At 72.6% G+C, this 56,270-nt stretch carries 54 protein-coding genes and 2 pseudogenes (1 of these 56 only partly in view); 35 read left to right on the top strand and 21 right to left on the bottom strand.

The features are described 5' to 3' along the window. Positions 1-140 precede the first annotated feature (140 nt). The 12 genes from hrcA (at position 141) to ABZ861_RS18735 (ending at position 16,439) form a co-directional block, all read left to right on the top strand. Entirely contained in the window at positions 141-1,157 is a 1,017-nt protein-coding gene (gene hrcA, locus ABZ861_RS18790; protein WP_361631389.1) for a heat-inducible transcriptional repressor HrcA, read from the top strand. After that, positions 1,158-2,294 (top strand): molecular chaperone DnaJ, encoded by a 1,137-nt coding sequence (gene dnaJ / locus ABZ861_RS18785; RefSeq protein ID WP_361631387.1) that lies wholly within the window; start codon positions 1,158-1,160, stop codon positions 2,292-2,294. 130 nt (positions 2,295-2,424) lie between these two features. Next, the gene (locus ABZ861_RS18780; RefSeq protein WP_361631385.1) at positions 2,425-3,513 is read left to right on the top strand and encodes a nitronate monooxygenase; all 1,089 of its coding nucleotides are present in this window, start codon (positions 2,425-2,427) and stop codon (positions 3,511-3,513) included. Further along, positions 3,510-4,250 (top strand): 16S rRNA (uracil(1498)-N(3))-methyltransferase, encoded by a 741-nt coding sequence (locus tag ABZ861_RS18775; protein ID WP_361631383.1) that lies wholly within the window; start codon positions 3,510-3,512, stop codon positions 4,248-4,250. The genes ABZ861_RS18780 and ABZ861_RS18775 overlap by 4 nt, the downstream gene beginning before the upstream one ends. 80 nt (positions 4,251-4,330) lie before the next feature. Next, positions 4,331-4,723, top strand: a complete 393-nt coding sequence (locus tag ABZ861_RS18770) for a VOC family protein (RefSeq protein WP_361631381.1) — start codon at positions 4,331-4,333, stop codon at positions 4,721-4,723. A gap of 230 nt (positions 4,724-4,953) precedes the next feature. Continuing rightward, the gene (locus ABZ861_RS18765) at positions 4,954-8,211 is read left to right on the top strand and encodes a S41 family peptidase (RefSeq protein WP_361631379.1); all 3,258 of its coding nucleotides are present in this window, start codon (positions 4,954-4,956) and stop codon (positions 8,209-8,211) included. A 70-nt stretch (positions 8,212-8,281) separates the two neighbouring features. Next, positions 8,282-8,635, top strand: a complete 354-nt coding sequence (locus tag ABZ861_RS18760) for a histidine triad nucleotide-binding protein (RefSeq protein WP_361631377.1) — start codon at positions 8,282-8,284, stop codon at positions 8,633-8,635. A gap of 24 nt (positions 8,636-8,659) precedes the next feature. Then, the gene (locus tag ABZ861_RS18755) at positions 8,660-9,565 is read left to right on the top strand and encodes a ribonuclease Z (protein ID WP_361631375.1); all 906 of its coding nucleotides are present in this window, start codon (positions 8,660-8,662) and stop codon (positions 9,563-9,565) included. A 20-nt stretch (positions 9,566-9,585) separates the two neighbouring features. Continuing rightward, positions 9,586-10,578 carry an adenosine deaminase gene (locus tag ABZ861_RS18750; protein WP_361631374.1) on the top strand — a complete coding sequence of 331 codons (993 nt, stop codon included), beginning with the start codon at positions 9,586-9,588 and terminating at the stop codon, positions 10,576-10,578. 196 nt (positions 10,579-10,774) lie between these two features. Then, positions 10,775-12,097, top strand: coding sequence for a glucarate dehydratase family protein (locus ABZ861_RS18745; protein ID WP_361631372.1), 1,323 nt, complete (start codon positions 10,775-10,777; stop codon positions 12,095-12,097). A 588-nt stretch (positions 12,098-12,685) separates the two neighbouring features. Then, positions 12,686-13,804: a PfkB family carbohydrate kinase gene (locus ABZ861_RS18740; RefSeq protein ID WP_361631499.1), complete on the top strand. Its 1,119-nt coding sequence runs from the start codon at positions 12,686-12,688 to the stop codon at positions 13,802-13,804. Positions 13,805-14,375: 571 nt separating this feature from the next. Beyond that, positions 14,376-16,439, top strand: a complete 2,064-nt coding sequence (locus tag ABZ861_RS18735; RefSeq protein WP_361631497.1) for a glycoside hydrolase family 31 protein — start codon at positions 14,376-14,378, stop codon at positions 16,437-16,439. A 445-nt stretch (positions 16,440-16,884) separates the two neighbouring features. Here ABZ861_RS18735 and era read toward each other — a convergent pair whose 3' ends face one another. Then, positions 16,885-17,838 (bottom strand): GTPase Era, encoded by a 954-nt coding sequence (gene era, locus ABZ861_RS18730; protein WP_361631370.1) that lies wholly within the window; start codon positions 17,836-17,838, stop codon positions 16,885-16,887. Between the two features lie 78 nt (positions 17,839-17,916). Here era and ABZ861_RS18725 point away from each other — a divergent pair. Then, positions 17,917-18,189 (top strand): annotated as a pseudogene (locus ABZ861_RS18725) (P-II family nitrogen regulator); the annotation flags it as partial. An 11-nt stretch (positions 18,190-18,200) separates the two neighbouring features. Here ABZ861_RS18725 and ABZ861_RS18720 read toward each other — a convergent pair. Next, positions 18,201-18,563 (bottom strand): cytidine deaminase, encoded by a 363-nt coding sequence (locus ABZ861_RS18720; RefSeq protein WP_361631368.1) that lies wholly within the window; start codon positions 18,561-18,563, stop codon positions 18,201-18,203. 146 nt (positions 18,564-18,709) lie between these two features. On the opposite strand from ABZ861_RS18720, the gene ABZ861_RS18715 reads away from it, so the two are divergent. Beyond that, a complete protein-coding gene (locus tag ABZ861_RS18715; protein WP_361631366.1) occupies positions 18,710-19,759 on the top strand; it encodes an aldo/keto reductase in 1,050 nt (349 codons plus the stop codon). An 84-nt stretch (positions 19,760-19,843) separates the two neighbouring features. Continuing rightward, a complete protein-coding gene (locus ABZ861_RS18710; protein WP_361631364.1) occupies positions 19,844-20,749 on the top strand; it encodes an NADP-dependent oxidoreductase in 906 nt (301 codons plus the stop codon). Positions 20,750-20,821: 72 nt separating this feature from the next. Here the strand turns inward: ABZ861_RS18710 and ABZ861_RS18705 are convergent, their stop codons facing one another. From ABZ861_RS18705 to ABZ861_RS18675, 7 genes are all read right to left on the bottom strand, one after another. Further along, positions 20,822-21,181, bottom strand: coding sequence for an MmcQ/YjbR family DNA-binding protein (locus tag ABZ861_RS18705; RefSeq protein WP_361631362.1), 360 nt, complete (start codon positions 21,179-21,181; stop codon positions 20,822-20,824). After that, positions 21,178-22,605, bottom strand: coding sequence for a hemolysin family protein (locus ABZ861_RS18700; RefSeq protein ID WP_361631360.1), 1,428 nt, complete (start codon positions 22,603-22,605; stop codon positions 21,178-21,180). Before ABZ861_RS18700 ends, ABZ861_RS18705 begins: the two co-directional genes overlap by 4 nt. Positions 22,606-22,621: 16 nt before the next feature. Then, the gene (gene ybeY / locus ABZ861_RS18695; protein WP_361631358.1) at positions 22,622-23,119 is read right to left on the bottom strand and encodes an rRNA maturation RNase YbeY; all 498 of its coding nucleotides are present in this window, start codon (positions 23,117-23,119) and stop codon (positions 22,622-22,624) included. Positions 23,120-23,132: 13 nt separating this feature from the next. Continuing rightward, on the bottom strand, positions 23,133-24,212 hold the full coding sequence (locus tag ABZ861_RS18690; RefSeq protein WP_361631356.1) for a PhoH family protein: 1,080 nt from the start codon (positions 24,210-24,212) through the stop codon (positions 23,133-23,135). 134 nt (positions 24,213-24,346) lie between these two features. Next, complete coding sequence (locus ABZ861_RS18685; protein WP_361631354.1) at positions 24,347-25,756, bottom strand: GH1 family beta-glucosidase; 1,410 nt, start codon at positions 25,754-25,756, stop codon at positions 24,347-24,349. A 290-nt stretch (positions 25,757-26,046) separates the two neighbouring features. Then, on the bottom strand, positions 26,047-26,313 hold the full coding sequence (locus ABZ861_RS18680) for a protealysin inhibitor emfourin (RefSeq protein ID WP_361631352.1): 267 nt from the start codon (positions 26,311-26,313) through the stop codon (positions 26,047-26,049). Positions 26,314-26,352: 39 nt separating this feature from the next. Continuing rightward, entirely contained in the window at positions 26,353-27,420 is a 1,068-nt protein-coding gene (locus tag ABZ861_RS18675) for a M4 family metallopeptidase (protein ID WP_361631350.1), read from the bottom strand. A gap of 403 nt (positions 27,421-27,823) precedes the next feature. Between ABZ861_RS18675 and leuA the strand changes: the two genes are divergently transcribed. Both leuA and ABZ861_RS18665 read left to right on the top strand, forming a co-directional pair. After that, entirely contained in the window at positions 27,824-29,545 is a 1,722-nt protein-coding gene (gene leuA, locus ABZ861_RS18670) for a 2-isopropylmalate synthase (protein WP_361631348.1), read from the top strand. Between the two features lie 196 nt (positions 29,546-29,741). After that, the gene (locus ABZ861_RS18665; RefSeq protein ID WP_361631346.1) at positions 29,742-30,440 is read left to right on the top strand and encodes a TerB family tellurite resistance protein; all 699 of its coding nucleotides are present in this window, start codon (positions 29,742-29,744) and stop codon (positions 30,438-30,440) included. A gap of 70 nt (positions 30,441-30,510) precedes the next feature. On the opposite strand, the gene ABZ861_RS18660 is transcribed toward ABZ861_RS18665, so the two are convergent. Together ABZ861_RS18660 and ABZ861_RS18655 are read right to left on the bottom strand one after the other, a co-directional pair. Beyond that, positions 30,511-31,449 (bottom strand): dihydrodipicolinate synthase family protein, encoded by a 939-nt coding sequence (locus tag ABZ861_RS18660; protein WP_361631495.1) that lies wholly within the window; start codon positions 31,447-31,449, stop codon positions 30,511-30,513. Between the two features lie 174 nt (positions 31,450-31,623). Continuing rightward, a pseudogene (locus ABZ861_RS18655) lies at positions 31,624-31,972 on the bottom strand (helix-turn-helix transcriptional regulator); the annotation flags it as partial. A 140-nt stretch (positions 31,973-32,112) separates the two neighbouring features. Between ABZ861_RS18655 and ABZ861_RS18650 the strand changes: the two are divergent. From ABZ861_RS18650 to ABZ861_RS18640, 3 genes are all read left to right on the top strand, one after another. Next, positions 32,113-32,346 (top strand): hypothetical protein, encoded by a 234-nt coding sequence (locus ABZ861_RS18650; protein ID WP_361631344.1) that lies wholly within the window; start codon positions 32,113-32,115, stop codon positions 32,344-32,346. Further along, a complete protein-coding gene (locus ABZ861_RS18645) occupies positions 32,343-32,567 on the top strand; it encodes a hypothetical protein (RefSeq protein WP_361631507.1) in 225 nt (74 codons plus the stop codon). Before ABZ861_RS18650 ends, ABZ861_RS18645 begins: the two co-directional genes overlap by 4 nt. Before the next feature lie 64 nt (positions 32,568-32,631). Then, complete coding sequence (locus ABZ861_RS18640; RefSeq protein ID WP_361631342.1) at positions 32,632-33,186, top strand: GNAT family N-acetyltransferase; 555 nt, start codon at positions 32,632-32,634, stop codon at positions 33,184-33,186. Here ABZ861_RS18640 and ABZ861_RS18635 read toward each other — a convergent pair. Beyond that, the gene (locus ABZ861_RS18635) at positions 33,162-33,695 is read right to left on the bottom strand and encodes a GNAT family N-acetyltransferase (protein WP_361631340.1); all 534 of its coding nucleotides are present in this window, start codon (positions 33,693-33,695) and stop codon (positions 33,162-33,164) included. The two genes, ABZ861_RS18640 and ABZ861_RS18635, sit on opposite strands and share 25 nt — an antisense overlap. Positions 33,696-33,937: 242 nt before the next feature. Between ABZ861_RS18635 and ABZ861_RS18630 the strand changes: the two genes are divergently transcribed. The 8 genes from ABZ861_RS18630 (at position 33,938) to ABZ861_RS18595 (ending at position 42,296) form a co-directional block, all read left to right on the top strand. After that, positions 33,938-34,708, top strand: a complete 771-nt coding sequence (locus ABZ861_RS18630; protein ID WP_361631338.1) for an SCO2525 family SAM-dependent methyltransferase — start codon at positions 33,938-33,940, stop codon at positions 34,706-34,708. 57 nt (positions 34,709-34,765) lie between these two features. Next, the gene (locus tag ABZ861_RS18625; RefSeq protein WP_361631336.1) at positions 34,766-36,607 is read left to right on the top strand and encodes an SCO2524 family protein; all 1,842 of its coding nucleotides are present in this window, start codon (positions 34,766-34,768) and stop codon (positions 36,605-36,607) included. Between the two features lie 3 nt (positions 36,608-36,610). Further along, positions 36,611-37,528, top strand: coding sequence for an SCO2523 family variant P-loop protein (locus ABZ861_RS18620; protein WP_361631334.1), 918 nt, complete (start codon positions 36,611-36,613; stop codon positions 37,526-37,528). Continuing rightward, positions 37,525-38,508 carry an SCO2522 family protein gene (locus ABZ861_RS18615; RefSeq protein WP_361631332.1) on the top strand — a complete coding sequence of 328 codons (984 nt, stop codon included), beginning with the start codon at positions 37,525-37,527 and terminating at the stop codon, positions 38,506-38,508. Before ABZ861_RS18620 ends, ABZ861_RS18615 begins: the two co-directional genes overlap by 4 nt. A 1-nt stretch (position 38,509) precedes the next feature. Next, the gene (locus ABZ861_RS18610; protein ID WP_361631330.1) at positions 38,510-39,490 is read left to right on the top strand and encodes an SCO2521 family protein; all 981 of its coding nucleotides are present in this window, start codon (positions 38,510-38,512) and stop codon (positions 39,488-39,490) included. Between the two features lie 158 nt (positions 39,491-39,648). After that, entirely contained in the window at positions 39,649-40,605 is a 957-nt protein-coding gene (locus tag ABZ861_RS18605) for a hypothetical protein (RefSeq protein WP_361631328.1), read from the top strand. Positions 40,606-40,627: 22 nt separating this feature from the next. Beyond that, positions 40,628-41,374, top strand: a complete 747-nt coding sequence (gene recO / locus ABZ861_RS18600) for a DNA repair protein RecO (protein WP_361631326.1) — start codon at positions 40,628-40,630, stop codon at positions 41,372-41,374. Between the two features lie 82 nt (positions 41,375-41,456). Further along, entirely contained in the window at positions 41,457-42,296 is an 840-nt protein-coding gene (locus ABZ861_RS18595) for an isoprenyl transferase (RefSeq protein ID WP_361631324.1), read from the top strand. A 188-nt stretch (positions 42,297-42,484) separates the two neighbouring features. Here the strand turns inward: ABZ861_RS18595 and ABZ861_RS18590 are convergent, their stop codons facing one another. From ABZ861_RS18590 to ABZ861_RS18575, 4 genes are all read right to left on the bottom strand, one after another. Continuing rightward, on the bottom strand, positions 42,485-42,901 hold the full coding sequence (locus ABZ861_RS18590) for a transcriptional repressor (protein ID WP_361631322.1): 417 nt from the start codon (positions 42,899-42,901) through the stop codon (positions 42,485-42,487). A 62-nt stretch (positions 42,902-42,963) separates the two neighbouring features. Then, positions 42,964-43,875, bottom strand: coding sequence for a metal ABC transporter permease (locus ABZ861_RS18585; RefSeq protein WP_361631320.1), 912 nt, complete (start codon positions 43,873-43,875; stop codon positions 42,964-42,966). Beyond that, on the bottom strand, positions 43,875-44,648 hold the full coding sequence (locus tag ABZ861_RS18580) for a metal ABC transporter ATP-binding protein (protein WP_361631318.1): 774 nt from the start codon (positions 44,646-44,648) through the stop codon (positions 43,875-43,877). The genes ABZ861_RS18585 and ABZ861_RS18580 overlap by 1 nt, the downstream gene beginning before the upstream one ends. A gap of 20 nt (positions 44,649-44,668) precedes the next feature. Further along, positions 44,669-45,655, bottom strand: coding sequence for a metal ABC transporter substrate-binding protein (locus ABZ861_RS18575; protein ID WP_361631316.1), 987 nt, complete (start codon positions 45,653-45,655; stop codon positions 44,669-44,671). 280 nt (positions 45,656-45,935) lie between these two features. Between ABZ861_RS18575 and ABZ861_RS18570 the strand changes: the two genes are divergently transcribed. The 4 genes from ABZ861_RS18570 to ABZ861_RS18555 all read left to right on the top strand — a co-directional run bounded on the left by ABZ861_RS18570 (position 45,936) and on the right by ABZ861_RS18555 (position 50,175). After that, entirely contained in the window at positions 45,936-47,318 is a 1,383-nt protein-coding gene (locus ABZ861_RS18570) for a glycine--tRNA ligase (RefSeq protein ID WP_361631314.1), read from the top strand. 300 nt (positions 47,319-47,618) lie between these two features. Then, a complete protein-coding gene (locus ABZ861_RS18565) occupies positions 47,619-48,089 on the top strand; it encodes a DUF2690 domain-containing protein (RefSeq protein WP_361631312.1) in 471 nt (156 codons plus the stop codon). Between the two features lie 438 nt (positions 48,090-48,527). Continuing rightward, the gene (locus ABZ861_RS18560; RefSeq protein ID WP_361631310.1) at positions 48,528-49,538 is read left to right on the top strand and encodes an aldo/keto reductase; all 1,011 of its coding nucleotides are present in this window, start codon (positions 48,528-48,530) and stop codon (positions 49,536-49,538) included. A gap of 40 nt (positions 49,539-49,578) precedes the next feature. After that, the gene (locus ABZ861_RS18555) at positions 49,579-50,175 is read left to right on the top strand and encodes a TetR family transcriptional regulator (protein ID WP_361631308.1); all 597 of its coding nucleotides are present in this window, start codon (positions 49,579-49,581) and stop codon (positions 50,173-50,175) included. Positions 50,176-50,317: 142 nt separating this feature from the next. On the opposite strand, the gene ABZ861_RS18550 is transcribed toward ABZ861_RS18555, so the two are convergent. From ABZ861_RS18550 to ABZ861_RS18535, 4 genes are all read right to left on the bottom strand, one after another. Beyond that, positions 50,318-51,493 (bottom strand): methyltransferase domain-containing protein, encoded by a 1,176-nt coding sequence (locus ABZ861_RS18550; protein ID WP_361631306.1) that lies wholly within the window; start codon positions 51,491-51,493, stop codon positions 50,318-50,320. Between the two features lie 6 nt (positions 51,494-51,499). Further along, the gene (locus ABZ861_RS18545) at positions 51,500-51,646 is read right to left on the bottom strand and encodes a hypothetical protein (protein ID WP_361631304.1); all 147 of its coding nucleotides are present in this window, start codon (positions 51,644-51,646) and stop codon (positions 51,500-51,502) included. 262 nt (positions 51,647-51,908) lie between these two features. Beyond that, positions 51,909-52,382: an ATP-binding protein gene (locus ABZ861_RS18540; protein ID WP_361631302.1), complete on the bottom strand. Its 474-nt coding sequence runs from the start codon at positions 52,380-52,382 to the stop codon at positions 51,909-51,911. Then, positions 52,379-52,591 carry a hypothetical protein gene (locus ABZ861_RS18535; RefSeq protein ID WP_361631300.1) on the bottom strand — a complete coding sequence of 71 codons (213 nt, stop codon included), beginning with the start codon at positions 52,589-52,591 and terminating at the stop codon, positions 52,379-52,381. Before ABZ861_RS18535 ends, ABZ861_RS18540 begins: the two co-directional genes overlap by 4 nt. Positions 52,592-52,861: 270 nt before the next feature. Here ABZ861_RS18535 and ABZ861_RS18530 point away from each other — a divergent pair, with 270 nt between their 5' ends. Together ABZ861_RS18530 and ABZ861_RS18525 are read left to right on the top strand one after the other, a co-directional pair. Then, positions 52,862-53,707 (top strand): helix-turn-helix transcriptional regulator, encoded by an 846-nt coding sequence (locus ABZ861_RS18530; RefSeq protein WP_361631298.1) that lies wholly within the window; start codon positions 52,862-52,864, stop codon positions 53,705-53,707. Further along, a complete protein-coding gene (locus ABZ861_RS18525) occupies positions 53,704-53,949 on the top strand; it encodes a DUF397 domain-containing protein (RefSeq protein WP_361631296.1) in 246 nt (81 codons plus the stop codon). Before ABZ861_RS18530 ends, ABZ861_RS18525 begins: the two co-directional genes overlap by 4 nt. 322 nt (positions 53,950-54,271) lie before the next feature. Here ABZ861_RS18525 and ABZ861_RS18520 read toward each other — a convergent pair whose 3' ends face one another. Then, complete coding sequence (locus ABZ861_RS18520; RefSeq protein WP_361631294.1) at positions 54,272-55,717, bottom strand: MFS transporter; 1,446 nt, start codon at positions 55,715-55,717, stop codon at positions 54,272-54,274. Positions 55,718-55,835: 118 nt separating this feature from the next. On the opposite strand from ABZ861_RS18520, the gene dusB reads away from it, so the two are divergent. Beyond that, on the top strand, positions 55,836-56,270 hold the start of the coding sequence (gene dusB, locus ABZ861_RS18515) for a tRNA dihydrouridine synthase DusB (protein WP_361631292.1). Its footprint extends 717 nt past the window's final position; 435 of the gene's 1,152 nt are visible here — the first part of the coding sequence; its start codon is at positions 55,836-55,838; its stop codon lies off the right edge, out of view.

Raw genomic sequence — 56,270 nt, 5'->3', positions numbered from 1 at the left:
TCCCCCGCCCCGGCCTTGCCGCCAGTGCACCCGACGACCGTACACTGGCCGGGGAATGCTGGCACTCGTATGCGCCGAGTGCCAGGCGAGCGCGTCGAGTGCCGGGCGGCGCCGTGGAAAGCGACTGGAGGTGTGCGCGGGTGCTCAGCGAGCGACGGCTTCAGGTGTTGCGCGCCATCGTCCAGGACTACGTGGGGACCGAGGAGCCGGTCGGCTCCAAGGCCCTGACCGAGCGGCACAGCCTCGGCGTCTCCCCGGCCACGGTCCGCAACGACATGGCCGTCCTGGAGGACGAGGGCTACATCGCCCAGCCGCACACCAGCGCCGGCCGCATCCCCACCGACCGGGGCTACCGCCTGTTCGTGGACAAGCTCGCCGGGGTCAAGCCGATGACCGGCCCGGAGCGGCGCGCGATCCAGCACTTCCTGGACGGCGCCGTCGACCTCGACGACGTGGTGGCCCGCACGGTGCGGCTGCTGGCGCAGCTCACCCGGCAGGTCGCCGTGGTGCAGTACCCGTCGCTGACCCGTTCCACGGTGCGGCACGTGGAACTGCTGTCGCTGGCGCCCGCGCGCCTGATGCTCGTGCTGATCACGGACACCGGGCGGGTCGAGCAGCGGATGATCGACTGCACGGTCCCCTTCGGGGAGACCTCGCTCGCCGACCTGCGGGCGCGGCTGAACAGCCGGATCGCCGGCCGCCGTTTCGCGGACGTGCCGCAGTTGGTGGAGGACCTGCCCGACGGCTTCGACCTGGAGGACCGGAGTACGGTCTCCACGGTGCTGTCCACGCTCATGGAGACCCTGGTCGAGGAGAACGAGGAGCGGCTGATGATCGGCGGCACCGCCAATCTCACCCGCTTCGCACATGACTTCCCTCTCACCATCCGGCCGGTGCTGGAGGCGCTGGAGGAGCAGGTCGTGATGCTCAAGCTGCTCGGTGAGGCGCAGGATCCGGGCATGACCGTGCGCATCGGTCACGAGAACGCCTACGAAGGACTCAACTCCACGTCCATCGTGTCGGTGGGCTACGGTTCGGGCGGCGAGGCAGTCGCCAAGCTCGGCGTGGTCGGACCGACCCGCATGGACTACCCGGGAACGATGGGAGCGGTACGCGCAGTGGCACGGTACGTCGGACAGATCCTGGCGGAGTCGTAAGTGGCCACGGACTACTACGCCGTTCTCGGCGTGCGCCGCGACGCGTCGCAGGATGAGATCAAGAAGGCGTTCCGTCGGCTCGCGCGCGAGCTGCACCCGGACGTCAACCCCGATCCGAAGACCCAGGAGCGGTTCAAGGAGATCAACGCCGCCTACGAGGTGCTGTCGGACCCGCAGAAGAAGCAGGTCTACGACCTCGGCGGCGATCCGCTCTCGCAGGCCGGCGGGGGCGGCGCGGGCGGCTTCGGGGCGGGCGGCTTCGGCAACTTCTCCGACATCATGGACGCGTTCTTCGGCACGGCGTCGCAGCGCGGGCCGCGCTCGCGCACCCGCCGGGGCCAGGACGCGATGATCCGGCTGGAGGTGGAGCTGGACGAGGCGGCCTTCGGCACGACCAAGGACATCCAGGTCGACACCGCCGTCGTCTGCAACACCTGCAACGGCGAGGGCGCGGCGCCGGGCACCTCCGCGCAGACCTGCGACATGTGCCGTGGCCGCGGCGAGGTCTCGCAGGTGACCCGGTCCTTCCTGGGCCAGGTCATGACGTCCCGCCCCTGCCCCCAGTGCCAGGGCTTCGGCACGGTCGTGCCGAACCCGTGCCCGGAGTGCGCGGGCGACGGCCGCATCCGCGCCCGCCGCACCCTGACGGTGAAGATCCCGGCCGGTGTGGACAACGGCACGCGGATCCAGCTCGCGGGCGAGGGCGAGGTCGGCCCCGGCGGCGGCCCGGCCGGCGACCTGTACGTCGAGATCCACGAGCTGCCGCACTCGACCTTCCAGCGGCGCGGCGACGACCTGCACTGCACGGTCACCCTCCCGATGACCGCGGCGTCCCTGGGCACCAAGGTGCCGCTGAAGACCCTGGACGGCCTGGAGGACGTCGACATCCGGCCGGGCACCCAGTCCGGCCAGTCGATCCCGCTGCACGCCCGGGGCGTCACGCATCTGCGCGGCGGCGGCCGGGGCGACCTCATCGTGCACGTCGAGGTGCAGACCCCGTCCAAGCTCGACCCCGAGCAGGAGCGCCTGCTGCGCGAGCTGGCCAAGCTGCGCGGCGAGGAGCGCCCCCAGGGCCAGTTCCAGCCGGGGCAGCAGGGCCTGTTCTCCCGGCTGAAGGACGCCTTCAACGGCCGGTGACCGTCCACGGGGCCGCGGCGCACGCGAAAGCGTGCCCGGCGCACGCGCACGCGTGCCCGCCGCGGCCCCCGGCCTGATCGACGGGCTGCCCGGTTTCGGGTCCCTGCCCGGAACATGGCACCATGCGGTCATGTCCTCCGCGCTGACCGATCTCTTCACGCACCCGATCGTGCAGGCCCCCATGGCGGGCGGTCCCGCCGGGCCGCGCCTGGCCGCCGCGGTGTCGGAGGCCGGCGGGCTCGGGTTCCTCGCCGCGGGCTACAAGACCGCGGACGGCATGTACCAGGAGATCAAGCAGGTCCGCGGGCTGACCGGCCGGCCGTTCGGCGTGAACGTCTTCGTGCCGCAGGCCGAGCACGCCGAGTCCGGCGCCGTGGGCCTCTACGCGCAGCAGCTCGCGGGCGAGACCGCCTGGTACGACGCCGAGCTGGGCGACCCGGAGTGCGGCCGGGACGACGGCTACGACGTCAAGCTCGCCGCCCTGCTCGACGACCCGGTGCCGGTCGTCTCCTTCCACTTCGGCGTGCCGGCCCGTGAGGTCGTCGACTCCCTGCACCGCGTCGGGACGCTCGTCGCGGTCACCGCGACCACCGTGGAGGAGGCGCAGGCCGTGCGGGCGGCGGGCGCGGACGCGGTGATCGCGCAGGGCGTGGAGGCCGGCGGCCACCAGGGCACGCACCGCGACATACCGGAGAGCGAAGGCGCGGCCCACGGCGTGCTGTCCCTGGTCGCCCTGGTCCGCGAGGCGGTGACCCTCCCGGTGGTCGCCGCGGGCGGCATCATGCGCGGCGGCCAGATCGCCGCCGTGCTCGCGGCCGGGGCGAGCGCCGCGCAACTGGGCACGGCGTTCCTCGCCGCCGACGAGTCCGGCGCGCACGCCCTGCACAAGCGGGCCCTGACCGACCCCCTCTTCCCGCACACCGAGCTGACCCGCGCCTTCAGCGGGCGGCCCGCCCGCGGCCTGGTCAACCGCTTCCTGCGCGAGCACGGCCCGTACGCGCCCGCCGCCTACCCGGAGGTCCACCGCCTCACGGCGCCGCTGCGCAAGGCCGCCGCCGAGGCGGGCGACCCGCAGGGCATGGCGCTGTGGGCGGGACAGGGCCACCGGATGGCCCGGGAGATGCCCGCCGGACGGCTGGTGGAGGTTCTGGTCACCGAACTGGACGCGGCCCGAGCGGGGTTGGCGGCCCGTCCGGCCGCGGGAGGCGGCCCGCGATGACCAAGCCGGTGTTCGTGGTCGACGAACTGCGCGTCATTGGACCGGAGTTCGTGCTGGAGGGAGCCGAGGGCCGGCACGCGGTCTCGGTGAAGCGGCTGCGCCCCGGCGAGGACGTGATCCTCACCGACGGGCGCGGGCGCTGGACCGAGGGCGTGGTGAAGGCCGCCGAGGGCAAGGACCGCCTGGTCCTCACGGACCTCCAGATCTCGCACGAGGAAGCCCCGGAGGCGCCCCGCATCACCGTCGTCCAGGCGCTCCCCAAGGGCGACCGGGGCGAACTCGCCGTGGAGACGATGACCGAGGTCGGCGTCGACGCGATCGTGCCCTGGTCCGCCGCCCGCTGCATCACGCAGTGGAAGGGCGAGCGCGGGGCGAAGGCGCTCGCCAAGTGGCGGGCGACGGCCCGCGAGGCCGGCAAGCAGTCCCGCCGGGTGCGCTTCCCGGAGGTCGCGGACGCCGCGACGACCCGGCAGGTCGCCGCCCTCCTCGCCCGCGCCGACTTCGCCGCCGTCCTGCACGAGACCGGCTCGTCGCCGCTGGCCTCCGCCGAACTCCCCGCCGAGGGCGAGATCGTGCTCGTCGTCGGCCCCGAAGGCGGCGTCTCTCCCGAGGAGCTGGCCCTGTTCGAGGAGGCGGGCGCACGGGCGTACGTCCTCGGGCGTACGGTGCTGCGTACATCGACCGCGGGGACCGCGGCCGCCGCCCTGCTCCTGGGCCGGACCGGACGGTGGTCCTGACCGGCGCGAGCCGGCCGGAGGCTCGGACCGCGGCGTCACGCGCCCCGGGACACGGGTCCCGGACGACACAGGGGACCACCGTGGAACTCGCCCAAGTCCGACTGCTCGTCGACGACTTCGCCGCCTGCTACCGCTTCTACGCCGACGTGCTCGCCCTCAAGCCGCAGTCGGGCGCGGCGACGGGACCGTACGAGAAGTTCAGTCCCGCCACCGGCTCGGCGGGCGTCGCGTTGCAGGACCGCGCGATGATGGCCGAAGTGCTGGGCGAGCTGGGGGACGCGGCGACCGGCCACCGCTCCCTGGTGGTGCTGCGCGTGGACGACCTGGACGCCTACTGCGCCGAGATAGCCGGCCGCGGCGCCGACCTGCTGCACGGTCCGGCCGCCCTGACGGACCGGATGCGCGTCGCCCATCTCAAGGACCCTGAGGGCAACTTGGTGGAACTCCAGGAGTGGCTGCTGCTGCGCCCCTGAGCGCGCCGCCGGGCGACGGCGTCCCGCCTGGGCCGGGTGCGGGCGGTTTCACGGGGGCGGCTGCGAGCGGCTCCCCGTCGAAGCGCCCGGCGGCCGGGCCGCTCGGACCGGCCCCGCCGACCGGTCCGGGCGCGTAAGGGGCGCGTGAGCGGCGCGTGAAGGGCGCAGGTTGCGCGCCGGGTGAACCGGACCCCTGTCCGCGGGCGCCGCTTGCTGCGTAGGGTGATCACGTGACTCAGCCCGCATCGTCTGTTCCGCCCGCCCCGGCCGCGCCGACGCCGGCGGCGTACCTCCGCTTCCCGCACCTGCACGGCGAGTTCGTCGCCTTCACCGCCGAGGACGACGTGTGGCTCGCGCCGCTGGACGGCGGGCGGGCCTGGCGGGTCAGCGCCGACAACGCGCCGGTGGACCACCCCCGTATCTCGCCCGACGGCGCCAGCGTCGCCTGGACCTCCGCCCGGGACCGCGCCCCCGAGGTGCACGTCGCCCCCGTGGAGGGCGGCCCGGCCACCCGCCTGACCTACTGGGGAAGTCAGCGCACCCAGGTGCGCGGCTGGACGCCGGACGGCCGGGTGCTCGCGCTCAGCACGCAGGGCCAGGCGAGCCTGCGCCGCAGTTGGGCCCACGCCGTCCCGCTGGACGGAGGACCGGCCGAGGTGCTGCCCTACGGCCCGGTCGGCGACGTCGCCCACGGACCGCACACCGTCCTGCTGTCCGCGCCGATGGGCCGTGAGGCGGCCTGGTGGAAGCGGTACCGGGGCGGCACCGCGGGCAAGCTGTGGATCGACCGCGGCGGCGAGGGCGACTTCGCGCGGCTGCACGAGGACCTGGACGGCAACCTGGAGTGCCCGATGTGGGTGGGGGAGCGGGTGGCGTTCCTCTCCGACCACGAGGGCGCCGGCGCGCTGTACTCCTCCCTCGCCGACGGCTCCGACCTGCGCCGGCACACCCCCGTGGACGGCTTCTACGCCCGCCACGCCGCCACCGACGGCGCCCGCGTCGTCTACTCCAGCGCGGGCGGGCTGTGGCTGCTGGACGGCCTCGACGGCGCTGAGCCGCGCCCGCTGGAGATCCGGCTCGGCGGCCCGCGCAAGGGCCTCCAGCCCCAACTGCTCAACGCCGCCCGCTGGTTCGGCGCCGCCGCCCCCGACCACACGGCGCGCGGCAGCGCCGTCGCGGTGCGCGGCGCCGTCCACTGGGTCACCCACCGCTCGGGCCCGGCCCGCGCGCTCGCCGCCGAGCCCGGGGTGCGGGCCCGGCTGCCGCGCGCCTTCCGCGTCGACGGCGAGGAGTGGGCGGTGTGGGTGACCGACGCGGAGGGCGAGGACGCCCTGGAGTTCGCGCCCGCCACCGGAACCGCCCCCGGCGCGACCCCGCGCCGGCTCGCCGCCGGGCGGCTCGGCCGGGTCCTGGAGCTGGCCATGGCCCCCGACGGCAGCCGCGCCGCCGTCGCCGCGCACGACGGGCGGCTGCTGCTCGTCGAACGCGAGACCGGCGAGGTCCGCGAGGTCGACCGCAGCGAGCACGGCGACGTCTGCGACCTCGCCTTCTCGCCCGACTCCGGCTGGCTCGCCTGGTCCCACCCCGGCCCGAGTCCGCTGGCCCAGCTCCGCCTGGCCCGCACCGCCGACCTGTCGGTCACCGAGGCGACCCCGCTGCGCTTCCGCGACCACGCGCCCGCCTTCACCCTCGACGGCAAGCACCTGGCCTTCCTCTCCCACCGCTCCTTCGACCCGGTCTACGACGAGCACGTCTTCGACCTGGCCTTCGTGGAGAGCTCCCGCCCGCACCTGATCACGCTGGCCGCGACCACGCCCTCCCCGTTCGGCCCGCAGCGGCACGGCCGCCCCTTCGAGGCGTCCGACAAGCCCGACAAGTCTGACAAGTCAGAGAATCAGGACGCCTCGGACGGCGAGGGCGTCCCCGCCACCCGGATCGACCTGGACGGCCTCGCCGACCGCATCGTGCCCTTCCCGGTCGAGGCCGCCCGCTACTCGAACCTGCGGGCCGCCCGCGACGGCGTGCTCTGGCTCCGGCACCCGGTGATCGGCGTGCTCGGCGCCGGCCGCGCCACCCCCGACGACCCCGACCCGAAGACCGAGCTGGAACGCTACGACCTGGCCCAGCGGCGGATCGAGCATCTGGCCGCGGACGCCGATCACTTCGAGGTCAGCGGCGACGGCCGCCGGGTGCTGCTGTGGACCGACGGCAGGCTCAAGGTCGTGCCCAGCGACCGGCGCGCCTCGGGCGACGAGGACAGCGACTCCCACCTCACCGTCGACCTCGGCCGGGTGCGGCAGACCGTCGACCCGGCCGCCGAGTGGCGGCAGATGTACGAGGAGACCGGCCGCGTCATGCGGGACAACTTCTGGCGCCCCGACATGGGCGGCGTCGACTGGGACGCCGTGCTCGACCGCTACCGGCCCGTCCTGGACCGCCTGGCCACCCACGACGACCTGGTGGACCTGCTGTGGGAGGTGCACGGCGAACTGGGCACCTCGCACGCCTACGTCACGCCCCACGGGCCCTCCGGCGACGGCGTCCGGCAGGGTCTGCTCGGCGCGGACGTCTCCCGCCACGAGGACGGCAGTTGGCGCATCGACCGGATCCTGCCCTCGGAGACCTCCGACCCGCACGCGCGCAGCCCGCTGGCCGCGCCCGGCGCGGCGGTGCGCGCCGGGGACGCCATCGTCGCCGTCGGCGGCCGGCCGGTCGATCCGGTCACCGGGCCCGGCCCGCTGCTCGTCGGCACGGCGGGCCGCCCGGTCGAGCTGACCGTCTCCCCGTCCGGCGGCGGCGACTGCCGGCACGCGGTGGTGGTGCCGCTCGCCGACGAGGAGCCGCTGCGCTACCACGCGTGGGTGGCCGACCGCCGCGCCTACGTGCACGAGAAGTCCGGCGGCCGGCTCGGCTACCTGCACGTGCCGGACATGCAGGCGCCCGGCTGGGCGCAGATCCACCGCGACCTGCGCGTGGAGGTGGCCCGCGAGGGCCTGGTCGTCGACGTGCGGGAGAACCGCGGCGGGCACACCTCGCAGCTCGTCGTGGAGAAGCTGGCCCGGCGGATCGTCGGCTGGGACCTGCCGCGCGGGATGCGGCCGGAGAGCTACCCGCGCGACGCGCCGCGCGGCCCCGTCGTCGCCGTGGCCAATGAGTTCTCCGGCTCCGACGGCGACATCGTCAACGCGGCGATCAAGGCGCTGGGCATCGGACCGGTGGTCGGCGTCAGGACCTGGGGCGGCGTGGTCGGCGTCGACAGCCGCTACCGCCTGGTCGACGGCACGCTGATCACCCAGCCGAAGTACGCCTTCTGGCTGGAGGGCTACGGCTGGGGGGTGGAGAACCACGGCGTGGACCCGGACGTCGAGGTCGTCCAGCGCCCCCAGGACCACGCGGCGGGCCGCGACGTCCAGTTGGACGAGGCGGTCCGGATCGCGCTGGAGGCCCTGGAGCACACCCCGGCGAAGATCCCGCCGTCCCTGCCCTGAACCGTCCGGCCGTGCGCGGCGCCGCTCGGTAGCATGCACCCGTACCCGATCGACTCCCGAGGAGCGCCGCATGGCAGGGGAACCCCAGGACGACTGCCTGTTCTGCAAGATCGTCGCAGGCCAGGTCCCGGCGACGATCGTCCGGGAGACGGAGACGACCGTCGCCTTCCGCGACATCAACCCCCAGGCGCCCACCCACGTCCTGGTCATCCCCAAGGCCCACTACCGGGACGCCGCAGCCCTCGCCGACGGCGCCCCGGAGCTGGCCGCCGACGTGCTGCGCGAGACCCGGGCCGTCGCCGAGGAGGAGAAGCTGGAGAGCTACCGCACGGTGTTCAACAGCGGCGCCGGCGCCGGACAGACCGTGTGGCACGCGCACGCCCACCTCCTGGGCGGCCGCGGCCTCCAGTGGCCCCCCGGCTAGACCGCGCGGAAAGCCCGAACTCCCGTGTCCGCCCGTGAACTCGTCGTCCTCGGCACCGCCAGCCAGGTCCCGACCCGGCACCGCAACCACAACGGCTACCTGCTGCGCTGGGACGGCGAGGGCATCCTGTTCGACCCCGGCGAGGGCACCCAGCGGCAGATGCTGCGCGCCGGGGTCGCGGCGCACGACCTGAACCGGATCTGCGTCACCCACTTCCACGGCGACCACAGCCTGGGCCTGGCCGGGGTGATCCAGCGCGTCAACCTCGACCGGGTGCCGCACCCGGTCACCGCGCACTACCCGCGCTCGGGCCAGCGGTTCTTCGACCGGCTGCGGTACGCCACCGCCTACCGCGAGACGGTCGCCCTCGCCGAGGCCCCCGTCGACGCCGACGGCGTCCTCGTCGCCGCCGGGGCGTACACCCTGGAGGCCCGCCGCCTGTCCCACCCGGTCGAGTCCTTCGGCTACCGGCTGGTCGAGCCGGACGGGCGCCGCATGCTGCCCGACCGGCTCGCCGCGCACGGCATCCAGGGCCCCGACGTGGGCCGCCTCCAGCGGGACGGCTCGCTGCGCGGGGTGCCGCTGGACGCGGTGAGCGAGGTCCGGCGCGGACAGCGGTTCGCGTTCGTCATGGACACCCGGCTGTGCGAGGGCGTGCACGCGCTCGCCGAGGGCTGCGACCTGCTCGTCATCGAGTCGACCTTCCTCGACGAGGACGAGCGCCTGGCCGTCGAGCACGGTCACCTGACGGCTGGTCAGGCCGCCCGCGCCGCCCGGGACGCGGGCGTGCGGCATCTCGTCCTCACCCACTTCAGCCAGCGCTACACCGACCCCGAGGAGTTCGAGCGCCAGGCGCGGGCGGCCGGGTACGAGGGCGAGCTGACGGTGGCCCGCGACCTGCTCCGAGTGCCGCTGCCGAAACGGCGCTGACCAGGCCGTACGATGCTCTGATGCCCCTCCCCAAAGCCGAACTGCACCTGCACGTCGAAGGCACCCTGGAGCCCGAGCTGGCCTTCGAGCTGGCCGCGCGCAACGGTGTGAGACTGCCCTACGCCGACACCGAGGCGCTGCGCGAGGCGTACCGGTTCGAGGACCTCCAGTCCTTCCTGAACCTGTACTACGAGCTGATGGCCGTCCTGCGCACCGAGCGGGACTTCGCGGACCTGGCCGACGCCTATCTGGCGCGGGCCGCGGCGCAGGGCGTACGGCACGCGGAGATCTTCTTCGACCCGCAGGCGCACCTCGCCCGCGGCGTCTCCCTGGACACGGTGGTCGAGGGGCTGTGGCGGGCGCTGAGCGCCGGCGAGGAGAAGCACGGCGTCTCCACCCAGCTCATCCTGTGCTTCCTGCGGGACGAGTCCGCCGAGTCGGCGCTGCGCACGCTGGAGGCCGCCCGGCCCTACCTGGACCGGATCGCCGGGATCGGCCTGGACTCGGCCGAGGTCGGGCACCCGCCGGCGAAGTTCCGCGAGGTCTACGAGGCCGCCGCCGCCCTCGGCCTGCGCCGCGTGGCGCACGCGGGGGAGGAGGGCCCGCCGGAGTACATCGCCGAGGCGCTGGACGTGCTCGGCGTCGAGCGCGTCGACCACGGCCTGCGCTGCATGGAGGACCCGGCCCTGGTCGAGCGCCTGGTGCGCGAGCGCGTCCCGCTGACCCTGTGCCCGCTGTCCAACGTCCGGCTGCGCACCGTCGACACCCTCGCCGACCACCCGCTGCCCGCCATGCTGGACGCCGGCCTGCTGTGCACGGTCAACTCCGACGACCCGGCCTACTTCGGCGGCTACGCCGGGGACAACTTCGACGCCGTCCGCGAAGCGCTCGGCCTGAGCGAGGACCGGCTGCGCGAGCTGGCCCGCAACTCCTTCCTCGCCTCCTTCCTGGAGCACGACGAGGAGCGGCGGCGGCGGTATCTGGCGGAGGTGGAGGCGTACCGGTTCCCGTAGGGGGGGCGGGGTCGCCTCGGGGCGGTTGACGCCGCGGAATCGCCCCGGGGCGCCGTTGACGGTCCTCGTTCGCCTACCTAATCTCCGTCTGTATACGTGGACGCCGTGGGCTCTCTGGGCTCTCTGGGCTCAATGGGCTCTGGGGGGGGGCGCCGTCCGCGTGGTTCGACGTCTACCGGGGGAGATGATCGGTTCCGTGACCCGCGACCTCGCCGTCACCGGGGTGCGGCTGACGCCGGTCCTGGTGGCCGACCCGCCGCTGCTGAACACCCAGGGCCTGCACCAGCCGTACACCCCCCGTCTGATCGTCGAGGTGGAGACCGCGGGCGGGGCGACCGGCGTCGGGGAGACGTACGGGGACACGCGGTACCTGGAGCTGGCGCGTCCGATGGCCGACGAGCTGATCGGACGTCAGGTCAGCGACGTGAACGCGCTGCACGCGCTCGACGTCGCCGTGGACGCCTCCCGGGTCGACGGCGCCGTGGGCGGCGGCGGCCTGCGCGGGGCGCAGACCGCCGACAAGCTGCGCCTGTCGGTCGTCTCCGCCTTCGAGGTCGCCTGCCTGGACGCCCTCGGCAAGGCGCTCGGCCTGCCCGTGCACGCCCTGCTCGGCGGCAAGGTGCGCGACGCGGTCGAGTACAGCGGCTACCTGTTCTACAAGCGGGCCCGCCACCCCGACGGCGTGCCCGCCGAGCCGGAGCGCTGGGGCGCCGCCCTGGACCCGGCCGGCGTGGTGGCCCAGGCGAAGGCGTTCCAGGAGCGGTACGGCTTCACCTCCTTCAAGCTCAAGGGCGGGGTGTTCCCGCCGGACGAGGAGATCGCCGCCGTCCGCGCGCTGGCCGAGGCGTTCCCCGGCTGCCCGCTGCGCCTGGACCCCAACGGCGCCTGGTCGGTGGAGACCGCGGTGCGCGTAGCGGAGGAGCTGGGGGACGTCCTGGAGTATCTGGAGGACCCCGCGCTCGGCACGCCCGCGATGGCCGAGGTGGCGGCCCGGCTGAAGGGCGCGGCGGGCGGCGATGGGCGGCGGAACGCACTGCCGCTGGCCACCAACATGTGCGTGACCTCCTTCGCGGAGATCGAGGAGGCGTTCACCCGGGGCGCGGTGCAGGTGGTGCTCGCCGACCACCACTACTGGGGCGGCCTGCGCAGCACCCAGCACCTCGCGGCCCTGTGCGCCGCCTTCGGCGTCGGCGTGTCCATGCACTCCAACACCCATCTGGGCGTCAGCCTGGCCGCGATGACCCACGTGGCGGCCACCGTGCCGAACCTGCGGCACGCCTGCGACACCCACTACCCCTGGCAGGCGGAGGACGTCCTCACCGAGCGCCTGGCCTTCGACGGCGGCCGGATCGCCGTCTCCGACGCCCCCGGCCTCGGCGTCGCCCTCGACCGCGCCGAACTGGCCCGCCTGCACCGGCGGTGGGCCGAGGACGACGGCGCCTTCCGCGACCGCGACGACGCGGCGGCGATGCGGGTCGCCGCCCCCGGATGGACCGCGCCCGCTGTGCCCCGCTGGTAGGGCCGCCGCCCCGTCCCGCCGCCCGTCACCGGCCGCTCCCGGCCGCGGCGGCCGACGTGCGCCCGGCGCTCTGGGGCACACTGGCCTGATCCGCACCACGTCAGGGAGCACGCCGTGACCGCGTCCCACCCGCCCGCCGGAGAGGGCCAGGAACCCCCGGAGCCCCGGGACTCCCCGGGAGCCGGGGACTGCCCGCAGGCCCAGGACCGCCCGGACGACCGCGAGCGCCCGAAGGATCAGGGGTTCCCGGACGGCTGGGAGCGGCTGGGGGACCGGGAGTGTCCGGAGGGCCGACTGCGGCCGGAGGATCAGGGGCGCGCGGGCGACCGCGAGCGCCCGGAGGACCAGAGGTTCCCGGACGGCCGGGAGCGGCTGGGGGACCGGGAGTGCCCGGAGGATCAGGGGTCCTCGGACGGCCGGGAGTGGCTAGGCGACCGGAAGTGTCCGGAGGGCCGACTGCGTCCGGAGGTTCAGGGGCGCGCGGGCGACCGCGAGCGCCCCGACGACAGCGAGCCTCCGGAGGATCAGGGGCGCCCGGACGACCGCGAGCCCCCGGAGGACCAGGGGCCCCCGGACGGCCGGGAGTACATCGTCGGAGCGCCGCACGCGCTCCTCGGGCCCCGGGTGGACCCGTTGGCCGGACTGCGCACCGCGGCCGACCCGCCCTGCGACGTCTACCTCACCGGCACCGTCTTCCTCGACATCGTCTTCACCGGGCTGGAGTGCGCCCCGCGGCGCGGCACCGAGTCCTGGGCGCGCGGGATGGGGTCGAGTCCGGGAGGCGTCGCCAACATGGCGACGGCGCTGGCCCGTCTGGGCCTGCGCACCTCCCTCGCGGCGGCCTTCGGCGACGACCACTACGGCGAGTACTGCTGGGACGCGCTGGAGCAGGGCGAGGGCATCGACCTCTCCCCGTCCCGCACCGCTCCCGGCTGGCACTCGCCGGTCACCGTCTCCATGGCCTACGAGGGCGAGCGCACCATGGTCTCGCACGGCCACGAGCCGCCCCCCGACGCCGAGTTCGCCGAGGAGGCCGCCGTGTGCCCGCCGCCCGCGCGTGCCGCCGTCGCCTCCCTGACCCCCGGCAGACGCGCCCCCTGGATCGCCGCCGCCGCCCGCCGGGGCACGCGTGTCTTCGGGGACGTCGGCTGGGACGACACCGGCGCCTGGGACCTGGCCGGCCTCGCCGACCTGGAGCACTGCGAGGCGTTCCTGCCGAACGCCGAGGAGGCCATGCGCTACACGGGCGCCGACTGTCCCCGCGGCGCCGCGCACGCGCTCACCGAGTTCGTCCCGGTCGCGGTGGTCACCCTCGGCGCGGAGGGCGCCTACGCCGTCGACCGGCGCACCGGGGAGACCGCCGAGGTCCCGGCCATCGAGGTCGAGGCGCTGGACCCGACGGGCGCGGGCGACGTGTTCGTGGCCGGGTTCGTCACCGGCACGCTGGCCGGCTGGCCGCTGGCCGACCGGCTCGCCTTCGCCGGACTCACCGCCGCGCTGTCGGTCCAGGAGTTCGGCGGCTCGCTGTCGGCCCCCGACTGGTCCGAGATCGCCGCCTGGTGGCGGCGGGTGCAGTCGGTGGAGGGCCAGGACCCGGCCGCCCTGCGGCGGTACGCCTTCCTGGACCGCCTGGCGCCGGAGGCGGGCGTGGAACCGTGGCCGCGGCGCCGGGCCGTGCCGACCATCGGCTTCGGCCGCTGGGCCTGACAGGCTCCGACCGCGAGGCCGCTGGTGCGGCGGGTCGCGGGAGGCGCAGGGGGGCGCGTGCGCTGGGAGGGACGGGTGCGCTAAGAAGGGCTCGTGCGCCCAGAGGGACCGGTACGGTACGCCGGGCCCAGAGGTACCCACGCGCTCGAAGTGGCCCGTGCGCTCAGCAGTACCCACGCGCTCAGAGCGGCCCGTGCGCCGTGAGGGACCGATACGCCACGCCCCGAGGAACCCACGCGCCACGGAAGGCCGCGTGCGCCGCGCGAGCCGCGTACACCGCGAGGGACTCATGCGCCTCGGCAGCCGCGTACACCGCGAGGGACTCATGCGCCTCAGATGCCTCGGGTGCCTCGAAAGCATCACCGGCGCCACCACGCCAGACGGACAAGTGACATTTACTGCTCGTTCACTGCCGAAATCGAGCAGTATCGCGCACGCAGCCAGTACGCTCGCTGGTGCACGGGCTACCGCACCCCCTGACCCATGACCGCCTCCTGACTCCCTCCGTCGAAGGACATGTGTCGTGCGCAGACCATCCCGCAGCCCCGGAGCGCTCCTCGCCCTTCTCGCCATGGCCGCCGGCCTGCCCCTCGCCGCGACCGCGTCCCAGCAGGCGCGGGCCGCGACGCCGGCGGCGCCGACACAGCAGGCGGCACGGCCGGCGCCCCGGCTCGCCGCGTCCGCAGACCACCTCACCCTGACCGTCCCGCCGACCTCCGGCGCCCCCGGCTACGCGCTGCGGGTGACGAGAAGTCAACTGTCGTTCACCACCAGCAGCTCGGGCGCCACCGTGCTGGCCACCGCGACCGGCGGCGACGGCGCGCTGCGCTTCCGCGCAGGCGGCGCGTGGCGCCACGCCACCCGCGTGACCCGCTGGTCCTGGCAGCACGGCACGCTCGCCCTGACCGCCGACACCACCGTCCCCGGCGTCACCGTAGAGGCCCGCGTCACGCCCGCCGCGGACCGCTACCGGCTGGACTGGCAGGTCGACGGCGCCTCCCCCGAACAACTCGGCCTCGCCTACGACCTGAAGTCGGCCGGGCACTGGTACGGCCACGGCGAGACGCAGACCCCGCACGGCGGCCCCGCCACCGACCAGCCGTGGCCGCTGGACAGCGGCGAGGTGGTCCACCCGGGCTTCGGACCCGCCTCCTACTACATGGTGGACCCCTTCTGGTTCACCTCGCGCGGCGCCGGACTGCGGGTGGACACCGGCCACGTCATGAACGTGGCGATCAACCAGGGCGAGGACGGCCTCGGCCGCTTCGACGTCGCGTCGGCGGACCCCTACCGGTCGACGGTCTTCGTGGAGCGGACGCCGCTCGACGTGTACCGCGACTACGTCGGCGTCGTGGGCAAGCCCGCGAAGAGCGACGCCTCCTACCGCCAGTACGCCGAGCCGGTGTGGAACTCCTGGGCGCAGTTCTACACCAAGGTCGACCAGGCCAAACTCCTCGACTACGCCCAGGACCTGCACGACCACGGCATCACCGGGCACGCGCTCCAGCTCGACGACAAGTGGGAGTCCGACTACGGGAACATGACCTTCGACGCGAAGGCGTACCCCGACCCCGCCGCCATGTCCCGGAAGATCCACGGCCTGGGCTTCGACTTCGGCCTGTGGGTCACCCTGTGGATCAACCTCGACTCCGACCAGTACCAGTACGCCGCCGACCACGGCTACCTCCTCAAGGACGCCGCCGACCCGGCCAAGCCCTGCACGGTCACCTGGTGGAACGGCAAGGCGGGCATCGTCGACCTGGGCAACCCGCAGGCCGAGTCCTGGTATGCGGGCCGCCTGAAGTCCCTGATGGGCGCCTACGGCGTCGACGGCCTCAAGTTCGACACCCGCTTCTTCGACGAGCGGTGCGCCCCGCACCCGGGCTACCAGCCCGCCGACTACCAGCGTCTGGGCGCGGAACTGGCCGACGGCTACGACCTCCAGGGCGTCGGCATCCGGGTCCACTGGGACACCGCCGCGCACCGGGCCGGGTTCGTCACCCGCCAGGTGGACAAGGGCACCGGCTGGGACTCGCTGCGCGCCTCCGTCACGCAGAACCTCGCCATCTCCACGATCGGCTACCCCTTCGTCGCCACCGACATGATCGGCGGCTCCAGCGCCAAGCCCTCGCCCACCAAGGAGGTCCTGGTCCGCTGGGCCCAGTCCGCGGCGCTGATGCCGCTGATGTACGCGTCCACCTCGCCGGTGGACACCGTCGACCCGACCACCGGCAAGAAGGTGGTCTACGACCGGGAGACGACCGCCCTCTACCGCGAGGCCGTTGCCCGCCACCGCCGCCTGGCCCCTTACATCTGGGACCAGGTCCGGCACACGCTGAAGACCGGCGACCCGATCATGCGCCCGCTGTTCTTCGACTACCCCCACGACCAGGCGGCCTACACGGTCGCCGACGAGTGGATGCTGGGCCCGGCCGTCCTGGCAGCCCCCCAACTCACCGACGCCCCCACCCGCAGCATCCACCTCCCCCCGGGCGCCTGGTACGACGTGGCCCACGCCCGCATCCTCCGCGGCGCCCAGACCCTCAAGTCCTACGCCACCCCCCTGGGCGCCACGCCCGCCTTCATCAACCTCAAGGCGAAGGGGGCGTCGAAGGCTTTGCGCGCCCTACGCTGACCGTCCCCCGGCCCAGGCGCCTGGGCACAGGCCCCCGGGCGCCATCCCGGGCGCTCGGGGGCGTCCCGCCGGGATGCAGTACCAGCTCGGAAACGGTCCCGCCGGGGGTGCAGGGGGCGGAGCCCCCGCCGGGGCGGGGGGCGGAGCCCCGCCGGGGGTGAGGGGCGAAGCCGGGGGTGAGGGGCGGAGCCCCACCGGGGTCCGGGGCGGAGCCCCGCGGCGGGACGTTCTCACTCACCGAGTCGGGCGGGCGGGTGGGCGAAGGGGCAGGGGCGAAGCCCCTGCCGGGGTCCGGGGCGGAGCCCCGCGGCGGGGACGTTCTCACTCACCGAGGCGGGTGGGCGGGTGGGCAAAGAGGCAGGGGGCGCAGCCCCCGCCGGGGCCCGGGGCGGAGCCCCGGAGAGGAGGGACTTCCACTCACCGAGCCGCGGGGAGTGCCACCCCGTCAGAAACCGAGACGCCGCAACTGCTTGGGATCCCGCTGCCAGTCCTTGGCGACCTTCACGTGCAGGTCGAGAAAGACCGGCGTCCCCAACAACGCCTCGATCTGCTTGCGCGACTTGATGCCGACGTCCTTCAGCCGCTTGCCCTTGGGCCCGATGACGATCCCCTTCTGGCTCGGCCGCTCGATGTACAGGTTCGCGTGGATGTCCAGCAACGGCTTGTCCGCCGGACGGTCCTCACGCGGCAGCATCTCCTCCACGACCACCGCGATGGAGTGCGGCAACTCGTCCCGCACCCCCTCCAGCGCCGCCTCCCGGATCAGCTCCGCCACCATCACCTGCTCGGGCTCGTCCGTCAGGTCGCCCTCGGGATAGAGGGCGGGCCCCTCCGGCAGCAGCGGGATCAGCAGATCGGCGAGCAGATCCACCTGCTTGCCCGACGCCGCCGACACCGGCACGATCTCCGCCCAGGAGATCCCCAGCTCCTGACCGAGCTGGTCGATCGCGATGAGCTGCTCCGCCAGCGCCTTGGGGTCGACCAGGTCCGTCTTGGTGACGATCGCGACCTTCGGCGTCCTCTTGATCGCGGCCAGTTCCTTGGCGATGAAGCGGTCGCCGGGACCGATCTTCTCGTCGGCCGGCAGGCAGAAGCCGATCACGTCGACCTCGGCCCAGGTCGTGCGCACGACGTCGTTCAGCCGCTCGCCCAGCAGCGTGCGCGGCTTGTGCAGCCCGGGGGTGTCCACCAGGATGAGCTGGGCGTCCGGCCGGTGCACGATGCCCCGCACGGTGTGCCGCGTGGTCTGCGGACGGTTGGAGGTGATCGCCACCTTCTGCCCGACCAGAGCGTTCGTGAGGGTGGACTTGCCCGCGTTGGGGCGGCCCACGAAGCAGGCGAAGCCGGACCGGTGGACTGCCTCGGCGGGCTGCTCGGATGACTGGGTGCGAACGCTCATGGCGTTCATTGTCCCTGATCCAAGACCCCCCGCCGCACAGCCCACCGCCCCCGCCCCCCAACGCACGCCCTACAAGGCGCCGAAAGCCCCGCTCCCAGACGAAACGAGGCCAGCGGCTACGGCCGTCAGCGCGGTCACACGGAGGTCTACCGCGGCGCGGAGTACCGGGTCGACCTGGTGCCCGAGGTCCGCATCGACGTGGTCGTGGAGGACGCCCACGCCGAGGCGGTCACCGACGCGGTGGTGCGGGCCGCGCACACCGGGAAGACCGGCGACGGCAAGGTGCGGTCCGTGCCGGTGGAAACGGTCGTCCGCGTCCGCACCGGCGAACGCGGCCCAGACGCCCGGTAAGGCATCGACCGCTACTCCGCCGGTCCCGCCTCCACCGTCAGCCGGACCGTGCCGTCCGGGCCGGCCAGCAGCACCGGGGTGCCCGCGCCGCCCAGGTCGCCCACCGCGGCGCGGTCCTCCGGCGGGACGCCCTCCGCCTCGCTGACCACCGCCGCCGCCTCCAGTGACGTGGCGCCGGAGGCCACCGCCATGGCCACCGCCGTCTGGAGGGCGCTCAGCTTCAGCGACGCCAGGTGCACCGATCCGGCGGCGTAGGTGCGGCCCGTCTCGTCGCGCACGGCCGCGCCCTCCGGCACGCCGTTGCGGGCCCGCACCGAACGGGCCAGGGTGACGATCTTGCGGTCCTCGGGGTCGAGCCCGTTGCTGTCGCTCATGATCCGAGCATACGGAGCCGCCGGGCGCCCGCCTCGTCGCGTCCGCGACCACGGCTGCTTTTTGACTTCAAGTCAGCTTCAACTCGTATGCTCCGCCGAACAGACGATCGGCACAGACAATCGACGCCACACCACAGGAGTCCACTTTGCGTTACCGCACGCTCGGCAGGACCGGCATCGAGGTCAGCGTCCACTGCCTCGGCACGATGATGTTCGGCGCCCTCGGCAATCCCGATCACGACGACAGCTCCCGGATCATCCACGCCGCCCTCGACGCCGGCGTCAACTTCATCGACACCGCCGACATGTACTCCGCGGGCGAGAGCGAGGAGATCGTCGGCAAGGCGCTCCAAGGCCGCCGCGACGACGTGGTGCTCGCCACGAAGGTGCACTTCCAGATGGGCGAGGGCCGCAACCGCAGCGGCAACTCCCGCCGCTGGATCGTCAAAGAGGTCGAGGACAGCCTGCGCCGGTTGCAGACCGACTGGATCGACCTCTACCAGATCCACCGCCCCGACGAGAACACCGACATCGAGGAGACCCTCTCGGCGCTGAGCGACCTGGTCCACCAGGGCAAGATTCGCGCCTTCGGCTGCTCCGCCTTCCCCGCCGAGGACCTGGTCGAAGCCCACCACGTCGCCGAACACCGCGGCCTGCTGCGCTTCCGTACCGAGCAGCCGCCGTACTCGCTCCTGGCCCGCGGGATCGAACGCTCCCTGCTGCCGGTCTGCGAGCGCTACGGGATGGGCGTGCTGACCTGGAGCCCCCTGGCCGCCGGGTTCCTGTCCGGTAAGTACCGCAAGGCGCAGAGCGTCGACATGAACGACGGCCGCGCCGCCCTGCAACCGTTCCGCTTCGACCCCGCACTGCCGGAGAACGCCGCCAAGTACGAGGCCGTGGAGCAGCTCGTCGAGCTAGCCTCCGACCTCGGCTGCACCCTGCCGGAACTGGCCGTCGCCTTCGCCGCGGCTCACCCCGCCGTCACCTCGGTGATCATCGGCCCGCGCACTCAGGCACAGCTCGAAGGACTGCTGAAGGGCGCGCAGCTCACCCTCGACGACGCCGCGCTGGACCGCGTCGACGAGATCGTGCCGCCGAGTACGGACCTCTACCGCGCGGACGCCGCCTGGACCCCGCCGTCGCTCGCCGATCCGGCACGGCGCCGCCGCCCGCTCGCGGAACGATCAGCGAGCTGAGTTCTCATAGAGGCAAGAGAGGCCCCCGCCGGAACTCGCGGCGACGACCTCCATTACTGGTCACTGGCGAGATCGGAGCCAACCATGAGAGCAGTCCGCTTCAGCCGGTTCGGCGGTCCAGAGGTCCTGGAGATCGTGGATCTGCCTGACCCGCACCCCGGCCCCGGCCAGATCCGCGTCGCCGTACGCGCCGCCGGGGTCAACGCCGGCGACTGGAAGAGACGACAGGGACTGCTGGACCCCGACCTCCCTCAGACCCTGGGCTACGAAGCAGCCGGCATCGTCGACGAACTGGGCGAAGGAGTCACTGACGTCGAGACGGGCGACCGCGTCTTCGGCTTCTGCGGCGCAGGCGCGGCGCAGGCGCAACTGGCGATCCTGGACCACTACGCGCCTCTGCCGCGCTCGCTGAACTTTGCCGAGGCCGCCACGCTGCCGGCCGCGATCGAGACGTCTGCCCGCGCCCTGGACCAGCTCGGCGTCCGCGAAGGCATGACCGTGCTGATCAACGGCGCCTCCGGCACCGTCGGCAGCGCCGCCGTCCAGCTCGCCGCCGTCCGCGGGGCCCGCGTGATCGGGACGGCGAGCCCGGCCCACCACGAGCGCCTCCGCTCCATGAAGGCCGAACCGGTCGCCTACGGCGAGGGCATGGCCGACCGGGTGCGCGCCCTGGCGCCCGCAGGCGTCGACAAGGCGCTCGACGTCGCCGGCAACGGCATCCTGCCCGAACTCATCGGCCTCGCGGGCGGCGACGCCGGCGACGTCGTCACCCTCGCCGACTTCTCCGGCGCGCAGGAGCACGATGTCCGCTTCAGCCGCGGTGACACCGGGCGGGCTCTGTACATCCTGGACGAGATCGGCCCCCTGATCGACGCCGGACAGTACACACTGCCCACCGTGCGGACCTTCCCCCTGGCCGAGGTCGCGACCGCACACCGCACCGGCGAACAGGGCCGCCTGCACAGCAAGCTCGTCCTCCTGAACGACTGAACCGGCGACGTCGCCAGTGCAGCGCGCGCGGTGCCCTTCGGGCCGCGCGTCCCGCGCGTCCGCCGCGTCCGCTCAGGGGCGGTCGAGGCGGAGCCGGTCGGCTCGCGGCAGACCGGCCACCACCAGGTCGTAGGAATCCTCCGCCAGCTCCCTGACCAGCCGGTCCGGGAGCTGGCCGTCGATCGTGACCGTGTTCCAGTGCCGCTTGTTCATGTGCCAGCCCGGGACGATCAGGCCGGGATGCCGCTCGCGCAGCCGGACGGCGTCCTCCGGGTCGCACTTGAGGTTCACGGTCAGGGGCCGCTCGCCCAGCGCGGACAGGGCGAACATCTTGCCCAGCACCTTGAAGACGGAGGTCTCCGGGTTGAACGGGAAGTCCTCCACGGCCGCGTTGAACGACAGGCACAGGGCGCGCAGCTCCTGCGGGGTCACTCGACCTCCCCGCCCTGCTCGGCCTTCTCCCGCTTGTCGGCTTTCTCCCGCTTGTCGACCTTCTCGGGCTTCTCGGGCTTCTCGGCCATCTCGGTCCGCTCGCCCCGGTCGGGCTTCTCGCCGCTCTGCTCGTCGTCCCCGGGCGGATCGGCCGCGGACACGGGCTCCACCAGCACCGTCACGATCTTGTTCCGGCGGCCCGCCGCCGCCTCCGCCGTCAGCCGCAGCTCCCGGCCGTCCGGCAGCTCGACCACCGAGGACGCCCCCGCGATGGGCACCCGGCCCAGCGCCTTGGCGAGCAGCCCGCCGACCGTCTCCACGTCCTCGTCGTCGTACTCCTCCAGGCCGTACAGCTCGCCCAGATCGGTGATGTCCAGCCGGGCGGTGACCCGGTGGCGGCCCTCGCCCAAGTCCTCCACCGGCGGCAGCTCCCGGTCGTACTCGTCGGTGATCTCGCCGACGATCTCCTCCAGGATGTCCTCGATGGTGACGATGCCGGCCGTGCCGCCGTACTCGTCGATGACGACGGCGACATGGTTGCGCTCCTTCTGCATCTCGCGCAGCAGGTCGCCCGCGTTCTTGGTGTCCGGCACGAACACCGCCGGGCGCATCGCCGTGGACACCAGGTCGCCCTCGGCCTCCCGGCTGACGAGCGTGCGCCGGGCCAGATCCTTCAGGTACACGATGCCGACGACGTCGTCCTCGCTCTCGCCCATGACCGGGACGCGCGAGAACCCGGAGCGCAGCGCCAGCGTGAGGGCCTGCCGGATCGTCTTGTACCGCTCGATGGCCACCAGATCGGTGCGCGGCACCATGACCTCGCGGACCAGGGTGTCGCCCAGCTCGAAGACGGAGTGCACCATACGGCGCTCCTCGTCCTCGATCAGCGACTCCTGCTCCGCCAGGTCGACCAGCGCGCGCAGCTCCGCCTCGGAGGCGAACGGCCCCCGGCGGAAGCCCTTGCCGGGGGTGAGCGCGTTGCCGATGAGGATCAGCAGGGGTGGGATCGGCCCCATGACCCGGGCCAGCGGCACCAGCACATACGCCGCCGCGGTCGCGGTGTTCAGCGGGTGCTGGCGGCCGATGGTGCGCGGCGAGACGCCGACGGCCACGTACGACACCAGCACCATGACGGCGATGGCGACGACCAGGGCCTCGGCCGTGCTGGAGAACGCCTCCAGGCAGGCGTAGGTCACCAGGGCGGCCGCCGCCATCTCGCACGCCACGCGCACCAGCAGCGCCACGTTGAGGTAGCGGGTCGGGTCGGCGGCGACCTTGGCCAGCTTGGCGCCGCCCCGGCGGCCGGACTTCACGGCCTCCTCGGCCCGGAAGCCGGAGACGCGGGCGAGGCCCGCCTCCGCGCAGGCGGCGAGCCAGGCGACGACGACCAGCGCGACCGCACCGATCACGATCTGCGGACTCATTCCAGGACCGGCCCGTCTACGAGACGGTCGGCGCCGGGGAGGGCCCGGTCAGCCCGCGCTCGGCCCGCCAGCCGTCCACGATGGCGGCCTGGAGCCCGAACATCTCGGCCTTCTCGTCCGGCTCCTCGTGGTCGTATCCCAGCAGGTGCAGCACGCCGTGCACGGTCAGGAGCTGAAGCTCCTCGTCCATGGAGTGCTGCGTGGCGGCCTCGGCGCCCTGCCGGGCGGCGACCTCCGGGCACAGCACGACGTCGCCGAGCAGGCCCTGCGGGGGCTCCTCCTCGTCCTTGCCCGGCGGACGCAGCTCGTCCATCGGGAAGGACATGACGTCCGTGGGCCCCGGCAGGTCCATCCACTGCACGTGGAGCTGCTCCATGGCGTCGGCGTCCACGACGATCACCGACAGCTCGGAGAGCGGGTGGATGCGCATCCGCGCGAGCGCGAAGCGGGCGATGTCGAGGATCGCCTGCTCGTCGACCTCGGTTCCGGACTCGTTGTTGACGTCGATCGACATGGTCGTGCTGGCTCTACTTCCCCTTGTGCCCTTGCCCGGACCGGCCGTGACCGCCTGCCCTGGGCGCGCCGCCGTCGGCGCCGTGCGTGCTGTCGTACTTCTCGTACGCGTCGACGATACGGCCCACCAGCTTGTGCCGGACGACGTCCTGCGACGACAGCCGGGAGAAGTGGACGTCCTCGACCCCCTCCAGGATCTCCTGCACCTGCCGCAGCCCGCTCTTCGTGCCGTTCGGAAGGTCCACCTGGGTCACGTCGCCGGTGATGACGATCTTCGAGTCGAAGCCCAGCCGGGTGAGGAACATCTTCATCTGCTCCGGACTGGTGTTCTGCGCCTCGTCCAGGATGATGAACGCGTCGTTGAGCGTCCGGCCCCGCATGTACGCCAGCGGCGCGACCTCTATCGTGCCCGCGGCCATCAGGCGGGGGATGGAGTCCGGGTCGATCATGTCGTGCAGCGCGTCGTACAGCGGGCGCAGGTAGGGGTCGATCTTCTCGTACAGCGTGCCCGGCAGGAAGCCGAGGCGCTCGCCGGCCTCGACCGCCGGGCGGGTCAGGATGATCCGGTTGACCTGCTTGGACTGGAGGGCCTGCACCGCCTTGGCCATGGCCAGGTAGGTCTTGCCGGTGCCGGCGGGGCCGATGCCGAAGACGACCGTGTGCCGGTCGATCGCGTCGACGTACCGCTTCTGGTTGAGCGTCTTGGGGCGGATGGTGCGGCCGCGGGAGGACAGGATGTTCTGCGTCAGGACCTCGGCCGGGGTCTCCTGGCCGTCGCCCTTCCCGTCCTCGCTCGCCTTGAGCATCGCGATCGAGCGTTCCACTGCGTCCTCCGTCATCGGCTGCCCGGTGCGGAGCACCAGCATCATCTCGTCGAACACGCGCTGGACGAGGGCGACCTCCGCCGGGTCGCCGACCGCGCTGATCTCGTTGCCCCGGACGTGGATGTCGGCCCCCGGGAAGGCCTTCTCGATCACGCGCAGGAGGGAGTCGCCGGAACCCAGCAAGGTCACCATGGGGTGCTGGGCGGGGACGGTGATCTGTGCTCTGGCCTGCCCCTGCGCGGGGGTGTGGGCTGCGGGTGTCTGAGTCATGGGCCGGCGCTGAAGGCCTGCGGTTCCTCCTCGTCACGGCCGCGTAGCTGAGGGCGGCCTCGCGCTTCCAAGCGTACGACGGGCCAGTGACAACGCCGTAGGATTTTTCGTCCGGACGGGGGACGGCCGGACGGTCACCGGGCGGGTCCGCCGCCGTGCCGGGCAGGCCGGGCAGGCCGGGGAGGCTGGGGAGGCCCGGTGGGGCGGCCCTGGTCCCGCAGCAGGTCCCGGTACCAGGCGTACGACGCCTTCGGCACGCGCTCCAGGGTCTCGAAGTCGACGTGCACCAGGCCGAAGCACCGGGCGTAGCCCTCCGCCCACTCGAAGTTGTCCAGCAGCGACCAGACGAAATAGCCGCGCACGTCCGCGCCCGCCTCCAGCGCCCGGTGCAGGGCGCGGACGTGGGAGTCCAGGTAGGCGATCCGCTCCTGGTCGTCCAGGCCCTCGTAGGCGCAGCCGTTCTCGGTGACCAGGACGGGCGGCAGCCGGTCGCCGTACCGCTCGCGCAGGCCGGTCAGCAGCTCGGTCAGCCCCTCGGGCGCCACGGGCCAGCCGGAGTCGGTGACCGGGCGGCCCTCGATCGGCAGCACCGAGAACGGCAGCTCCGCGGGGAGCGGGACGCCCCCGAACTCGGTCCCGGCGCCCTGCGGGGCGCCCACCCGGGCCGGGGCGTAGTAGTTGATCCCGTACCAGTCCAGCGGCTCGGCGATCACCTCCAGGTCCGCCGCCACGTCCCCGGGCGTGCCGGGCATGGCCTCGGCGATGCCGTCCGGGTAGCGGCCGAGCAGCAGCGGGTCGGCGAAGAGCCGGTTGAGCAGCAGGTCGTAGAGGTCCGCCGCCTCGGTGTCGGCCGGGTCCGGCGAGGCCGGCCAGGCGGGGGAGTGGGAGTTGGCGATGCCGACGCCGTCCGCCCCGGCGGCGCGCAGCGCCCGGACCGCCAGGCCGTGGGCGAGCAGTTGGGTGTGGGCGACCGGGAGCGCGTCGAAGAGGAGGCGCCGGCCGGGTGCGTGCACGCCGAGCGCGTGGCCGAGCAGGGTGTGCTCGGCGGGCTCGTTGAGCGTGGTCCACTGCCGCACCCGGTCGCCGAGCCGGGCGGCGACCAGCGCGGCGTACTCCGCGAACCGCTGCGCCGTGTCCCGCTGCCGCCAGTCGAGCCGGGCCGGGAGGTCCCAGTGGAAGAGGGTGGGCAGCGGGCGCACCCCGGCCGCGCACAGCTCGTCGACCAGCCGGTCGTAGAAGTCCAGGCCGCCGGGCGAGCACACCCGGGGCCAGGAGACGGAGAAGCGGTACGCGCCGGCGCCGAGGTCCGCGAGCAGGGCCACGTCCTCGCGGTAGCGGTGCAGGTGGTCGCAGGCGACCGCCGCCGTGGAGCCGTCCTTGATCCGGCCCGGCTCGGCCGCGAAGACGTCCCACACGGACGGCTCGCGCGCGTCGGCCGCCCCCTCGATCTGGTGCGCCGAGGTGGACACGCCCCACAGGAAGCCGTCCGGGAACCGGGGGATCGCCGGCCGCGCTCCGCCCCGGCCGCCCGCGTCAGTCACCATGCGCGGATCCTCCGCACCGGGGGCGGGGAAGTCAACGCCCTTGCGTCAACGGTGAGTTCGCACCCCGCGCACTTCGGTCACGACGTGGAGGTCACGGCGCGGACGTAACAGCGCGGGCGTAACGGCCCGCACGGCCGGGGCACGGGCCGCACGTCACGGGCACAGAACGGTCGGCATGAGAGCGCCCGCCGCCCGCACGCCACGGTGCGCACGCCGACCCCCGCACGTCACGCCCAGGGCGCCGACCCCCGCACGTCACAGCCGAGGCACCGCCCCCCCCCCCCCGCCCGTCACGCGCCCTCGCCCAGCACCTTGGCGATCAGTCGGCGCTGTTCCTCGGTTAGGCGGGGGTCGGCCGCGTACACGGTCCGCCCGTCCACGGTGATCTCGTAGCGGAAGCCGTCCGGGACGCCGTCCGGCGGCGTGTCCTGCGCGGCGGCCACCGCCTTGTCGGCCAGGGCCCGCCACTCGGGGGCGTCGGGCAGGGCGGAGACGTCCACCTCGGCCTGCCGCTCGATGCCCGCGAATCCACCGGTACGCCGCACTCGAATACGCATGGGTCCTGTCTAGTACGTCCGCGCCCCGGTCGGCAGCCCCTACGGCGTCCGGATGCCGACCTCCGCCCACGCCTTCTGCACGCCCTGGAGTTCGCCGCCCGCCCCGTAGCGCGCGCGGGCGGCCGCCGCGGTGAGGGCGGCGAAGTCCGCGAAGTCCGCGTCCGGCTTGAGCTTGCCGCCGGTGAGCACGTCGTACCAGATCTGCCCGGCCTTCTCCCAGGCGTGGCCGCCGAGCGCGACGGCGGTCAGGTAGAAGGCGTGGTTGGGGATGCCGGAGTTGATGTGCACGCCGCCGTTGTCGCTGCCGGTGTGGACGTAGTGCTCCATGGAGGCGGGCTGCGGGTCCCTGCCGAGCGCGTCGTCGTCGTACGCCGTGCCCGGCGCCTTCATGGAGCGCAGCGCCGTGCCGGTGACCGAGGGGGCGAGCAGGCCCGCGCCGATCAGCCAGTCCGCCTCGGCGGCGGTCTGGCCGAGGGCGTACTGCTTGACCAGCGAGCCGAAGACGTCGGAGACCGACTCGTTCAGCGCGCCGGACTGGCCGAAGTAGGCGAGGTTGGCGCTGTGCTGGGTGACGCCGTGGGTCAGCTCGTGGCCGATGACGTCGACCGGGATGGTGAAGTCCAGGAAGACCTCGCCGTCCCCGTCGCCGAACACCATCTGCTCGCCGTTCCAGAACGCGTTGTTGTACTTCTGGTCGTAGTGCACGGTGGCGTTCAGCGGCAGGCCGCGGCCGTCGACGGAGTCGCGTGCGTACGCCCGCAGGTACAGCTCGAAGGTGGCGCCCAGGCCGGAGAAGGCGCGGTTGACCGTGGCGTCGGCGCCGGGCCGGCCGTCCTCGGCGCGCACCTCGCCGCCGGGCAGATCCGTGCCGTGACCGGCGTCGTAGATCGTGCGGTGCGCGTTCCCCGTCTCCTGGCCCGCGGGCGCGGCGGCGGTCGCTCCGGCGACGGTGGTCAGCCGGCGGCGGGTGCGCTCCAGGGCGTCGCGCTCCAGGCTGCGGCGGGCCGGGCCGGAGAGCGCGGGGTCCTCGTTGCGCGCGAGGCGGTCGAGGATGTGCGGCGGCACGATGGTGCAGAAGACGGGCCCAAGGCCCCCATGGCGGGTCATACCTCGCACCTTCGCACTGTGTCACTCCGCTGTCACTACCCGCAACTATGATTGGTGAAATATCGGGGCAAGGGGGCCGCGAGCCGGTCACACGGTGGTAGGGCGCTCGATGGCGCGTCACCGAGGGTGCGCGACCCGGGGGAGCGGAGGTGAGGTCACGCACACTTCGTACCTTTTTCCCTTTTTCTCCCCTTCGGTTTCGCATACTGGAACAAGCCCGCGCGCCCGGCCCGGCTCGGCTAGGCTGCCCCGCATCATGCGTTTCGGGCTGCTTCTCCTTAGCTGCCGCGGCGAGGGCCTGTAGTCGAGGTCGACCCCCTCCCCGCGGAGTCTGGCGTTGCGCCGTCGGCCGTCATTTCCGGCACCCGCGCCACCCGCGGACACCCCGAGGAGCCCACGCGACATGGTCAATCGTCAGCAGCCCAGCGCCCTGCCGATCCACAAGTACGGCCGGTACGAGCAGGTGGACATCCCCGACCGCACCTGGCCCGACCAGCGGATCACCGTCGCCCCGCGCTGGCTGTCCACCGATCTGCGCGACGGCAACCAGTCCCTGATCGACCCGATGTCCCCCGCCCGCAAGCGCGCGATGTTCGACCTGCTGGTCAAGCTGGGCTACAAGGAGATCGAGGTCGGCTTCCCCGCCTCCGGCCAGACCGACTTCGACTTCGTGCGCTCCATCGTCGAGGAGGAGGGCGCGATCCCCGACGACGTCACGATCTCCGTGCTGACGCAGGCCCGCGAGGACCTGATCGAGCGGACCGTGGAGTCGCTGAAGGGCGCCAAGCGGGCCACCGTCCACCTCTACAACGCCACGGCCCCGGTCTTCCGCCGGGTCGTCTTCCGCGGCTCCAAGGACGACATCAAGCAGATCGCCGTCGACGGCACCCGCCTGGTGATGGAGTACGCCGAGAAACTGCTGGGCCCCGAGACCGAGTTCGGCTACCAGTACAGCCCCGAGATCTTCACCGACACCGAACTGGACTTCGCGCTGGAGGTCTGCGAGGCGGTGATGGACGTCTACCGGCCCGGTCCCGGCCGCGAGATCATCCTCAACCTGCCCGCCACCGTGGAGCGTTCCACGCCGTCCACGCACGCGGACCGCTTCGAGTGGATGCACCGCAACCTGTCCCGCCGCGCGCACGTCTGCCTGTCCGTGCACCCGCACAACGACCGGGGCACGGCCGTGGCGGCGGCCGAACTGGCGGTGATGGCAGGCGCCGACCGCGTCGAGGGCTGCCTGTTCGGCCAGGGCGAGCGCACCGGCAACGTGGACCTGGTCACCCTGGGCATGAACCTGTTCTCGCAAGGCGTCGACCCGCAGATCGACTTCTCCGACATCGACGAGATCCGCCGTGCGTGGGAGTACTGCAACCAGATGGAGGTCCACCCGCGCCACCCGTACGTGGGCGATCTGGTCTACACGTCCTTCTCCGGCTCCCACCAGGACGCCATCAAGAAGGGCTTCGACGCCATGGAGGCCGACGCGAAGGCCGCGGGCGTCGGGGTCGACGACATCGAGTGGGCGGTGCCGTACCTGCCGATCGACCCCAAGGACGTCGGCCGCTCCTACGAGGCCGTCATCCGCGTCAACTCCCAGTCCGGCAAGGGCGGCGTCTCCTACGTCCTGAAGAACGACCACAAGCTGGAGCTGCCGCGCCGGATGCAGATCGAGTTCTCGCGGATCATCCAGGCGAAGACGGACGCCGAGGGCGGCGAGATCACGCCCAAGGAGATCTGGGCGGTCTTCCGGGACGAGTACCTGCCCAACCCGGAGAACCCCTGGGGCCGCATCCAGGTCAAGGCCGGCCAGTCGACCACGGACACCGACGGCGTGGACACGCTCACCGTCGAGGCGACGGTGGACGGCGCGGACACGATGCTGTCCGGCTCGGGCAACGGCCCTATCTCGGCGTTCTTCGACGCCCTGGGGTCCGTCGGCGTCGACGTACGCCTGCTGGACTACCAGGAGCACACGATGAGCGAGGGCGCCTCCGCGCAGGCCGCCTCCTACATCGAGTGCGCGATCGACGGCAAGGTCATGTGGGGAATCGGCATCGATGCGAACACGACACGTGCGTCGCTGAAGGCGGTCGTCTCGGCCGTCAACCGCGCTTCTCGCTGATCCGCGCTGACCAGCGTTTTCCGGGGCCCCGGTCACCCACACGGGTGATCGGGGCCCCGGCGTGCGCCGTCGGTTACCGGCCAACGGAACGCGCAGGTCACGGAAAGGTCTCCTTCGGGGTACTGACGCGGCCTCACCACTGTGGCTAACATCACGCCCACGTGGCGATGGTGCCACGGGGTAACGGAGGTGCGACGTGCTGCCAGTACGGGGACGAAACGGCCGCGCCGTCAGGCGTGTCCGCATCCTGGGCACCCGCACCGCCTGGACGCCCGTAGGCGACGGCGAGTTCTTCTGCCCGGACTGCGGGGGCGACCGCAACTACCAGCGGCTGAGCGGCCGGCGCCGCTTCACCGTCTTCGGGGTGCCGGTGCTGCCGCGCGGGACCGCCGCGCCGGTCGTGCGGTGCGCCGCCTGCCAGGGCCACTTCGGCGCCGACGCCCTGGACCACCCGACCACCACCCGGTTCTCCGCGATGCTCCGCGACGGCGTGCACACCGTCGCCCTCGCGGTGCTGTCCGCGGGCGGCACGGCCTCCCGCACGGCCCTGGAGACGGCCGCGGGCGCCGTCCGCGCCGCCGGGCTCGCCGACTGCTCCGAGGAGCAACTGGCCGCCCTGGTCGAGGCGCTGCACGCGGACACCGGCCGGGTCTACGAGGAGCAGCCGTCGGTGACCGGTCTGGCCATAGAGCTGCACGAGGCGCTGGACCCGCTGGCCCCGCACCTGGCCCCCGCGGGACGGGAGTCGATCCTCCTCACCGGCGCCCGCATCGCCCTGGCCGACGGCCCCTACACCCCCGCCGAACGCGACACCCTGGCCACCGTCGGCGCGGCCCTGACCCTCTGCTCCGACGACGTGACCCGCCTGCTGGCGGAGGCGCGCACCCCGTCCTGACCCGGTGCCGCCCCCGCCGCGCCGGCCGCTGCGGCGGGGGGCACGCAGGGCCCCGAACCGGGCCTCCGCCCTACAACAGCTCCGCCGCCGCCAGGAACTCGCCCACCCGCTCCACCTCCCGCTCCGACAGCGGGATCTGGGGCTCCGCCGTGGCCGGGCAGTCGATGACGCCGCGCAGGTGCAGCGCCGCCTTGAACGCGCCCAGCGCCGACGACCCCGGGCCCATCCGGGAGGCGTCGCCGGCGCGGGTCAGGCCGAACAGCCCGCACAGCCGCTCCTGCTCGCCGCGCGCCCCCTCCCAGTCGCCCGCGCGGGCCAGCCGGTACAGGCGGACGTAGCCGTGCGGGTCGACGTTGGCCAGCCCCGGCACCGCGCCGTCCGCGCCGAGCGCGAGGGCCGCGTCGACGAGCTGCTCGGAACCGGTGAGCACGGCGAACCCGGAGGCGCCCGCGTCGGCGCGCACGCCGGTGAGGATCTCCCGGAAGCCGGTCAGGTCCCCGCTGGAGTCCTTCAGCCCCGCCAGCACGCCCTCGGCGGCCAGCTCCACGAGCAGCGAGGCGGGCGGCCTGCCGGGCACTGAGACGGGGATGTCGTAGGCGACGACCGGCGCCGGGCTCCGGGCCGCGATGCGGCGGAAGTGCCGGGCGATCTCCGCCGGGTGCCCGGCGCGGGCGTAGAAGGGCGCGGTGACCACCACGGCCTGCGCGCCCGCCGCCGTCACCGCCGCCACGTGGTCGAGCACCCGGGCGGTGCTCATGTCGATCGCCCCGGCGATCACCGGCAGGCTCCCGCCCACGTGCGCGACGACCGCCTCCACCACCTGCCGGCGCTGCCGGTCCGTCAGGAACGCCGCCTCGGAGGACGACCCGAGCACGAACAGCCCGTGCACCCCGCCCTCCACCAGATGGTCCACCAGCCGCAGCAGCGAGGGCACGTCCACCTCGCGCTCCGGGGTCAGCGGGGTGCACACCGGCGGGACGACTCCGGTCAGCGGGACGGCGACGGTCATGCGAACTCCCTTGAGGCGGACGGCAGACGGCGGACGGCGGACGGCGGACGACGGCACCTGCCTTCTCCTACCCGCGGGCAGACCCGCGCGAGCAGGCCCCGGCGGTGCGGCGAGGACGTCACGCAGCGAACCCCGACCGGTTCGCCCCCGACTCGTCCCGCAGCCGCATTTGGGCGTCTGGAGCGGGCCGGGGGCGACGGCAGGCGCCCATGCGCAGATGTTCGTGGCCAGACGCTCCGAATGCGCCGCATGGGCGAAGTATTCAGCGAACTGCTGTTCCTTAATGAGTTCGCGCCAAAGGCGCTCGAAAAAAACGTCGGTTTGCAGCACCTGGTCGATTCGCTGGGCCACGTCCGACTAAGGCTTTCTGATCGCCTGTTCGAACCGGCCGACTGGCCGATGTCGCCCCCGAGGCGAAGACCCTCGCCCCCGGCGCCACCTGCGTCAGCCCCGCGTTCTCCCTGCGGCGCCTGAGTTCCATGCCGAAGAACTCTCCCACCGCCTGGCGTGAACCGTTGGCCATTGCCGACCCCCTCGTGCCGCCCGCGCTTGTAGAGCTAAAGCCCCTTCCGAGTCTAGGCGCGCATCGTCACGGTGGTGAAACGAAGCGTGAAACTCCGGTGCCTGGAAAAGACCACCGGGGAGAGGGAAGGGAAGCGAACAGTGGAAGAACGGCACTCAGAGCACTCGGCGTCCTCGGAGCACTCGACCGTCTGCGTACGGGAGGCGGAGGCGACCCTGGACGCCTTGCGCGGGGCGCTGGCGAAGGCCGGCATCACCCTGCCCTCACTGGGGCTCGACCCGGCCGGGCTGGCCCGCGAGGCGCCCTGCCCGCTGGTCGACCTGGGCCGCTGCACCGTCGAGACGGCCGCGCGGCTCGTCGCGGCCCTGCGGTGAGCGGGGGCGGTCCGCCGGTCGGCGCCTACGCCCTGGACACCGGCAGCGGCCGGGTCGGGGTCGTCATGGGCCACGAGGGGCCGTACGTGCAGTTGCGGCCCCTCGGCGGGGGACGGGAGTGGGACTGCGCGCCGGACGCCGTGCGCACCGCGACCCCCGCCGAGCGGCTGAGCGCCTGCACGGCGTACCTCAACGCCCGCAGCCGGGGCGAGGTGCCGTGAGCGCGCGCCGGTCCGAGCGAATAACCGATGGCGCGGCGGGCGGCGTTCGCGTTGGCTGGGCGGCATGACCGAACTGCGCACCGACCGCCTCCTGCTGCGCCGCTGGCGGGAGTCCGACCTGGCGCCGTGGGCGGCGATGAACGCCGATCCCGAGGTGCGGGAGTACCTGGGCGAGCCGCTGACCCGCGAGCAGAGCGACGCCTCCGTGGCGCGCTTCCTCGCCGACTTCGCGCGGCGGGGCTACGGGTGGTGGGCGGTCGAGGTGCGGGCCACGGGGGAGTTCGCCGGGTTCGCCGGCCTGGACCCGGTGGACGACGGCCTGCCGTTCACGGGAGTGGAGATCGGCTGGCGGCTCGCCCGTCCGGCCTGGGGCCGCGGATACGCCACCGAGGCCGCGCTGACCGTCCTGGACCACGGCTTCGGGGCGCTCGGGCTGGAGGAGATCCTCGCCGTGACCGCGGTCGGCAACGTCCGCTCGCAGGCGGTGATGCGCCGCATCGGCATGACCCGGGACCCGGCCGGCGACTTCGACGACCCACAAGCGCCCGAAGGGCCCCTCCGCGCGCAGGTGCTGTACCGGATCGCCCGCGGTGCTCAGAGGGCCAGCCGCATGCGCTGACGGGGCTCCCCGGGGCCGAAGTAGTCCTGGAGGACGTCGCCGGACGGGGCGAAGCCCAGGGCGCGGTAGAGGGTCAGGGCTGAGTCGTTGGCGGGGTCCACCGTGAGCAGCACCTCTGTCGCGCCCTCCGCGCGCAACCGCCCGAGCATCTCGGTCATCAGCTCGCGGCCGACCCCGTTGCCGCGCAAGGCGGGGCTGACGGTGAGGCTCAGTATCCAACTGGCGGCGCGGTGCGGCGGGGTGGCGAGCACATAGCCGTGCAGCGCGCGGCCGTCGTCGACGACGAGCAGGTGGTCCCCGAGCGCGTCGTGGAACTGGCGCAGGGCGAAGTACGGATACGGTCCGTCCGGGAACGCCTCGCGGTCCAGGCGCAGCACGTCGGGCAGGTCGGTCTCCGTGACCCCTCTGATCTCCAGCGCCGCCTTCCCGGGCGGGCGGCCGGCGGCCGAACCGGTGCGCGAAGGGTGACGGACGGCGCGGTCCCCATGGCCCCCGGGAAACGGAGTCATTCGGTCCCCTTTTCGTGGCGACATATTGCTATGACCGTATGAATTATTGGCGCAGGGCATGATCGCAACGACTTCTGCCATCTTTACCCGCTGATTTCGGCCGTTCAAGTAGAGATTCGGACCACATGCGATCGATTGTTCACCCGGCCGAAAAGAAGCGTGCGCGCACCGCTCGCCGTGATCGCCGTGGTGAATCACGCGCGGCGCGGTTCTCTGTGCGCCCGTGCTGCTACGCTGAGTTAATGACCTCGGGATCGCCGATCGGCGCGGAGAAGCTGAACGACGATGTGGCCTGGGAGGATTTCGATCCCAGGGAGTACATCAACCACAATTACCTCGTCCTGCATCCGGACGACGAGGAGATCATCAGCGTCGTCCGCGATCATTTCAGCAGCCATTTCGGCGCCTCCGGCGGCGTTCCCACCGGCATCGACGTCGGCGCGGGTCCCAACATCTATCCCGCCCTCGCCATGCTCCCCTGGTGCGACAAGATCACACTCCTGGAGCGCTCCCCGGCGAACGTGCAGTACCTGGGCGCGCAGTGCGAGTCCTACGCGGACCACTGGGACCAGTTCTGGGACGTGCTCCGCCGGGACCCGGCCTATCGCGGGCTGGGCGCGGACCCGCGGGCGCGGTTCGCGCAGACCGTCCACCCCCGGCTCGGCAACCTCTTCGACCTCTGCCGGGGCGACGAACGCTGGTCGCTGGGCACCATGTTCTTCGTCGCCGAGTCGATCACCACGTCGCGGGAGGAGTTCCGGCGCGGCGTCGGCTGCTTCATGAAGGCCCTGGAGCCCGGCGCCCCGTTCGCCGCCGCCTTCATGGAGCACTCCCGGGGATACCGGGTGGGCGACAGCAGCTTCCCCGCGTTCGACATCGACGACCAAGAGGTCCGTGACGCGCTCGGACCCTACGCGGAGAAGGTCGAGACCCACCGGCTGGGCCAGCCGGGAGGACTGCTGCGCGAGGGCTACACCGGAATGATCGTCGCCTGCGGCCACCGGGGCGGCTGAGCCATGGCCTCGTCCGTTCGCCGTCCGGGTGACATACCTGTGTGAGGGGCATGGGGGATGCAGATCCAACCCAGACAGAACCTGCTGTCGATCTGGCAGTCGGTGGCACGCCACTGCTATCCGGACGGCGCCTGGGACTGGGGTGAACGGGGCGGGTTCAGCAGCGTCGCGGACGCCGAGCGGCTGCTGTGCCTGCTGTATCCCGCCACCGAGGCCCCGGCGTTCCGGCTGGACGCGCCCGACACCACCCAGCCGGACGTCGAGCGGTCCCTGAAGGCGATCGGCGACGCCACCGAGATCCCGGAGAGCCTGGTCAAGGTGCTCACGGAGTTCATGGACAAGCACCAGGCGGCCGACACCCCGACGTTCGCCGGGGGCCACTACTTCACCGCCCTGAACCCCGACCAGGAGCTGACGAAGGAACAGCGCGACCTCGGCGTCGTCGACGCCTACAGCCTGTCCGTCACCCTGTGCCTGGCCACCCTCGGCTTCCTGAAGGTCTACCAGTCCCAGACGGAGCGGCCCAGCACGCTGAAGCTCATCGACCGGCTGCGCGACGCCACCAGCGGCCGGCTCACCGCCGCCATGGTCAGCCTGCTGCGCTCCTTCACCGTCGACGTCTACGAGGTCGGCTCGCCGCAGGGACAGGCGCTGTGCCGCCTCATCGGCCAGGGGAACACCCCGGACCGGACCGTCCTCCAGCGGTTCCAGGAGCGCTTCAAGGCGCTGCGCGCCGTCATCCGCGAGAGCGTCGTCCTCGGCGTCGACGTGGAGGAGCAGCTCGGCAACGAGAACCGGCTCTTCGAGTGCGGCTGGGCCTGGGGCCTGGTCAAGGACGCCCCCGAGGTGGAGACCTCCGAGTCCATCGGGGAGCAGCCCTCCGGCGTGGCCCGCGGCGTGCCGTACCTGTACTTCACCGTGGTCGCCCTCGACGGCATCCAGGACCTCTTCTCCGACCGCACCCTCGTCCTCGGCCTGCTCAACCAGGAGCAGCAGAAGCTCGCCGACGCGCTGCGCCTGCGCTGGACCATCACCCAGCAATACTGGTCCGGCATCGCCCGCTTCGACGACGACCGCTGGCCGCTGGAGGACATCCCCTGGCGCACCACCGGCCAGCAACTGGAGTCGGAGTACTTCTCGCTCTCCGTCGCCGCCATCCTCGTCCAGGACCTGGTGCGCCGCCGCGCCACCGACGAGGACCTCACCCGCACCGTGGGCGTCATGGAGCGCCTCGCCGAGCGCGGCCGGATCACCTCCAGCACCACCCGGTCCGACCCGGCCGTCCTGCTGCACAACCCCGGCGTCGCCCTGCCGCTCCAGTCCGACACGCTCACCGGGCCGGCCATGTGCTGGACGATGACCGACTTCTCCGGCCAACTGCTCAAGCGAACCGTCCAGTTGTGCTCCCTGTCCCGCAACGTCGCCGCGCACGACCGGCTGCTCAGGCTCGCCGAGCAGACCCTCGACCACCTGTGGACCCGGCGCATCACCGAAGGCGACGGCGTCGGCCTGTGGGACAACGTGCACGCCGCCTACCCCGGCTCGCCCGCCCGCCCCGGACCGCTGTCCTGGAGCATCACCGAGCGGGTCACCGAGTGCCTGGTCGCCGCCCAGCAGCTCTACACCCAGGCCCCCATCCGCAGCCCCGAAACGGGCGCACTGGCCCGCGCCCTGCTCAGCGAGGCCAGCCACCTCCTCGGCACCGAGCAGATGGAGCAGCCCGCGCCCATCGCCAAGAGCATGGAAGGCGCCGAGCTGAAAGGCATCGAGGCCGATCTGCGCCGCGCCCGCTCCCTGCTCGACACCCAGCCGGGCACCTCCTGCGCGCTCACCCTGAGCGTGCTGAGCCGACTCGACGCCCTGGCCCGCGCCCGCGCGGCCGGGCGGCAGGGAGCGTGAGCCGTGCTCGTCTTCGCCGCCTCCGACAAGGGAGGCACCGGCCGCTCGGTCACCAGCGCCAACCTCGCCTACCGCCGCGCCCTCGACGGCGACGACGTGTGCTACCTGGACTTCGACTTCGGCTCGCCCACCGCCACCGCCGTCTTCGACACCCCCCACGCCCGGGAGGAGGCGGAGAGCCGGGGCCTGCACGCCTACCTGAAGGGCAAGACCGGCGAGCCGCTGCGCGTGGACGTGTGGAGCCGCACCGAGCACCCGGTGCTCAGCGACCGGCCCAGCGGCTCCGGGCGCCTGGTCCTGCTGCCCGGCGACCGCGGCGGCGGGGAGTTCGTCACCGACGAGGAGAACCTGGACCGCTGCGTCGACCTGTTCCTGCGCCTGCACCGCGAGTTCGACCTGATCGTGGTCGACCTCAGCGCCGGGCGCAGCTACGCCATGGACCTGGCGCTGGCCGCCACCGCCCGCGAGGAGCTGCGGCGCGTCCCGGCCCGCTGGCTGCTGTACCACCGCTGGACCCGCCAGCACGTGATGGCCGCCGCCGAACTCGTCTCCGGCCGCCAGGGCGTCATCGACTCCGGCGTCGCCATGGGGCACGACCGCACCGCCCTGCTCGGCGCCGTCCGCTACGTGCGAGCCGCCGTGCCCGATCTGGAGTCCCCGCAGTGGGCGCAGATGCCGGCCGCCCAGTACGCCTGGATGCGCCAGTGCGCCAAGCGGCTGGAGGAACTGGCCGCCTCCCTGGGCATCGGCAAGACCCGCGTCATCGGCTCCATCCCGCTGGAGCCCGTGCTCCAGATGCGCGAACAGCTCATCACCGACGAGGACGTGCTCGACAGCAAGATCGCCAATTTCAGCACCCGGCAGGCGCTGGTCGAACTGGCGGAGCGGCTGACCGACGACAGGTTCTGGGGGCAACTGTGACGGAAGCAGCGGCCGTCTTCCGGGAGACCAGAGCCGACCCGGTCACCGCGTCCGTGCCCTTCTCCCACCTCTCCCTGGAGCTGGGCCACCTGTACATGGAGGACTTCGCCGAGGGAGCGGAGCGGCTCGAGCGCCACTTCGCCGCCGTGCGCCCCTGGGCGGAGACCGCCCGCGCCTGGGCCGCCGCCCTGCCCACCGGCAACCGGCCCCGGATCAGCACCTGCTTCCTGATCGACGACTACTTCAGCCGCCTGTCCACCCCCGCCGAGCTGGTGCCCACCCTGCTCGGGGCGGCCGAGCGGGCCGGGCTGACGATCGACTACCTGGCCCGCGAGTCCGGCTGCGCCCTGGCCGACCCCGCCCGTCCGGACCGGTCCGGACTCGCCGAGTCCGTGATGCACCGCCTGGTGGAGTCCCCGCCGCCCGGCGGCAACGGCTTCCGGCCGCCGGTCAGCCGCACCGGCTGGCTCGCCAACGGCCGGCGCGCGCCGGCCAGCCGCACCTCCGCCGCGCTGGCCGCCGACGGCGCCTGGCAGCCGCCCGCCGAGACCGGGGCCCGCGGCCACTCCGTCTTCGTCGACGTCGAACTGTGGGACGAGGACGGCGGTCACCGCACCTGGTCCTGCGCGTTCCTCGCCGCCGTGTGGCAGCTCGCCCGCCTCGGGCTGCTGCGCGACGACGGCCGCGCGGTGCTCGTCCCCACCCCCTGGGAGCAGGACGCGTTCCCCGAGGAGTGGGACGCGCTGCCGCCCCTGCTGCGGCTCAACCCCTCCGCGCCGCCCTTCACCGCGTACTACACGTGCAGCGTGCTGCCGGGCCGGTTCCTGCCCGTCGAGCACGCCGTGCGGGTCGTCCTGGAACAGGTCCACGTCGACGCGGACGCCGTCGCCCAGGCCGTCGAGCGCTCCGGACGGGAGGGCCTGCCGGCCCCGGAGGGCGTGGCGGACCGCACCTCCTACCTGTTCCCGCCGGGGCTGTGACATGGACGCCCCGGCCCTCGTGTGCGGCGAGGTCCGCACCTGCCTGCTGCCCACCCGCGACGCGGTCGGCGAGCGCACCGCCGAACGGCTGCTGAGGCTGCGCCCCGACGAGCGCGTCCGCCTCTCCCGGCGCCCCCATCCGCACGCGCTGTCCCCGGACGTCCTCACCGGCGTCGACTGCCGGCTGCCCGCCGCCGACGGCGCCAAGGTGCGCGCCGTCGGCGCCGTGGCCGCCCGCGCCGCCCTCACCTGGGGCCGGGTGCTCCAGGCCACGGCGTACTTCTCCGCCCCGGCCGGCGGACCCGACCGGCGCCGCCCCTGGGGGTACTACCTGGTCCGCCCCGGCGTCCTCGTCCCCGTCGGACGGCTGCCCCAGCGGTCGGTCGCGGACGGCTTCCTCGGCGACCCGCACGCGCCGGACCTGCTGGACGTCGGCTCGATCGCCGAGGGCCTGCTCGCCCGGATCTCCCGCCGCCACCTGCTGCTCGACTACGACGCCCCGCTGCGCACCGTCGGCACCCGGCTGCGCTGGGCCGCCCTGCCCGCCCCCGCCGGGACCCCGGCCCGGCTGGTGAGGTTCACCGTCGACGACACCGACGCCGCCGACGGCCTGCGCACCGCCGAGCTGGCCGTGCCCGGCGACGTGGCGCCGGCCGCCGTGGCCGGGTTCTGCGAGGACCTGGCCCTGCACGACTGGGTGCTGACCACGGTCGCGCACAAGCTGGACGGCGTCCCCTCGGGCGCGGCCGGCCAGGACGCGGTGCTGACGGCGCTGCGCCCGCTGGTCGAGCACCTGCTGCACGTGTGGATGCCCGGAGCGCGCGTGGACCCGGCGCTCGGCCCGTTGTGGCGGACCCTGGAGGAGCGCCCCGGCTTCACCCGGCAGTGGGAGAACCTGGTGCAACGCGTCCGCGACCAGATGGCCCTCCTGGCGCTGCGGCCGCGGGCCGATGACGCCCCGGCCGTCCGCCGGACCGCCTGACCCGGCGGCCCCGACCCGCACCGTCCCGCACGAGCACCGTCCCCGACCCGTACCGTCCCGGACCCGTACCACCGCTGGAAACGCACGATCCCGGTCTCGCACGACCCGGCCGGGCGCGATGCCCGACGCACACGATCCCAACGGGGGGAGAAGGCGATATGCCCGCAGAGACCACCGCACGCGGCGAGGCGCGCGGCAGGGAGGACGGCGCCCGCCGCCTGATACAGAAGCTGCTGGCCACAGTGCTGGCAGGCGGCGTGGTGTACGTGCTCAGCACCGTCTTGGCCCCGTCCGCCGACGACGTCTGGCAGCTCGTGCTGTCGGTCCTGTGCGGCGGCGCGGTGCTCATCGTCCAGTTCCTGGTCACCTTCGCGCACCAGCTCGGCGAGCTGAAGTCCTCCGTGGACCAGCGTTTCGTCGACATCGGCCGCGCCACCAAGCTCTTCAACGAGGTGGAGAAACTCCGCGACGACGGGGTGCCCCGGCTCGCCGAGAGCGCCACGCACGTGGTCTCCATCGGCCCGGAGATCCTGCACGACTTCGCGCACGAGGAGATCAACCGGCTCGCACTCCAGATGGACGACCTGACCAACCTCAGCGCCGAGTGCCCCGGCGAGAACCACGACTGGCTGCTGAGCCTGACCAAGTGCGCCCGCCGCACCGTCGACGCCATCAGCACCTCCGTCGACCAGGACTTCTGGAGCACCGAGCCGGCCGGCCGCTATCTGGAGGCCCAGCGCGAGGCGATCGACGACCGCGGGGTGCGGGTGCGCCGCCTGTTCGTCGTCAAGCAGCCCGGCGACCTGCCGCACCTGCACGACATCTGCAAGGAGCAGCGGGACGTGCGCATCGAGGTGCGCGTGGTCGCCCTGTCCCAGCTCCCGCTGCACGTCCAGCGCGGCAAGATGATCGACTTCGTCGTCTTCGACGGCGCGCTGTCCTACGAGGTCGGCGCCGACCAGCTCAGCGTGAACTCCTGGACCACGGTGAACGCCCGTGAGGACGACGTGCAGCAGCGCATCCGCCGCTTCGGAGAGCTGTGGAACGCCAGCCCGCACAGCGTCCCCGACGGCGCCGCGGCGCTGACCTCCGGGCCGGATCCCACCGCCTCCTGAGCCGTGGGCGACAATGGTCCCCATGACTCTGTTCCGCGACGACGGCATCGTGCTGCGCACCCAGAAGCTGGGCGAGGCGGACCGGATCATCACCCTGCTCACCCGCGGCCACGGGCGGGTGCGGGCCGTGGCCCGGGGCGTGCGGCGGACCAAGTCCAAGTTCGGGGCCCGCCTCGAACCCTTCTCCCACGTGGACGTGCAGTTCTTCGCGCGCGGCGGCGAACTGGTGGGCCGCGGGCTGCCGTTGTGCACCCAGAGCGAGACCATCGCGCCCTACGGCGGCGCCATCGTCGCCGACTACGCCCGCTACACCGCCGGGACGGCGATGCTGGAGACCGCCGAGCGGTTCACCGACCACGAGGGCGAGCCGGCCGTGCAGCAGTACCTGCTGCTCGTCGGCGGCCTGCGCACCCTCGCCCGCGGCGAGCACGCCCCGCACCTCGTGCTCGACGCGTTCCTGCTGCGCTCGCTGGCCGTCAACGGCTACGCGCCCAGCTTCGGCGACTGCGCCCGGTGCGGAATGCCCGGACCCAACCGGTTCTTCTCGGTGGCCTCCGGCGGCTCGGTCTGCGCCGACTGCCGGGTCGCGGGCAGTGTCGTACCCTCGCCGCAGACGCTGGAGCTGCTCGGCGCGCTGCTCACGGGAGACTGGGAGACCGCGGACGCCAGCGAGCCGCGGCACGTCAGGGAGGGGAGCGGACTGGTGTCCGCCTACCTGCACTGGCACCTGGAGCGGGGACTGCGCTCCCTGCGGTACGTGGAGAAGTAGCCGGCTCCCCGACGAGCGGCGGCCGAGCAGGCTGAGCAAGCCGAAGCAACCGAGACAAGCACGACTAGGAGACGAGAAGCACATGGCAGTACGCGGGATCCTGGGGCGTCAGCGGCGCGAGTACCAGGCGCCGGAGCCGCACCCGTCGGGAGCGCGCCCCCCGAAGCTGCCGGGTGAGCTGGTCCCGAGCCACGTGGCGATCGTCATGGACGGCAACGGCCGCTGGGCCAAGGAGCGCGGCCTGCCGCGCACCGAGGGGCACAAGGTGGGCGCCGAGCAGGTGCTCGACGTCCTCCAGGGCTCCGTCGAGATCGGCGTCCGCAACATCTCCCTGTACGCCTTCTCCACGGAGAACTGGAAGCGTTCGCCCGACGAGGTGCGCTTCCTGATGAACTTCAACCGCGACTTCATCCGCAAGACCCGCGACCAGCTCGACGCGCTGGGCATCCGGGTGCGCTGGGCGGGCCGGATGCCCCGGCTGTGGAAGTCGGTCGCCAAGGAGCTTCAGGTCGCCCAGGAGCAGACCAAGGACAACGACCTGCTCACCCTGTACTTCTGCATGAACTACGGCGGGCGCGCGGAGATCGCGGACGCCGCCCAGGCGCTGGCCGAGGACGTCAAGGCGGGCCGGCTCGACCCGTCCAAGGTCGACGAGAAGACCCTGGCGAAGTACCTGTACTACCCGGACATGCCGGACGTGGACATGTTCCTTCGCCCCAGCGGCGAGCAGCGCACCTCCAACTACCTGCTCTGGCAGAGCGCGTACGCCGAGATGGTCTTCCAGGACGTGCTGTGGCCCGACTTCGACCGCCGTGACCTGTGGCGCGCCTGCGTCGAGTACGCCTCCCGCGACCGCCGCTTCGGCGGGGCCGTCCCCAACGAGGAGCTGCTGGCCATGGAGGGCCGCCCCGAGGAGGGCTGAGGAGGGCTGAGCGCCGCCGGGGCGGGGGAGCGCCGGGCCGCCCGCCGGAGGGGGGAGTGAGCGGGGCCGCCCGCTGAGGGCGGGGGATCGGTGCCGCGCTTGAGCGGGGAGCGGAGGAGCGGTGCCGCCCCCGCGCGGGGGAGTGGAGGAGCGGGGCCGCGCCCGCGCGGCCCGGTCCGTCCTCCGCCTCAGTCCCCGGCCGTCGCGCAGGAGGCGCAGGTGCCGAAGATCTCCACGGTGTGCGCGACGTTGACGAAGCCGTGCTCCGCGGCGATGGCCTCGGCCCACTTCTCCACGGCCGGGCCCTCCACCTCGGCCGCCTTGCCGCAGACCCGGCAGACCAGGTGGTGGTGGTGCTCGCCGGTGGAGCAGCGGCGGTAGACCGACTCGCCGTCGGAGGTGCGCAGCACGTCGACCTCGCCGGCGTCGGCGAGGGACTGCAAGGTGCGGTAGACGGTCGTCAGGCCCACCGAGTCGCCCTTGTGCCGGAGCATGTCGTGCAGTTCCTGCGCGCTGCGGAACTCGTCGACCTCGCCGAGGGCCGCGGCGACGGCGGCGCGCTGCCGGGTGGCGCGTCCCTTCACGGGGGGTCCTGCGGTCGTCACCGGATTGCCTCCTCGCGTCTCGCCTCTGCCGGGGCCATTGTGCCAGTCCGGGCCGGTGGCGGTCAGACGCCGACGCCGTCGCCGGACGCCCGGCTGACCGGAATCGCGCCCCGCGCGGCGCCCTCGGCGGCCTCGGCCGTGTGCGCGGCGGCGGCCGTCCGGGCGCGGCGCCGGGCCAGCGGAGCGGCCAGAGCGGTGAGCGCGACGAACGCGGCGATGGTGAACAGCACGATCGTCGCACCGGGCGGCACGTCCTGGTAGTACGAGGTGACCGTGCCGCCGAGGGCGACGCTCACGCCGAGGGCGACGGCGAGCGCGAAGGTGGCGGCGAAGCCGCGGGTGAGCTGCTGGGCGGCGGCCACCGGGACCACCATCAGCGCCGAGACCAGGAGCAGGCCCACCACGCGCATCGCGACCGTCACCGTGACCGCGGCGGTGACGGCGGTCAGCAGGTTCAGCGCGCGCACCGGCAGCCCGGTGACCCGGGCGAACTCCTCGTCCTGGCTGACCGCGAACAACTGCCGGCGCAGACCCACGGTCACCAGCACCACGAAGGCCGCCAGCAGGCAGATCGAGGTCACGTCGGAGGCCGAGACGGTCGACAGCGAGCCGAAGAGGTACGACGTCAGGTTGGCGTTGGAGCCGCCGGGCGCGAGGTTGACGAACAGGACGCCGCCCGCCATGCCGCCGTAGAAGAGCAGGGCGAGGGCGATGTCGCCGCGGGTGCGGCCGTACCAGCGGATCAGCTCCATCACCACGGCGCCGAGCACGGATACCGCGGTCGCCGTCCACACCGGGGAGGCGGACAGCAGGAAGCCGAGGCCGACGCCGGTCATGGCCACATGGCCGATGCCGTCGCCCATCAGGGCCTGGCGGCGCTGGACGAGGTAGACGCCGACGGCGGGCGCGGTGACGCCGACCAGCACGGCGGCCAGCAGCGCCCGCTGCATGAAGGCGTAGTCGAGGAAGTCCATCAGCTCAGCAGCCCCGTACGGATCGGGTCGGCGCCGGGGGCGCCGTGCGGGTGGTCGTGGTCGTGTTCGCGGCCGGGCGGGGCGGGGCGCCCGGCGTCCTTCGGGGGCGGCCCGTCGTGCAGCACGCGGCCGTCGCGCAGCACGACCGCGCGGTCGATCAGCGGCTCCAGGGGCCCGAGTTCGTGCAGCACCAGCAGCACCGTCGCGCCCGCGGCCGCCTGGTCGCGCAGGGTGGCGGCCAGCGTCCGCTGGCTGGCCAGGTCGACGCCCGCCAACGGCTCGTCCATGATCAGCAGTTCCGGTTCGCAGACCAGCGCGCGGGCGATCAGCACCCGCTGGTGCTGGCCGCCGGACAGGGCGTCGACGGGGTCCTTCGCCCGGTCCGCCATGCCGACCAGGTCCAGCGCGTGGCGGACGGCGGCGCGGTCGGCGCCGCGGAAGAGGCCGAACCGGGTGCGGGAGAGCCGGCCCGAGGCGACGATCTCCGCCGCGGTCGCGGGGACCCCGCCCGCCGCCGTGGTGCGCTGCGGCACGTAGCCCACGCGGGACCAGTCGCGAAAGGCGCGCTGCGGGGCGCCGAACAGCTCGACCTCGCCCGCGCTCACCGGCACGTGGCCGAGGGCGGCGCGCACGGCGGTGGACTTGCCGGAGCCGTTCGCGCCGAGCAGCGCGACCGTCTCGCCGCGGTGCACGGCGAGGTCGACGCCGCGCAGCACGGGGCGGCCGCCGAGGTCGGCGTGCACCTGGCGCAGGGATATGACGCGTTCGCCCATGACCGGGTCCTTCCGGCGGTTCACTCGGCGCCCAGGGCGTGCTGGAGGGCCTTGAGGTTGGCCTCCTGCACGGCGAGGTAGTCGCGGCCCCGGGACTTCTTCGTGATGCCCTCGAGGGGGTCGAGGACGTCGGTCTTCAGCCCGGCGTCGCGTGCGATGGTCTTCGCCGTCTTGTCGCTGACCAGCGTCTCGTAGAAGACGGTGGTGACGCCGTCGGCGCGGGCCATGCGCTCCAGGTCCTTCACCCGGGCCGCGCTGGGCTCGGACTCGGGGTCGAGCCCGTTGACGGCCTCCTCGGTCAGGCCGTAGCGCTCGGCGAGGTAGCCGAAGGCGGCGTGCGTGGTGATGAAGACCTTGGTCCTGGTGTGGGCGAGGCCCTGCTTGAACCGGGCGTCGAGGGCGTCGAGCTGCTTGACCAGCGCGGCGGTGTTCTTCCGGTAGTCGGCCGCGTGGGCGGGGTCGCCCTGCTCGAAGGCCCTGCCGACGCCCGCGGCGAGCTGGGCGTAGCGCACCGGGTCCATCCAGACGTGCGGGTCCCGGCCGCCGGACTCCTCGCCGGGCCGGGTGTCGTGGGCCGCGGCGTGGCCGCCGACCTCGTTGCCGTGCGTCTCCAGCGTGGTCAGGGAGGCGGCGTCGACCTTGGTCTTGACGTCCGACTGGGCTATCGCCTCGTCGACGGAGGGCTGGAGGCCCTTGAGGTAGAGCGCGGCGTCGGCGTCCTGGAGCCGGGCGGTCTGCCGGGCGCTGATCTCCAGGTCGTGCGGCTCCTGGCCGGGCTGGGTGAGGCTGGTGACGTGGACGTGGCCGCCGCCGATCCGCTCGGCCAGGAAGGCCAGCGGATAGAACGAGGCGACGACGTCGTACCTGCCCGTGCCGCCGCCGGCCGAGTCGGCGGAACCGGCGGGACCGGCCGAGCAGGCGGAGAGGGCGCCGAGGGCGGCGAGGACGAGGCCGGCGGTCGCCGCGGTCGCGGCCCGGGGCAGGACGGGACGTCGTCTTGTGTTCATGACAGTCATTTTCAACAAAGATGGAAACGGTTGTCAACAAGCCGTCGCGACCCTTCGTCCCGCGCCCTGCGCAGCTCGCCCCGGCCCCTGCGCGGCTCACCCCTGGCCCCTGCGCAGCTCGCCCTGGCCCCTGCGCGGCTCGCCCCTGGCCCCTGCGCAGTGCCGATTCCCGCCCTTAACCGGCACCGATTTGATCGGGGGGGAGCCCGCGCCGGTACGCTGAAGCATTCGCTCTGAAGCGTCTCGCTTCGTCGCCCGTCGTCGTAATGAAGAGAGCACCGTGGCCGCCGACAAGATCGACACCATCGTCAGCCTGAGCAAGCGCCGTGGCTTCGTATTCCCCAGCAGTGAGATCTACGGCGGCCAGCGCGCCGCCTGGGACTACGGGCCGCTGGGTGTCGAGCTGAAGGAGAACCTGAAGCGCCAGTGGTGGCGCTACATGGTGACGTCGCGCGAGGACGTGGTCGGCATCGACTCGTCCGTGATCCTGGCCACCGAGGTCTGGGTCGCCTCCGGACACGTCGCCACCTTCACCGACCCGCTCACCGAGTGCACCTCCTGCCACAAGCGGTTCCGCGCGGACCACCTGGAGGAGGCGTACGAGGCGAAGCACCACCGCCTCCCCGAGCACGGTCTCACCGACGTCAACTGCCCCAACTGCGGCAACAAGGGCCAGTTCACCGAGCCCAAGCAGTTCTCCGGCCTGCTCTCCACCCACCTCGGCCCCACCCAGGACACCGGCTCGGTCGCCTACCTGCGCCCCGAGACCGCCCAGGGCATCTTCACCAACTTCGCCCAGGTGCAGACCACTTCGCGCCGCAAGCCGCCGTTCGGCATCGCGCAGATGGGCAAGTCGTTCCGCAACGAGATCACGCCGGGCAACTTCATCTTCCGCACCCGCGAGTTCGAGCAGATGGAGATGGAGTTCTTCGTCAGGCCGGGCGAGGACGAGAAGTGGCAGGAGTACTGGATGGAGCAGCGCTGGAACTGGTACACCGGCCTGGGTCTCCGTGAGGAGAACATGCGCTGGTACGACCACCCCAAGGAGAAGCTCTCCCACTACTCCAAGCGCACCGCCGACATCGAGTACCGCTTCCAGTTCGGCGGCAACGAGTGGGGCGAGCTGGAGGGCGTCGCCAACCGCACCGACTACGACCTCTCCGCCCACGCCAAGGCGTCCGGCCAGGACCTGTCGTACTTCGACCAGGAGGCCGGCGAGCGCTGGACCCCCTACGTCATCGAGCCCGCGGCCGGCGTCGGCCGCGCCATGCTCGCCTTCCTGCTCGACGCCTACGTCGAGGACGAGGCGCCCAACGCCAAGGGCAAGATGGAGAAGCGCACCGTGCTGCGCCTGGACCGCCGCCTCGCCCCGGTGAAGGTCGCGGTGCTGCCGCTCTCCCGCAACCCGGAGCTGTCGCCCAAGGCCAAGGGCCTGGCCCAGGCGCTGCGCCACCACTGGAACATCGAGTTCGACGACGCCGGCGCCATCGGCCGCCGCTACCGCCGCCAGGACGAGATCGGCACGCCGTACTGCGTGACGGTCGACTTCGACACCCTGGACGACAACGCGGTGACCGTCCGCGAGCGCGACTCGATGAAGCAGGAGCGCGTGTCGCTGGACCAGATCGAGGGCTACCTGGCCAGCCGCCTGCTCGGCTGCTGACGCTGGCGGCCGCCCGCGGCCGCGGTGCGCCCAGGCCCCCGGTTCCTCCGTGGAACCGGGGGCTTCGTGCTGCCCGTGGGCCTTCGGCGCCGGGTCGGCGGGGCGCTGGGTCGGCGGCGCGCCGGCCTCGGGGAACAACGGAATTCGTCGTTCACGATGCGGCCGCTGATGTGGACCGCCTGCGCTGCGGCCGCCGCGGCATCCGGACCGTTGAGTTGTCTCGGCAACAGACCTGTTGCGCCTTGGGGTTGGGCCTGTACTGTCCCTCTCGAAAGTGCGTTCCCATCAAGGAGGCACGATTTGAAGAGCATCGTTGCGCGAATCGGACATGCGGGCCGCAGCGCCCTGATAGTGGCGGCGATTTCCGTCGCCGCGCCGATCGTCGCAAGCCCTACTGTCCATGCGGCAACCTATGACGGGCAAAAGGCCAGCAGCACAAGTTGCTGGAATGACAGGAGAATCGTCTCCTCCACTCACCTCTACGCAGGCTCGTATCAGGATCAATCCATCATTGACCTGTACTACAGCCCGTCATGCCGGACAGCGTGGGGGCGTATCGAGCACGGCTCGATCGCTTCTCCGGGGGACAACAACGGCGGTGTCGCCGAAGTGACCCGAAACAGTGACCGGCGGACCTACTCGTGCAGGGTGGTCGACAGCAGCGGCTCCTGCTACACGGCGATGGTCAATGACGCCAATGTGACCTCTTACGCCTACGGCGAGGAGGACACCGGCGCTTACATCGCCTCGGGTCGGACGGCGAACTACTAAGCCAATTGTCCGACCTCGCCGGGTCGTTATGGGGGCGGTGGCCGGGATTCCCAGAAGTCCCTGAAGAACCCTCGCCAAAGGCCGACACGATCCCAAGGTGACCGACGCACCAGGCGGTCCTGTCGCACTCGCTCGACTTCGATCCTGCAGGACGGTCCGCCGGCGACGCCGGCGGACCGTTTCGCCTTCTGCGGCTGATGGCGGCCGTGCCAGTGGCCCGAGTGTCGCGTCGGGCGAGCGCCGGACTCCGCCCGCTGCCCACCGTGGGGCGCGCCGACGTTCGCACGGCGACCTTTCCGGGAAGCCCGCGCGGCCCCTAGCCCCCAGCCCCCAGCCCCCAGCCCCCAGCCGAGGCCGGGCACCGGGGAGCCGAGGTCTCCTGACGCATGACGAATGACAGATATTGATTTCTGTCATTCGTCATGTCAGGCTGGCGTCATGACGATGCAGACACGCAAGCTCGGAAGCACCGGCCCCCAGGTCTCCGCCCTGGGCCTCGGCTGCATGGGCATGTCGGGGGTGTACGGCGAGGCGGACCGCCCGGAGGCCGTCGCCACCGTGCACGCCGCCCTGGAGGCCGGCGTCACCCTCCTGGACACCGGCGACTTCTACGCCATGGGCCACAACGAGATGCTGCTGGGCGAGGCCCTGCGCGCCGCCCCGGCGCATCTCCGGGACAACGCGCTGCTCAGCGTGAAGTTCGGCGCGCAGCGCGACCCGGGCGGCGGCTGGCTCGGCGTGGACGGCCGCCCGGCCTCCGTCAAGAACTTCGCCGCGTACTCCCTCCAGCGCCTCGGCGTGGAAGCCCTCGACGTCTACCGCCTCTCCCGCCTCGACCCGGACGTGCCCATCGAGGAGACCGTGGGCGCGATCGCCGAACTCGTCGAGAAGGGCTGGGTCCGGCACATCGGCCTCAGCGAGGTCGGCGCCGAGACCATCCGGCGGGCCGCCGCCACCGCCCCGATCGCCGACCTCCAGATCGAGTACGCGCTGCTCTCGCGCGGCCCCGAGCGGGAGATCCTGCCCACCCTGCGCGAACTGGGCATCGCCGTCACCGCGTACGGCGTCCTCTCCCGCGGGCTGATCTCCGACCACATCACCGCCGACCGCAGCTTCGCCGCGAACGACTTCCGCTCCTCCTCGCCCCGCTTCCAGGGCGACAACCTGAAGCACAACGTCGGCCTGGTCGCCTCGCTGCGCCGGATCGCGGACGGGAAGGGCGCCACGGTCGCGCAGATCGCCATCGCCTGGGTGCTCGGCCGCGGCGACGACATCGTGCCGCTGATCGGCGCCCGCACCCGCGAGCGGCTGTCCGAGGCGCTGGGCGCCCTCGACGTCGTCCTCGACGCGGCCGACCTCGCCGCCATCGAGGAGGCGGTCCCGGCCGGCGCGGTGGCGGGCGAGCGGTACGCGCCCGCGCAGATGGCCCTGCTGGACAGCGAGCGGTGAGCGGAAACCGGTGAACCGCACGCCGGGTACGGTCTAAGACATGGCACCCACCGCCGAGACCCTGACCGCCGAGCGCATCCTCGCGGCGACCGAGGACGTGCTGCGCCGCCACGGCCCGACCAAGGCCACCGTGGTGGACGTGGCCCGCGCGCTCGGCGTCAGCCACGGCAGCGTCTACCGCCACTTCCGCACCAAGGCGGCGCTGCGGGAGGCGGTCACCAAGCGCTGGCTGGACCGGACCACCCAGGCGCTGGCGGACGTGGCCGCCGGGGACGGCGATCCCCGGGCGCGGCTGCGCGACTGGTTCCAGGAACTGTTCGAGGCCAAGCGCCGCAAGGCGGGCGGCGATCCCGAGCTGTTCGCCACGTACTCGGTCCTCGCGCAGGAGAACGGCGAGGCGGTCGGCGCGCACATAGCCGAGCTGACCCGCCAGTTGACCGGGATCGTCGCGGCGGGCGCCGCCGCCGGAGCCTTCGCCGCCCCGGACCCGGCGGCCACCGCCCGCACCCTCTTCCACGCCACCGGCCGCTTCCACGACCCCTGCTACGCCCGCGAGTGGACCGCCCCCGACGTCCAGGAAGAACTGAACGAGGTTCTGGACCTGCTGCTACGGGGGCTGGACGAGCGCGGGGAGTGAGACTCCGCGCCGCCACGCGCTGGTGCACCTGGCTCGAACGGTGCACCCTTCGGAAGGCTCACCGTCCAGTCAGGGCGCGAGCAGCAGGACACCCCGGCCGGCACTCGGAGGGAACGCCGACCGGGGCCGGTGGGCGGAGCCGCTACGCGCTCCGGATCGGTACCGGGCGGTCCGGGGAGTCCAGCCACGCCCGTTCCCCGTCGCCGTCCACGATGAGTCCGAAGCGATCGAAGCCGGGTCTGCCGTTCTCCTCCCACCAGCGGTAGGCCGCTTCGGTCTCGTCCCACAGCTTGCGGGGGCCGGACTGGACGACTTCGTACGCGTCGGCGTCCGGTACGTAGTCCGCCGACGCCCACGACAGGGTGTCGGTGCTGTACGTCCACAGCGTGTAGGCGCCGCCGTCGTACCGCTCGGCTCGCCAGAACGCCCCAGCCACTTGCAGCCCGATCACGAACTGTTGCAGCCACCCGCCGATATCGGCGGGCGACAGCGCCGTGACGCTCCTGGCGCCGTCTGCGGGCCACTCCCGGCCCTTGAGGTAGGCATCGAAGGGCGGGCGTTCCGTGCGCTGCTGTCGCAGACGCATGAAGGCACTGGAACGGGTGAAGGGGCCATGCGCCGTGCCGTCGTCGCCGACGACCATGCGCACGACGTGCTCACCGCCGTACTCGGTCCCCCACGGGGCGACGATGACCCCGCCGGGGCGGCACTGTTCCACCCAGGTGCGGGGCACCTCTCCGACCGAGCACGTCGCGATGATCCGGTCGTACGGGGCGCTGCTCGCGTGGCCCAGTCGGCCGTCTCCCACGACGACCAAGGGCGCCAGGCCGGCGCGCCGAAGGTTCTCCACGGCGCCCTCGGACACGTCCGCGTCGTACTCGACGCTGATCACGTTCGCACCGCCGAGCCGGTGTGCGAGAAGGCCCGCGTTCCAGCCCGTGCCGGCGCCGATCTCAAGGACGCGCTGTCCTTCCCGCACGTCCAGATCAGTCAGCATCGAGAAGACCATGCGCGGCATGGAACTGGAGCTTGTGGGCGTGGCTCCGAGTCCATCCCCGGTGTGTCGTCCGTCGTCCCACTGCGTCGTCAGAGGGACGTCGGAGTACACCGCCTCGAACCACGCGTCCGGGTCCCTGGCACGGTCCACCAACGCCGTCTGCCGGGTGCCGTCCGCGATGCCCGGCCAGATGCGGTCGGGCACGAACCGCTCACGGGGGACCGCCTCGAACGCCGGCAGCCAGTCGGAAGTCAGCGCGCCCGCTTCCACGAGCGCGGAGGCGAGCCCCGAAGGGCCCGCCTCTTCCCTGCGCGTCGTCACATGCGCCTACTTACCCGTAGCGGGGCCGGAGCCGTCGGACGTGTTGCCGCCCTCGTCGGAGCCGCCGCCGCCGTGCTTGGCGCCGCTGTCGCTGTCGTCCTGCTGGCCACCGCCCTGGCCGTCGCCGGACCCGCCGCCGTGCTGTCCACTCATGGGTGCTCCTTCGTAGTCGGTCGATGATCCGTGCACCCACCCGGCCGTCTCCCCTTCACGGGGCGTGTGGCCGGGCGGGGGTCTCGTGCTCCGCGCTGGAAAGTGCGAGGTGAAGTCTGTGAGCTGTTGGCACGCCGCCGCCGGGTCCTCGTGCCGTCGAAGTCTGCTTGTCCGATGAGGATCGGCCGGAGTCGACTCGCTGGACGAGTGGCGCGGTGGCGCCTCGGTTCGCGGAGCGGGCGTGCATCATGCGGCGGGGCGGTTATGCGTCCCTCCGTAGGGCTGTGGGGATCTTGAAGCAGCACCAGGTCTTGGTTCCGTCAGGGCTCACGCCGCACAGCGTGGACAGCTCGCTGACGATGAACATGCCGCGGCCGTGCTCGTCCAGGTCACCGGCCGTGCTGATGCGGGCATGCCGCGTGGAGCCGTCGTCCACTTCGAGCACGAGCACGTCGGCGACGAGCAAGAAGCGAAAGGCGACTTGATCTCCCGTACCGTGCACCAGCGCGTTGGTGACGAGTTCGCTGATCACGATCCGGACGTCATCGACCAGGTAGGGAAGCCCCCAGTGACGCAGCTTGGCCGCCGCGACTTTCCGGAGGTGGCCGACCCACCGGCCTTCGTGTGCGGGGACTGGCTGTCCCTCGGGCCTGGGGTCGCGCCGCAGGCTCAGGGTCAGGTCGTCCAGTACGGCCTCGGGACTGGTCACCAGCTCCTCGACGGTTCCGACGATCATTCCGTCACCACGTCCTCGGCATGCACCAGCACGCGGCTGACAGCGGCCCGCACTTCGAGTCGCTGTTCTCTCCGTGCCTTGCGGAGCTTGATGAGCTGGACGTTGTGGTCCGCCGCCGCGCGCGGCCTGTCGGGTCGCAGCGGTCGGTCGTAGTCGTTGTCCCGGTTCATCCAGTCGCCGGACCGGAGCTTGGTGCGCTGGCTCGTCATCAGCAGCCTCGGCTTCGTCGGAGGGGGAGAGCGGAGATCGCCCCTGCGGGGGAGGAAGGGCGATCTCCGCCGAACCGGCGAACCGGTCCGTATAGGAGCAGCCGTCACTGCCTGTCATGAATGATCATGAACTGATGGACAGTCACGTTTGCCGCAGGGCTAGCTTGCTCCTTTTTCGGTTCGACATGCAACCCATTCACTGAAAGTCCAAAAAGGCGCGTACATCCGTTCGCATGGCCAACGATGACGCAGGCGTGCCAGACTGCGCCCATGACGCAGAAGAGAGCGACGCCGTCAGTCAAGAGGCGGCGTGTGGGCGCCCAACTGCGTCAGTGGCGCGAAGCGGTTGACATGCCGTCAGGCGATGTCGCTCGGGCCATGGGGTGGAGTCAGCCTCGCTTCTCTCGCGTCGAGCGGGGCTACTACCGCATCGGGCGGGACGAGGTTCTCGACCTGTGCGCGAAGGTCGGCGTCGATGATCCCAAGGGCGTCGACGAGGTCGCTCGCGTCGCTGAGGAGCCGACGGGCAAGGGCTGGTGGGCCTCGTATGCGGACAAGGTCAGCGAGGCGTACCTGGACTTCGTGGAGCTGGAAGCCGAGGCGGAGACGATCCGCATCGTGCACCCCAAGGTGATCCCGGGTCTGGTTCAGTCACCGCTCTATGTCAGGGAGATGCACTCGCGAGCGCGCTCGAACGATCCGGAGTCGCTGATCGCCATCCGCCTGGCGCGACAGGAAGTCCTCAGCCGCGCGCAGTTTCACGGCGTGATCCCTGAATCCGCATTCCACGCCGAGTTCAAGTCCAGCCCTGGCCTCATGGAAGACCAGCTTCGCAAGCTGATCGCCGCCACCAAGATGGATAACGTCACCCTTCAGATCCTGCCGCTCACCGCGCACCCATCCATCGGGTCGAACGGAGCGATGACGATCCTCACGTTCCGGCATCCGTGGACGCCCGTTGCCAGCATCGACAACCCCATGGGCGGATCACACACCTACGACCCGGCCCAGGTCGCCTACCTGAAAGCCGAGTTCGAGAACATCGCTTCTGCCGCGCTTCCCGTGGACCAGTCACGGGATCTTCTTGACGAGTACCTGGAAGGACTGCACAAGTGACCACCAACAACGGACGCTCGCTCAATGCACCGGAGCTTGAGGGAGCCGTCTGGACGAAGTCTTCCTACAGCGGGGACTCCCAGGGGCAGTGCGTTGAGCTCGCTGCCCTGACGGCCGCGCCGTACGCCGGCATGCGGGCCGTAAGGGACTCGAAGAACCCGGATGGCCCTGCACTGGTCTTTTCCGAGTCCTCCATCGCGGGCTTCCTCGCGGATGTTCACGACGGCAAGTTCGACAACTGACCCCATGGCTCAGCACGCGTCGAGGCCCGGTTCCCCCACCTCATATCTGGGGAGCCGGGCCTCGACGTACTGCTGCCCATGCGCCGAAGGCGGCGTACCTAGGGAATGCCGGATGAACGCGGTTCGTCTCTGGGCGCCGCAAAAGACGCGTTCCTGCGTGGAGAGGCGGGACCTGGGCGGGCCTGGTGCTGATCGGCCGTACGGGCTGCGGCTGGCGTCTCGACAGGGTTACGACCACGCCTCATTTGGTCGGCCGCCTTCGGCAGTGGATCGGTCTGCACAGCCGAATGCCGCCGGTCGTGCACGGTGTGCGCCGTCGGCGTCAGGCGCCTACCCCCGCCGTCTGCCGGACCTCCTGCTCGCGTAGGTGGTCGGCTGTGCGTTCGGCGGTGGCTCGGGCCCAGCGGCCGGAGGTGATCGCGCCCAGGACCAGTACCGCGAGGCCGCAGACCACCAGGACCCACCAGCCGGGCCGGGACGCCGAGACGAACGCGCTCCGGTAGGAGGACGATCCGATCCGGGACGCCAGCAGCGCGCCGACCACCGCGACGCCGAGCGTCTGGCCGAGCTGCCGGCTGGTGGAGGCGACCGCCGCGGCGACCCCCGCCTGGGCGCGGGGCATGCCCGAGACCGCCGTGTTGGTGATGGGGGCGTTGACGAAGCCGAAGCCGAGGCCGAACAGGACGTACCCGCACACGAGGGTGACGTCCGACGTCTCGGCGTCGAAGGCGGCGAACAGCAGCGCGCTCGCCGTCATGGCGGTCCCGGCGATCAGCAGAGGCAGCCGCGGGCCCCGGGTGCCGACCAGCCGCCCGGACAGCGGCGCGCACAGGAACGTGGGCGCCGCCAGCGGCAGCATCCACAGACCCGCGTGCAGGGCGTCCAGGCCGCGCACGTTCTGGAGGTAGAGCGTGGACAGGAACAGGAAGCCGCCGAGCGCCGCGAAGCCGGTGACCGCGATGACGGTGGCGCCGCTGAACGGCGCCGAGCGGAAGAACCGCAGGTCGATCAGGGGCTCGGCGCGGCGCGGCTCGTAGCGCAGCAGGGCGAGCAGCGCGGCGAGCGCGACGGCGGCGAAGGGCAGCACCCGGGCCGGCCCGGCGTCCGGCGCCTCGATGATCGCGTACGTCAGGCTGCCGAACAGGACGATGACCAGCGCCTGCCCGACCGGGTCGGGGCGCCGGGCCCGGGGGGCGCGGGACTCCGGGACGAAGCGCAGGGTGAGCAGGAACGCGGCCAGCGCCACCGGCAGGTTGAGCCAGAAGATCGAGCGCCAGCCGACCGACTCCACCAGCAGGCCGCCGACCAGCGGCCCGGCCGCCATGGAGATGCCGACCACGGCGCCCCACGCGCCGATCGCGCGGGCCCGCTCGCGCGGGTCGGTGAAGGTGTTGGTGATGATCGACATCGCGACCGGGTTGAGCATCGAGCCGCCGACCGCCTGCACCATCCGGAAGACGACCAGCAGCTCCAGGTCGGGCGCCAGCGAGCACAGCAGGGAGCCGACGCCGAAGACCGCGAGCCCGGTCAGGAACACCCGCTTGCGGCCGATCCGGTCGGCCGTCGACCCGGAGAGCATCAGCAGCGACGCGAGCACCAGCGTGTAGGCGTCGATGGTCCACTGAAGACCGGACGTGCTCGCGTGCAGATCGCGCTGGAGGGAGGGCAGGGCGACGTTCAGGACGGTGTTGTCCAGGCTCACGATCAGCAGGCTCATGCAGCAGATCGCGAGCACCAGGAGACGTCGGCGGGGACTCAGCTCGGGCATGGGTTCCAGCGTAGCCGATTCAATAGTGCGGTTAACTAATGACCGGTACACGATCGTCGCCGGGGCGGGCGGACGGCCGGCGCCGATGCGCGACAGGCCGATGCGCGACAATGGGGGAATGCCCACGCCCGAGTCCCCCCTCCAGATCGGCCCGCACACCGTCGTCCCGCCGGTGGTCCTCGCCCCCATGGCCGGGATCACCAACGCGCCCTTCCGCACCCTGTGCCGGGAGTTCAGCGGCGGCAAGGGCCTCTTCGTCAGCGAGATGATCACCACCCGGGCCCTGGTCGAGCGCAACGACAAGACCATGCAGCTCATCCACTTCGACGCGGCCGAGAAGCCGCGCTCGATCCAGCTCTACGGCGTCGACCCGGTCACCGTGGGCAAGGCCGTGCGCATGATCGTCGAGGAGGACCTCGCCGACCACATCGACCTCAACTTCGGCTGCCCGGTGCCGAAGGTGACCCGCAAGGGCGGCGGCTCGGCCCTGCCCTACAAGCGGAACCTGCTGCGCGCCATCCTGCGCGAGGCGGTCAGCGGGGCGGGCGACCTG

The organism is Streptomyces sp. NPDC046985, from assembly GCF_040644415.1.
GTDB lineage: Bacteria > Actinomycetota > Actinomycetes > Streptomycetales > Streptomycetaceae > Streptomyces.
This window is presented reverse-complemented; position numbering and strand designations above follow the sequence as displayed.

What these genes read in the sequence shown, in the direction of transcription:
- ABZ861_RS18700 (WP_361631360.1), bottom strand. Translation starts at nt 22,605, where the DNA reads ATGAGTCCGCAGATCGTGATCGGTGCGGTCGCGCTGGTCGTCGTCGCC.
- ABZ861_RS18580 (WP_361631318.1), bottom strand. Translation starts at nt 44,648, where the DNA reads ATGGGCGAACGCGTCATATCCCTGCGCCAGGTGCACGCCGACCTCGGC.
- ABZ861_RS18775 (WP_361631383.1), top strand. Translation starts at nt 3,510, where the DNA reads ATGACCAAGCCGGTGTTCGTGGTCGACGAACTGCGCGTCATTGGACCG.
- ABZ861_RS18690 (WP_361631356.1), bottom strand. Translation starts at nt 24,212, where the DNA reads ATGACTCAGACACCCGCAGCCCACACCCCCGCGCAGGGGCAGGCCAGA.
- ABZ861_RS18750 (WP_361631374.1), top strand. Translation starts at nt 9,586, where the DNA reads ATGCCCCTCCCCAAAGCCGAACTGCACCTGCACGTCGAAGGCACCCTG.
- ABZ861_RS18680 (WP_361631352.1), bottom strand. Translation starts at nt 26,313, where the DNA reads ATGCGTATTCGAGTGCGGCGTACCGGTGGATTCGCGGGCATCGAGCGG.
- ABZ861_RS18605 (WP_361631328.1), top strand. Translation starts at nt 39,649, where the DNA reads ATGCCCGCAGAGACCACCGCACGCGGCGAGGCGCGCGGCAGGGAGGAC.
- ABZ861_RS18610 (WP_361631330.1), top strand. Translation starts at nt 38,510, where the DNA reads ATGGACGCCCCGGCCCTCGTGTGCGGCGAGGTCCGCACCTGCCTGCTG.
- ybeY (WP_361631358.1), bottom strand. Translation starts at nt 23,119, where the DNA reads ATGTCGATCGACGTCAACAACGAGTCCGGAACCGAGGTCGACGAGCAG.
- ABZ861_RS18625 (WP_361631336.1), top strand. Translation starts at nt 34,766, where the DNA reads ATGCAGATCCAACCCAGACAGAACCTGCTGTCGATCTGGCAGTCGGTG.
- ABZ861_RS18535 (WP_361631300.1), bottom strand. Translation starts at nt 52,591, where the DNA reads ATGACGAGCCAGCGCACCAAGCTCCGGTCCGGCGACTGGATGAACCGG.
- ABZ861_RS18555 (WP_361631308.1), top strand. Translation starts at nt 49,579, where the DNA reads ATGGCACCCACCGCCGAGACCCTGACCGCCGAGCGCATCCTCGCGGCG.
- ABZ861_RS18585 (WP_361631320.1), bottom strand. Translation starts at nt 43,875, where the DNA reads ATGGACTTCCTCGACTACGCCTTCATGCAGCGGGCGCTGCTGGCCGCC.
- ABZ861_RS18720 (WP_361631368.1), bottom strand. Translation starts at nt 18,563, where the DNA reads ATGAGCGACAGCAACGGGCTCGACCCCGAGGACCGCAAGATCGTCACC.
- ABZ861_RS18545 (WP_361631304.1), bottom strand. Translation starts at nt 51,646, where the DNA reads ATGAGTGGACAGCACGGCGGCGGGTCCGGCGACGGCCAGGGCGGTGGC.
- recO (WP_361631326.1), top strand. Translation starts at nt 40,628, where the DNA reads ATGACTCTGTTCCGCGACGACGGCATCGTGCTGCGCACCCAGAAGCTG.
- era (WP_361631370.1), bottom strand. Translation starts at nt 17,838, where the DNA reads ATGAGCGTTCGCACCCAGTCATCCGAGCAGCCCGCCGAGGCAGTCCAC.
- ABZ861_RS18735 (WP_361631497.1), top strand. Translation starts at nt 14,376, where the DNA reads ATGGCCGCCGGCCTGCCCCTCGCCGCGACCGCGTCCCAGCAGGCGCGG.
- ABZ861_RS18675 (WP_361631350.1), bottom strand. Translation starts at nt 27,420, where the DNA reads ATGACCCGCCATGGGGGCCTTGGGCCCGTCTTCTGCACCATCGTGCCG.
- ABZ861_RS18685 (WP_361631354.1), bottom strand. Translation starts at nt 25,756, where the DNA reads ATGGTGACTGACGCGGGCGGCCGGGGCGGAGCGCGGCCGGCGATCCCC.
- ABZ861_RS18540 (WP_361631302.1), bottom strand. Translation starts at nt 52,382, where the DNA reads ATGATCGTCGGAACCGTCGAGGAGCTGGTGACCAGTCCCGAGGCCGTA.
- ABZ861_RS18640 (WP_361631342.1), top strand. Translation starts at nt 32,632, where the DNA reads ATGACCGAACTGCGCACCGACCGCCTCCTGCTGCGCCGCTGGCGGGAG.
- ABZ861_RS18560 (WP_361631310.1), top strand. Translation starts at nt 48,528, where the DNA reads ATGACGATGCAGACACGCAAGCTCGGAAGCACCGGCCCCCAGGTCTCC.
- ABZ861_RS18635 (WP_361631340.1), bottom strand. Translation starts at nt 33,695, where the DNA reads ATGACTCCGTTTCCCGGGGGCCATGGGGACCGCGCCGTCCGTCACCCT.
- ABZ861_RS18575 (WP_361631316.1), bottom strand. Translation starts at nt 45,655, where the DNA reads ATGAACACAAGACGACGTCCCGTCCTGCCCCGGGCCGCGACCGCGGCG.
- ABZ861_RS18630 (WP_361631338.1), top strand. Translation starts at nt 33,938, where the DNA reads ATGACCTCGGGATCGCCGATCGGCGCGGAGAAGCTGAACGACGATGTG.
- ABZ861_RS18660 (WP_361631495.1), bottom strand. Translation starts at nt 31,449, where the DNA reads ATGACCGTCGCCGTCCCGCTGACCGGAGTCGTCCCGCCGGTGTGCACC.
- ABZ861_RS18520 (WP_361631294.1), bottom strand. Translation starts at nt 55,717, where the DNA reads ATGCCCGAGCTGAGTCCCCGCCGACGTCTCCTGGTGCTCGCGATCTGC.
- ABZ861_RS18595 (WP_361631324.1), top strand. Translation starts at nt 41,457, where the DNA reads ATGGCAGTACGCGGGATCCTGGGGCGTCAGCGGCGCGAGTACCAGGCG.
- ABZ861_RS18780 (WP_361631385.1), top strand. Translation starts at nt 2,425, where the DNA reads ATGTCCTCCGCGCTGACCGATCTCTTCACGCACCCGATCGTGCAGGCC.
- ABZ861_RS18530 (WP_361631298.1), top strand. Translation starts at nt 52,862, where the DNA reads ATGACGCAGAAGAGAGCGACGCCGTCAGTCAAGAGGCGGCGTGTGGGC.
- ABZ861_RS18760 (WP_361631377.1), top strand. Translation starts at nt 8,282, where the DNA reads ATGGCAGGGGAACCCCAGGACGACTGCCTGTTCTGCAAGATCGTCGCA.
- leuA (WP_361631348.1), top strand. Translation starts at nt 27,824, where the DNA reads ATGGTCAATCGTCAGCAGCCCAGCGCCCTGCCGATCCACAAGTACGGC.
- ABZ861_RS18710 (WP_361631364.1), top strand. Translation starts at nt 19,844, where the DNA reads ATGAGAGCAGTCCGCTTCAGCCGGTTCGGCGGTCCAGAGGTCCTGGAG.